The following is a 57531-nucleotide window of genomic DNA, read 5'->3' as shown; positions in this document are numbered from 1 at the left end:
AAGGTGCGGGGCGCGCATGCGGGCGGGCACGTTCATCATGGCGCTGTCCAGCGAGACCGTGCCCAGCCACGGCCAGGCGCCTTCGCGCAGGGCCTGCGGGGCGCGGGCATTGAGCAGGGCCACCAGGTGGGCCCCGGCCGAGTGCCCCATGAGGATGAAGCGGCTCGGGTCTCCCCCCCAGGTGCCCGCGCGCTGCTGCGCGGCCATGAGGGCAGCCTGCACATCGCGCTCCTGCACGGCCACGGGGGCGTCGGGCAGCATGCGGTAATTGATGGAGATGAGGATGAAGCCCTTGGGCACCCAGCGGTTCACCTTCTCCTGAACCACGCGGCCCATGGCCTTGTCGCCATGCCGCCAGCCGCCGCCGTGCACCATGAAGATGACCGGCGCGCGCACCGCGCTGGCTACCAGGCTGTTGGTGCCTGTGGTGGGGCTGGTGGGTACATACACATCCATGCGCTGCGCCGGGTCGGCGCCGTAGGGCACATCGGCGATGCGCTGTACGCCGGCGGCCAGGACGGCCGGTGCGGCGGCGGCCTGCTTTTGTGCGATGAGGGCACGCAGGCGGCCACCGTTGTGCGCGGTGGTCTGGGCCTGCACGCTGGCGGTGGCCAGCGTGAGCGCGGCGAGCGTGGTCAAGGTGAGGGTGCGGCGCAGGGACATGGCAAGGCTCCTGAGTTCAGAGGGCGGCAATCGATGGCTGGGTCCAGACGGTGTTAAGGCCGCGTCGGACAAGCCATGGCTGTGCCGCTCGCGTCGTAGCAGGTGGCGCTGCGGCTCAAGCCGCTGTCCTTGCTGTAGCTGCTTTGTGTCTGCACGCTGTTGCCGGTGGCCGCACTGGTGGCGGTGGTGCTGCGGGCCTGCTCCACGCTGCCGTCGGCATTCCGGCTCGCCCCGCCGCTGCTGTGCAGGCTGCCCTGGGCATTCTGGGCGGACACCGTGCCGCTGTGGCTGGCGCTGCCGTCAACACTGCGGGTGGTGCTGCCCTGGCGTGCGGCCACCCCGCCCTGCGCGCCCACGGCGGCGCCGCGGCGGGTGACGCTGCCGTTGCCCTGCCCATCGGTGGTGGCGGTGCGGCCGCGCAGCATCGCGCCGTTCGGGCCGCTGCGGGCCACGCCGGTGTGGGTGGTGGTACTGCCATCGGCGTTGTGTTCCACGCTCCGGCGGGTGCGGGCCTGCGCTTCGGTGGGGGCGGCCAGCGCCAGCACGGCGCTCAGCCCCAGGGTGGCGAGGGCGGGTAACACGAGCACACCCGCTGCCAGCGCGGGGCGGTGCAGCAGGTCGTTGTCAGCGGGGTGGGGCAGCAAAGGCATGGTGGTCAACTCCTTGGGGTTTGCCTTGGGGTGTGGCATGGCTGTACTGTGGGTCCCGGGTGTGAGCCATTGATGGCAGAAATCCGCCGATGTATGACAAACCATGACAAACGACGGCGACTCCGTCATGCCTTGTCATGGCTGGGGGTGCATGGCCCGCCGTACCGTCCAAGTAGCGCCTACCATTGCCACCACGCCGCCTTCACTTGCCACGTTGCTCCCTGCCCATGACCGACCCCCTGGCCAAAATCCTGGTCGCCGATGACGAGCCCGATCTGCGTGCCCTGCTGCAGCGCTACCTCAGCGACCAGGGCTACACCGTGCGCACGGTCGATGGCGCGGGCCCGCTGGATGTGCTGCTGCAGCGCGAGCGCTTTGATGTGCTGGTGCTCGACGTGATGATGCCGGGCGAGGACGGCCTGGCCATCTGCCGCCGCCTGCGTGCGCAGGGCGAGACCATTCCCATCCTCATGCTCACCGCACGCGGCGACCCGGTGGACCGCATCATCGGCCTGGAGATGGGCGCCGACGACTACCTGCCCAAGCCCTTCAACCCGCGCGAGCTGCTGGCCCGCATCCAGGCCATGGTGCGGCGCCAGCGTGTGCTGGGCGCCCACACCGGGCCGCGCCAGGCGGGTGGGCGCATTGTGTTTGGCGCGTTCACGCTGTGGCTGGACGAGCGCCGGCTGGAGCGCAACGACGGGAACGACGGCCACGGTGCGCAGGACGTGCCCCTGACCACCGGCGAATTCGCGCTGCTGCAGGCGCTGGCCCAGCAGCCACACCGACCGCTCGGGCGCGACCGGCTTATCGCGCTGGCCTATGGGCCCGACCACACCGCCACCGACCGCAGCATCGACGTGCAGGTGATGCGCCTGCGCAAGCTCATCGAGGCCGACCCGGCCCAGCCGCGCTACATCCGCACCGTGTGGGGCGTGGGCTATGTGTTCGTGCCCGATGGCACTGCGCCGGGCGGGGGGCGCCAGCCATGATGGTCTTCGCAACCAGCCGCCGCTGGGGGCTCTGGCCGCGCAGCCTGCTGGGGCGCAACCTGCTGCTGATGGCCGTGCTCATCGTGCTGGGGCAGCTGGTGGCGGCGGTGCTGGTGCGGCAGATGATCTTCAAGCCCCGCGTGGCGCAGGTGGCCGATGGCGTGGCGCGCAACGTGACTGCGCTGCGGGCCGGGCTGCAGGCGCTGCCCCCGGCGCAGCGCGTGGCGTTTGTGGAGGCGTTCAACCGGCAGGCCGCGCAGGCCACACCGCCCGCTCTGCCAGAAAGCGCAGCGCGGCGCGGTCTGCTGTCGCCCTTGGAGCGGCAGTTTGTGCAGGCGGTGTCGCGCCGCCTGGGGGCGGGCGATGCTGAAACACAACCCCCGCAACCTGTGTGGCGCCGCGACAGCACCGGGGTGCTGGCCTTGCGCATGGTGCACGAGGGCACTGACTACTGGCTCAACCTCCCCAGCGTGTTCCCCACCCGTGAGTTCACCGGCGCCTGGCTGGCCGCCACGCTGGCCAGCATGCTGCTGGCGCTGCTGGGCGCGTGGTGGCTGCAGCGCCACATCAACCGCCCGCTGGTGCAGGTGGTGGGCGCGGCGCAGCAACTGGCGCAAGGCCAGTCGCCCGCAACCCTGCCGGATGATGGGCCCGAAGAAATCGCCACCGTGGCGCGCAGCTTCAACCAGATGGCACAGAGCCTGGCCGCCGCCGACCACGAGCGCGCCCTGATGCTGGCCGGTGTGTCGCACGACCTGCGCACGCCGCTGACCAAGCTGCGCCTTGGGGTGGAGATTGCGGGTCCGCAGGTCGATGCGCCGCTGGCGGCCAGCATGGCGCGCAGCATCGACGAGATGGATGGCATCGTGGGCCAGTTCCTGCAGTTCGCACGCAGCGGTGAGGCCGAGGCGCCCACCACCGCATCGCTCAACGACCTGGCCCAGGCCGCGGCCGAGGCGCAGGCCGACCATGGCCGCGCGCTGGTGCTGGAACTGGGGGCCCTGCCCGACGTGCCCGTGCGCCCCCAGGCCCTGCGCCGCGCGCTGGACAACCTGGTGGAAAACGCCTGGCGCCACGGTGCGCCGCCGGTGGTGCTGCGCACGGGGGCAGACGCCACCCAGGTATGGCTGGAGGTGCAGGACCAGGGCCCCGGCATCACCGCTGAAGAGATCGACCGCATGCGCCAGCCTTTTGCACGTGGCGGCGGCACGGCGCGTGCGGGCGCACCGGGGGCCGGGCTCGGTCTGGCGATTGCCGAGCGCGTGGCGCGCGCCCAGGGGGGGGCGCTGGAGTTGCACAGCGCCCCCGGCCAGGGGCTGCGCGCGCGGCTGGTGCTACTGCAGACGGGGCCGGGTGGTGAGCCTGCGACGGCGTGAACGGATGCGCAACGGAGGCGCGAGCGGGCTGCCCGGTCCATCCGCCGCTCCGCGCAGCGCCGCGGAGCCACGGGGCGCGCAGAGTTTGAATAGAAATGGCCGCTAGCGCTTGATGGGTAAGCGCCAATAGCTATTGAATTCGTAGCGAATTTGTGGGACGTGGTGCCCTGTGCTGGCCCTGGCCTTCGTCCCCCAGACGGAACACCGACACCACATGCACCAGGTCTTCGGCCTGGTTCTGCAGGCTGCTGGCGGCGGCGGCCATTTCCTCGACCAGGGCGGCGTTTTGCTGCGTGACCTGGTCCATCTGCGTCACGGCCTCGCCCACCTGGGCCACACCCAGCGATTGTTCGTGGCTGGCCGCGCTGATCTCGCCCACGATGTCGGTCACGCGGCGGATGGACGCCACCACCTCGGTCATGGTGCTACCCGCGCGGTCCACCAGGGCCGTGCCTTGTTCCACGCGCTCCACGCTGGCGCTGATGAGGGCCTTGATCTCGCGCGCGGCCTCCGCACTGCGCCCGGCCAGGCTGCGCACTTCGCTGGCCACCACCGCAAAGCCCCGGCCCTGCTCGCCCGCGCGGGCCGCCTCCACAGCAGCGTTGAGCGCGAGGATATTGGTCTGGAAGGCGATGGAGTCGATCACGCCGATGATGTCCGAGATCTTCTGCGACGCGGCGTTGATGCCCTGCATGGTGTTGACCACCTGGGCCACGACCTCGCCGCCCTGGGTGGCCACGGTGCTCGCGCTCGCGGCCAGCTGGCTGGCCTGCTGGGCGCTGTCAGCGTTCTGGCGCACGGTGGCGTTGAGCTGCTCCATCGAGGCGGCGGTTTCTTCGAGCGCACTGGCCTGGCTTTCGGTGCGGGCCGAGAGGTCGGTATTGCCCTGGGCAATCTGCACGCTGGCCGTGGCCACGTTTTCAGAACCGTTGCGCACCTGGCGCACCACCTGCGTGAGCTGGCTGCGCATCTGCTGCAGCGCTTGCAGCAGCTGGCCGACTTCGTTGGTGCCGTGGGCCAGCGGGGCGCCGCTCAGGTCACCTTGCGCCACGGCGCGTGACAGCGCCACGGCCTGCGACAGCGGCACCGTCATCGAGCGCACAAACACCAGTGCCATGCCGCTGGTGGCCGAGAGCGTGACGACCAGCGCCAGAGCCACCCACAGCAGCCCCCGTTGCAGGTCAGACACCCGAGCCTGCAGCGCCTGGTCCAGGCTGGCCATGGACAGGTTGTTGAGCGCGTTCAGCGCTTCGATGGTGCGGGTGAAGGCGTCGAAATAGTCCTTGGAAGGCAGCTGGAGTTCGCTGGCGTTGATCACGTCGCGTTCGGCCATCTGCAGCGATTGCTGGATCTGGCCCTGCATGGCCTGCGCGCTGCTGCCCAGGGCGCGTTGGAGATCGGGGTTGCCTTGCAGGGCGCGGTCCAGTCCCCGGAAGGTGTCGGCCTGCAGCTCGGCCACACGCTGCTGCAGCACCAGCAACTGGCCCTTGCCCTGGGGCGTCAGCTCGCGTTTGCCCAGGGCGCTGGCGCCTTGCGCGCGCAGCATGCCCAGCTTTTCGCCCAGCATGGGCGCCTGCACCAGCGAGGCCTGGATCAGCGCGTGCGTGTCGGCGTCGGGGTCGATCTGCAGGCCATAGGCATGCAGCAAGGATTCGTTGAGCTGCAGCAGCGACGCGATGAGCTGCGTGTGCTGCGCCGTGCTCTGGGCCTGCTCGATGCTGCGTGCGGCCACGGCCTGCTCCAGCGTGCGCCAGGTCTGCTGGGCCTGGGTCCAGGCGGCCATCTGGGCGGCGGGCACCTTGGCGGCCGCAAAGCGGGTGGTGGCATCGTCCAGCGCTGCATTGACGGCATCGCGCGCAGCGGGGCGGCGTGCCGCCAGGGTTTCGTCGCCGCCCAGCATGCCCACCGACAGGCCCCGGTGCACCTGCATCTGCTGCACGAGGCGGGTGAGTGCCTGCGCAGGGACCATGCCCTGCGCCTCGTGGCGCGCATGGCCAATGGCGTGCAGCGCATCGCGCACCGTCAGGTAGGTGGGCAGCGCACTCATCATGAGCCCGAGTGTCCCCAGGATGAGGAATTTTTCGAGCAGGTTCAAGCGGTGAAGAAGGGACATGGCAGTAGGCGCACGGTGGGTGTGTGCGCAAAAGGGTAGACCTCAGGGGGCGGGGTGTCGGCACCCGCCGACTGGGATGCGGCCCTCCATCAGGCCGCGCGGGATGTAACGCAATGTAGGGGGCTGTTTTGAGTAGGGTTTTGACTCAGGTCAATTTTCGCCGACCTGCGGGGCGTCTTTGGAGGCATGCAGGCGGGGCGGCGGCAGAGGGCGCGCTGGAGAATAATGGCTCCAACATCCGCCCCTTGGAGCACCTGGCATGCAATCGATCACCCTGCGTTTCCTGGCGTCTCAAAGCACCCTGCCCCAGGCAGGCCGTGTGCCCGGTGGCACGGTGCTGCGCTGGGTGGACGAGGCCGGCTTTGCCTGCGCCAGCGCCTGGGCCAAGGGGCCGTGCATCACCGAGTTTGTGGGCGGCGCGCATTTTGTGCACCCCATTCGCCCAGGGGATCTGGTGGAGGTGCATGCGCGCCTGGCGTCCACCACCGACACCGCCATGCACCTGGCCGTGGAGGTGCGCAGCGGTGGCATCCATGGCGAGCCGCTGCAAGAGGTGCTGCACTGCGTAGCAGTCTACACAGCCGTGGATGCCGACGAGCAGCCCCGTGCCATCGACAAATGGAGCCCCGAAACCCCCGGCGACATGGCCCTGGCCCAGCGGGTGAAGGCGCACATCGACGCTGCGCGGGCTGCGCAGTGACGGCGCCTGTATCCGGCCCTCCAGGCCCGGTAGGTGGCCCGCTGCGTGCGCGCGACCTGCTGGCCGCCCTGGTGGTGGTGGTCCTGTGGGGCGTCAACTTCGTTGCGATGAAATGGGGGCTGCGCAGCTTCAGCCCCTTCCAGCTGGGCGCCGCGCGCTACCTGTGTGCCGCCTTGCCGCTGGTGCTGCTGGTGCGCCCGCCGCGCATGCACTGGCGCTGGGTGCTGTTGTTTGGGCTGTTCCAGGGCGTGGGGCAGTTCGGTTTTCTGTTTGTAGGGCTCAAGGTGGGCATGACGGCCGGGCTGGCCAGTGTGCTGCTGCAGACGCAGGTGTTCTTCACCGCGCTGTTCGGCTTTGCACTGCTGCGCGAGCGGCCGGGGTTGCCCTTGCGGTGGGGCATGGTGCTGGCCGCGCTGGGGCTGGTGTGTTTTGCGATGAACTACGTGGGCCCAGGCTCTGGCGTGGGTGTAGCGGCGGCCACCACGCTGGCCGGTTTGCTGCTGACGCTGTGCGGCGCTGCCATGTGGGCCTCGTCCAACATCGTGGCGCGCCTGGCGCAGCAGCAAAGCCCGGGGTTTGATCCGCTGGCGTTTGTGATCTGGAGCAGCCTGGTGCCGGTGCTGCCTTTTGTGGCGCTGTCTGCCGTGTTCGACCCTGACGCTGCACGCTGGCTGCAGTGGCAAACGCTGGCGGACGTGCCCTTGCTGTCGTGGGCGGCTGTGGCCTACCTGGGCTGGGCGGCCACCATTGTTGGCTATGCGCTGTGGACCAACCTGCTGCAGCGCTACCCTGCCAACCGCGTGGCCCCTTTCAGCCTGGCGGTGCCGGTGGTGGGACTCACCGCAGGCTGGCTGCTGCTGGACGAGGGCGTGGCGCCCTGGCAGTGGGCGGGGATTGTGCTGGTGGTGGCAGCTCTGGCCTGTGTGGTGTTGGGGCCAAAAATACAAGCAAGAATGGCCTCTAACGCTTGATGGATAAGCGCTAACAGCTATTAAATTTATAGTATTTGAAGGGGAGGAGGCGGAGGCTCCTGCCACCCACCGCCTCTGCAGTGCGCCTGTTGCGCCGCTACTGAGCTGTTGCTAAGCGCTTACAGCGCCCTGCGCCGCGCGAACCGCACCACCGTCACGCCAGCCCTCGCCTGGCGCACCGACGGCATCACCAGCACGCAGTTGTCGTACGGCGTGGTCACCGGCACACCGTCGTTGTCGCCGATCACGGTGCCAGCCTTTTCAAACAGCTCCAGCCCCGTGTAGGGCGCAACAAAGCGGAAGGCGCTGCTGGTGGCCACCACGGGGCCGGTCACCTCCAGCGCCCATTGGCGGGGCGCATCGGGCAGGCGCCAGCCGGGCAGTTGCTGCGCCAGGGCGTCGGCGCTCAGGGCGCCGGACTGTTCGATGAAGCGCACGCACTGGTCCTGTGCCACGGCGCGGCTGGCCGGGTCGCCATGGAAGCCACATTCAATGAGCAGCGAACGGGTGCTGTTGCCGTGATCGTCTTCCAGCGCGCCAAACCGGCCGTAGTCGCGCATGCGCACGCCGTCCTTGTGGCCCGCATCCACCACGATGTGCTCGGGCGAGCGCATGGCGCGCGCCAGTTCCAGGTTGCGCGGCTGGATGCCGGTGAGCAGCAGTGGGGCCGAGGGCTCGTGCATCGAGTGGATGTCGAGCAGCCAGTCGGCCTGCGCCACAAACGGGCGCAGCGCGGCGGCGCGGCGGCGCTCGTTGGTGTCGGCTGCGTCGATGCGCTCGTCCAGCCACTGGCGGTTGAGGTCTTCGTCGGTGAAGCGCGAGGCGTCGTGGTTGCTCGCGTCAAACCGGTCGAACGCATCGAGGTTGCAGAACGCCAGCGTGAGCGTGCCCTGCTGCGGCCGCACGCCCGCTTCGAGCAGGCCCTTCAAGGCCCAGGCGCCGCACAGCTCGTTGCCATGCACCAGCGCGCTGACCATCACGTGGCGGCCGGGCTCGCCCGAGTCGAAATGCCAGACGCCTTCGGTGCCGGTGTTGCCAACGCGCCAGGCGGTGATGTCGGGCGCGGGCAGCTCGAAGGCCAGCGGTGGAACGGCCGTGTTTTGGGGGGCGGTGCTGCTGCTCATTCTTCGATCTTGGCGAATTCCACAATCTTCTTGTACTTGGCGACTTCGGCCGCCAGGAACTGGTCGATGTTGACCGTGGTCGCAGCCACGGTGGAGCCGCTGGCTTCCATCTTCTTCTTGAAATCGGGCGACTGCAGGGTGTCGTTCAGCGCCTTCTTCACCTTGTCGAACACCGGCTTGGGCAGGTTGGCCGGGCCCATCAGCGCAAACCACACGCCAATGTCCACGTTCTTGTACTGCGGGGTTTCGGCCAGGGCCGGGATGTCCGGTGTGGCGGCGGAGCGTTTGGCTTCGGTGGTGCCCAGGGCGATCACCTTTCCGCTCTTGATGTGTGGCAGGCCGCTCGAGAGCACGAACACGCCATATTCCAGGTTGTTGCCCATGAGGTCGTTGGTGAGCGGCGCGACGCCCCGGTAAGGGATGTGCGTCATGAAGAGCTTGCCCTGCTCCTTGACCATCTCGCCCGCCAGGTGCAGCGAAGTGCCCACGCCCGAACTGCCGTAGCTGAACTTGCCCGGGTTCTTGGACACCTTCTGCGTGAACTCGGCCAGGTTCTTCACGCCCGCGCCGGTGGATGCCACCAGCACCAGCGGCTGCGAGGCGATGAGGCCGATGGCGGTGAAGTCCTTCACGTCGTACTTCACCTTCTTGGTCACCAGCTTGTTGATGGCAATCTCATTGCTGGCGCCCACCAGAAAGGTGTAGCCGTCGGGTGTGCTGCTCGCCACCTTCTGTGCACCAATCGCGCCGCCCGCGCCACCAATGTTTTCAATCACCACCGGTACGCCCAGCTTGGCACTCAGCTCCAGGGCCACGTTGCGGCCGGTCAGGTCGGTGCTGCCGCCGGGTGGGTAGCCCACCACAATGGTGATGGGTTTGGAGGGATACACATCCTGTGCGAACGCTGGGGCCGCCAGGAGGGCCATGCCACACAGCAAGGCGGTGCGGCGCAGGGAGGGAGTGTTTTGCATGCGGGGCTCCAGTGAAGTTCTTGTGGGTGGAGCCATTGTGAAAAGGCGGGCAGCCGCCTGTGGTGCTGAAATGGCACCAAGGTGTGCCAAATGGGTTCTGCCCCCTCGGGCAAACCCTGGGGTGGTCAACGCTGCGCCAGGGCTTTCCAGAGCGCTTCGGCCACGGGGCCGAGTCGGCGTTTGGGTCGGTACAGGCGCACGTCGAAACGCACTTCCATGCGCGCATCGCCCGCAGGCGCAAGTCGTTTGGCCTGGCAATCGGCGTGCACCATGGACCAGGGCAGCCACGCCACGCCCAGGCCTTTTTGTACGTATTCGTAGTGCGCGTCGGCCGAGTCGCACTCCACCACCCGCTGCAGCCGGGGCGCATGCGGGTTCTGGGACAGATGGTCTTCCACCAGCCGCCCCAGCGCGAGCTGGGGGGCATAGGCCAGGTAGGGCACGGGCAGGTGGTCCTGCCCGAAGCGGTGCAGCGCCTGCCCTTGTGCCGTCGCCCGCGAAATGGGCACCAGCCGGTCGGACGCCACCGTGACATGCATGAACTGGCGCGCATCCAGCCGTATCGCCAGCGCCGGGTGGTGGTACACGAGCGAGAAGTCGGCTTCACCCCTTTCCAGCAGCGCCACGGTGTCTGCCAGAGCGCGGGTGCGTATGCACAGCTCGGCGTTTTGCAAAATGGGCTGCAGCCGCACCAGCCAGTCGGCCACCACCGTGCGTGCCAGGGTGCGGCCGGTGGCGAGCGTCACGGTGCGGGCCTGCCGCCCGGCCAGGCTCTGCAGCTCCTCGTGCGACTGCGCCAGGCTGCGCGCCATGTGGCCCGCAGTTTCCAGAAAGCTCTGCCCGGCAGGCGTCAGGGTGACGGGGCCGCCACCGCGCTCCACCAGCGGCGTACCCGCCCAGGCCTCCAGCGCGCGGATACGGCGGCCAAAGGCGGGGTGCGTGACATGCCGCAGCTCGGCTGCACGCGTGTAGCTGCGCTCCTGCGCCAGCACGATGAAGTCTTCGAGCCACTTGAGCTGCATGGGTGTGATCCGGGTGCAGCTGCGGCGCGAAGGTTGTAGGAGCTGAAAGTGGGGTGTCAGCGCGCGCGGGCTGCTTCGAGCACCGCGCGGGTGCGCTGGGCCTCGGTGCGCGCCGCCGCTGCAAAGTCGTCGCCCTTGGATGCGTACAGGATGGACCGCGACGAGTTCACGATGATCGGCCCGCCATCGCGCAGCCCGGCGCGCACGGTGGCAGCGGCGTCGCCACCCTGGGCGCCCACGCCAGGGATCAGCAGCGGCAGTGTGGGCGCAATGGCACGCACGCGCTCGATCTCCTGTGGGTAGGTGGCACCCACCACCAAGCCCAGCTGGCCGTTCTTGTTCCAGGGGCCTTGCGCCAGCCGTGCCACATGCTCATACATGAGCGGCTGGCCTTCGACGCTGGCCAGGCGCTGGGTCTGCAGGTCGTCGCCGCCCGGGTTGGAGGTGCGGCACAGCAAAAAGGCGCCCTTGCCGTGGTAGGCCAGGTAGGGCTCGATGGAGTCGAAGCCCATGAAGGGCGACAGCGTTACCGCATCGGCACCGTAGCGCTCGAAGGCCTCCTTGGCGTACTGCTCGGCCGTGGAGCCAATGTCGCCGCGCTTGGCATCCAGGATCACCGGCACATGCGGCGCGTTGGCGCGCATGTGCTGCATCAGGCGTTCGAGCTGGTCTTCGGCGCTGTGGGCGGCAAAGTAGGCGATCTGTGGCTTGAAGGCACACACCAGATCGGCCGTGGCGTCCACGATGGCGGCGCAGAAGTCATAGATCTTGTGCGCATCGCCCTGCATTCCCGCAGGAAACCGCGTGGGCTCCGGGTCCAGGCCCACGCACAGCAGGGAGTTGTTTTGCGCCGTGGCGTCGCGCAGCATGTCGGTGAAGGTCATGGGGCGTGATTTTAGGTGGGGTGACAAGCACCGCCGCACGGTTTTCTGCCCACCGCTGCGGCGCAGAGGACTCCGGGGTGTGGTCACGAGCCCGCAGTGGGCAACAAAAAAGGCCGTCGAAACGGCCTTTTTTGGGGTGGTTCGGGAGTCCCCGTACGCAGCGGGAGCACCCCTACCGAATTCGCATGCCCTCAGCGCGGTACCGCCAGCAGGCGCTGTACATCGCGGTCGTTGGGCAGTGCGTAGTCGTGGCCGCGGATGATGCGGCTGTCTTCCGTGCGCACGAGCTTGAGGCTCACGTAGGTGAAATTGGCAGCGGCCGAGTAGGTACCCACCAGCACCAGCGAGGCATTGTGGCTGCGGGCGATATCCTTGATTTCGCGGGACAGCAGCAACTCGCCAGCACCTTCGCGCACGAACACGTCGCCGCGCAGCTTGATTTCCTTCACGTTGAAACCGCTGGCCGCCATGTGCGAGGCGTATTGCTCGGACAGCGTGCGGCCCAGAGGGGCTGAGCGGCTAAGGTCGTTCACGTTGACCACGGTGGCCACCAGGACGGGGCCGCTGCCTGCAGCGCTCAGGTCGAAACCGGCGGTCAGCTTGGCCACAGCATCGCGGCTGCTGGTCAGGAACTGGTTGTTGGCGGCTTCCTGGTAGGTCGGATCGGTGCGCGTGGGCGCGCCATTGTTGGCACAGCCGGCCAGCAAAGCTGCTGCGGCCAGCGCGGTCAGAAGTGCTGCGGTTTTCATTGCGAAACTACCTTCATATTGACGTTCTTGTAGTACGACGGACGCATGAACAGCGGCGTGTCCGCGTTCTCGAGGTAGTACACATCGGTCTTGCGGGCCACATACTGGCCACCGCGTGTGACCGTGGTGGTCAGGATCAGCTCGGTGTTGGTGGGGCCGCCCGAGTTGATGCTGGCACCGTAGTCAGCCAGCGACGTGGCACCCAGTGCGGCCAGCAGTTGAAGATCCAGGTGCTCGTGACGCAGGCCGTAGGCTGCCATCAGGCCCGCAGCGATCATCGTGAACTGGCCAGGAATGAAGTGGGGGCGGGGGCTGTTGTGACGAACCACCTGCGTGTTGTACGTCACGTTGAGTGCCTGGCCAGGATCCTGCAAAACAGGCGCACCGCTTTGCACGAGCTTGGTGATCAGGAAATCACGGAATGCCAGATCGAATGCGCTCGGGTTGGGGGGCAGTGCGACATGCAATTGCGTGCCAGGGGCCATGCCGGTCTTGTCGAGCGTGCTGAGGGTTTGCGCCACCACGTCGTTCGAGACCAGTTCCCAGTGGCCCGCCGAGCGGACCTTGGGTTGTACCGTCAGCTCAAAGTTCTCCGCCAGGGGAATGGGCGAACGATAAGCACATCCCGCCAAAGTAGCCACAGCGCCGGCCAATACCGCCAAGCTGACTGCCTTTGAAAATTTCATGATTCCCTCCTACGGACTTTGAGAGGCGGGGACATGAACAGATACATCCCACGCGATTGAAAAATAATTCTGGGCGCGATACTCAACAAAAACAAGAAAAAATTGAGGTAACTGCGCCCAGACACACGCAATTCGTTGTTTTTGGTCACAGATTGGCGTGCTTGCTTACGCGCGGCTGCATTTGCTTGTACCGGCGCGTGTAACAAATTTCAAACGATGGTAACGAAGCGTTTTTCAAGGATTTCGAACGCGGGCAGCGTCTTGCCTTCCAGCACTTCCAGAAAGGCGCCGCCGCCGGTGGAGATATAACCCACCTGTTTTTCGATGCCGTATTTGGCGATGGCCGCCAGGGTGTCGCCACCGCCAGCAATGCTGAACGCGGGGGATTCGGCGATGGCCTTGGCAATCTCGCGGGTGCCGTTTTCAAAGGCCGCGAATTCAAACACGCCCACCGGGCCGTTCCAGACGATGGTGCCTGCGGACTTGAGCTGGGTGGCCAGGCGGGCGGCGGTTTCGGGGCCGATGTCCAGGATCAGATCGTCCTCGGCCACGTCCTTGGCTGCCTTGACGGTCGCTGGGGCATCGGCGGCAAAGGCCTTGGCGGTGACCACATCGGTGGGGATCGGCACTTCGGCGCCGCGCGCTTTCATGGCGGCGATCACGGCGCGCGCTTCGTCCAGCAGGTCGGGTTCGGCCAGGCTTTTGCCGATGGGCAGGCCCGCAGCCAGCATGAAGGTGTTGGCAATGCCGCCGCCCACGATGAGCTGGTCCACCTTGTCGGCCAGGCTCTTCAAGATGGTGAGCTTGGTCGAGACCTTGGAGCCCGCCACGATGGCAGCCAGCGGGCGCTGGGGATGGGCAAGTGCCTTGGTCAGGGCGTCGATCTCGGCCGACAGCAGCGGGCCGGCGCAGGCAATCGGGGCAAATTGAGCGATGCCGTAGGTCGTGCCTTCGGCGCGGTGGGCGGTGCCAAAGGCGTCGTTCACGAAGATGTCGCACAGCGCAGCCATCTTGCGGGCCAGGTCTTCCTTGTTCTTTTTCTCGCCCACGTTCAGGCGGCAGTTTTCCAGCAGCACGACCTGGCCAGGGACAACGGTGACGCCGTCCACCCAGTTCGAGACCAGCGGAACATCGCGGCCCAGCAGCTCGGCCAGGCGTGCGGCCACGGGGGCCAGCGAGTCCTCGGGCTTGAACTCACCCTCGGTCGGCCGGCCCAGGTGGCTGGTCACCATGACGGCCGCTCCGGCGTCCAGCGCCATGCGGATGCAGGGGATCGATGCGCGGATGCGGGTGTCTTCGGTGATGCGGCCAGCATCGTCCTGGGGAACGTTCAGGTCGGCACGGATGAAAACGCGCTGGCCTTGGGCCTTGCCTTGGGCGCACAGATCGGAAAAGCGGAGGATGTTCATGGCGGGAGGGGTGGATTGAATCGGGCTCTTGAGGGCTGCCATTTTAGTGAGCGAAGCCCATGCGGCTCCCGTGCCCGTGCCAGTGCACCCGTGGAACTGGCTCTGCCAGGCCACTGGCGTCGTCCCCCTGGGGGCTGAGGGGCAGCGGCTCCAAGCCTGCCTGCGCAGGCTTGGACTGCACCGAAGAGCCACCGCCTCTGGCGGCGGCACTGACGCACACGGCTCAGGGGGTGCTTCTCTACCAATTCCAGCCGATGTGCAGCGGCAGGTACACCACCATGCCCACCACGATGGTGCCCAGGATGCCGCGCCGCCAGAAGTAGTAGGCAGTGGCACACAGGACGGCAGGGATGCGCGCGTCCATGAACGTGCCGATGAGTTCGCCCTGGGTCATCAGGATCTCGGGCGCGATCACGGCGGTGAGGGCGGCCAGCGGTGCGTACTTGAGCCCGCGCTTGAGCCAGTCGGGCAGGGGCAGCTCGCGCTCGGGGATCATGAAGAACGACCGCGACACCACGGTGATCACGGCCAGGCCGAAGATGGCGATGGCGGGTTCGATCCAGGACCAGTCGTTCATCATGGATGGCGCTCCTCGCGCAGTGGCACCACATCGCCCGCCTCGACCTGCTCGCGTTCTTCAGGGGGCAGCACGCTGTCGGCGGGCAACAGGACCAGTTCGGGCTTGTGGCGGCGACGGTCCACTGCTTCCATCAAGAGGCCCGCAGCCACCGCTGCCGCAATGGCCACCAGGATGTTGAGCTTGAGCGGCAGTGCAAACGCGGCAATCGCAGCCGTGGCGGCGACACCGGTGGCCAGCCAGGTGGCCCGGTCGAACAGCAGCGACAGCAGCACACCCAGCAGCGCCAGCACGCCCGCAAATCCCAGGCCCCAGGACAGCGGCACGGCATTGGCCAGCAGGATGCCGGCGATGGACGGCACCTGCCAGGCCAGCCAGTTGGTGCTGGCAGCACCCCAGAAATACGGCACCTGCTCGGGTTGGGGGCGCGGCTCCGGAAAGCGCTTCATGAAGGCCACGTAGATCACATCGCCGCTGAAATAGCCCACCGCCAGGCGCTGGCGCAGCGGCAGGTGCGCGAAGTAGCTGCGCCACATGCTGCTGAAGATCACAAAACGCAGGTTCACACAGCTCGCCGTGAGCCAGACCACCCACAGCGGCGCGCCCACCGCCATCAAAGGGATGACCGCTAGCTGCGCGCTACCGGCATACACCACCAGCGACATGAAGATGGCCATCCCAACGGGCAGCCCGCTCTTGACCATGACCACTCCGGTGACCAGGCCCCAGGCCCCGATGCCCACGGCCGTGCCCGCCATGTCGACGGCGGCCACGCGAAAGGAGGGGTGGCGCAGTGTGTTGCCGATGGCGGCCCGGCGGCTCATGCCGGTGTCGCGGCGGTAGTGGGTGCAGCGCCCAGCACCATGCCGGGCTGCAGGTCAAAGCCCCGCAAGAAATCGGCCGCTGCGAGCCGCTTGCCCCCCGCCCGCTGCAAGGTGGTCAGGCGCAGCGTGCCTTCGCCGCAGGCGACCGTCACTCCGTCGCCATTTACGGACAAAATTTGGCCCTGGCGCTTATCCGTATTCGATTTATTGCTATCAATTTCATAACTCCACACTTTGATCGTTTCCCCGGCGCATTCGGTGCTGGCTCCGGGGAACGGGTCAAACGCCCGAATACGCTGGCCGATCACCGTGGCGGGCAGCGACCAGTCGATGGTGCTCTCGGCCTTCTCGATCTTGTGGGCGTAGGTGATGCCCTCGGCGGGCTGGGGCACAGCCTTCAGCCCTCCACAGGCGGCCAGTTCCAGAGCCTCCACGATCATGCGGCCCCCGAGCGCGGCCAGCCGGTCGTGCAGGGTGGCGGTGGTGTCTGTGGGCGCAATGGCCAGCCGCTCCATCAGCAGCATGTCGCCGGTGTCCAGGCCGGCATCCATCTGCATGATGGTGACGCCGGTTTCGGCATCCCCGGCCTCGATGGCGCGATGGATGGGCGCGGCGCCCCGCCAGCGAGGCAGCAGGCTGGCGTGGATGTTCAGGCAGCCTTGGGCCGGGAGGTCCAGCACCCACTGCGGCAGGATGAGTCCATAGGCGGCCACCACCATCACATCGGCCTGCGCAGCCACCAGCGCATCGCGTGCGGCGGCTGCATCGTCGGGGTATTTGCCGTCAAGGCGCAGGCTGCGGGGCTGCGCCACCGGGATGCCGTGTTCCAGCGCGCATTGCTTGACGGGGGAGGCCTGCAGCTTCATGCCGCGCCCGGCGTGGCGGTCGGGCTGGGTTAGGACCAGGGGCACCGTGAACCCTGCGGCCAGCAGCCGCTCCAGCGCCACGCGGGCAAATTCGGGCGTGCCTGCAAAAATGACTCTCATGGGAAACCGTTGTCAGGAGGTAAGTACGCACTCAGTCGCGCGTGTTGTCAAAATGGGGAAGCTCGTCCGTGAACATCACCAGCCGAACCACGCCCTGGCGGTCCAGGTGGACGTGGGCAAGGCGCGGGTCGGAGTTCTGGCGGAAGCGGTAGGTCCAGATGTCGCCCTCGAACCGTGCCACACGCTCCACGCGCAAAGGCGGGCCAAAGGTGCGCTGCACATCGGCGGTGGTCCATACGCCCACGGGAAGGTTCTCAAAGCGTGCCTGCGTCAGCACCTGCTCGTTGCGCACCAGCCTGCCGCTGGCGTCGAAATCCAGGTTGTAGGCCGCAAACCCTGCGGGCAGTTCGGAGTACAGGAGCCGCTCGCCGGCCGGAAGCGCAAACACCGCCGTAGGTGGCCCCAGACGGGCAACCACCTCTGCGCGCAGCGCGCCGGTTTTTTCGCGGGCTGGCAGCGCACAGCCCGAAATTTGCACCGCCAGCACAAGAAGCGCCAGGCGCGCCAGCACTCCGCCACCCCTGCGGGTGCAGAGCGCCGGACCGGTCACTCGCGCGCCCCCCGCTGCTGCTTGACCATCTTGGTCTTGATGCGGTTGCGCTTGAGTGGGGAGAGGTATTCCACAAACACCTTGCCCATGAGATGGTCCATCTCGTGCTGGATGCACACCGCCAGAAGGCCATCGGCCTCAATGACGCGGGACTGGCCCTGGGCGTCCAGTGCCCGCACATGCACGGCATCGAAGCGTTCAACGCCGTCGTAGATGCCGGGCACCGAGAGGCAACCTTCTTCGTTGAGGTGCTTTTCGGCACTGGTCCAGACCAATTCAGGGTTGATGAGCACCAGCGGCTGGTTGCGTTCCTCAGAAACGTCGATGACCACCAGGCGCTCGTGCACGTCCACCTGGGTGGCGGCCAGGCCAATGCCATGGGCGTCGTACATGGTGGCCAGCATGTCGGAGACCAGCGTCCGGATGCGGTCGTCCACCGCCGCAATGGGGCGTGCAACCTTGTGAAGCCGGGGGTCCGGGTAACAGAGAATGGGAAGGATTGCCATGAAAGCTGCCAAGAGATGTCGCTATTTTCGCCACTTTTAAGGCCTGCTGCAGCGCCGCCAGCCAATAATCGTTGCCGAATCAAGGGCTTGAGCAGAGAATCTAAGAAGCTTTGTAACGTATTTGCCCGGCTGCGCGGTTGCTCCGTGCGTCGAGGTGCCAGCGAGGGGGCGTTTCCCAATGCATGAGAAAAGGAACAACATGACAGCATTCACCAGCGTGCGGCGGACCGCCCTGGGCGCGCTCACCATCATCGCTGGCGCTTTGCTGGTCGCACCGGCTCAGGCCCAGACCCCTCCCATCTCCAGCGGTCAGCGCGCCACGGCACAGCAAGTGTCGGAGCGTGGCATCCCCTTGTCCGAGCTGGCGCCCAACGCCCCGGACACCTACACGGTGCAGCGCGGCGACACGTTGTGGGGTATTTCGGGTCTGTACCTCAAGCGGCCCTGGCGCTGGCCCGAACTGTGGGGCATGAACCTCAAGGCCATTGCAAACCCGCACCTGATTTATCCGGGCCAGACGCTTTACCTGGACAAGGATGGCAGCTACGCCCGCCTGCGGACGACACCCCCTGGCGTGTCGGATTCAGAGCCTCAGACGGTGCGCGTGTCGCCCCGCACCCGCAGCGACAGTCTGGCCAGCACGGCGCTCCCCACTCTCAAGTCTCACCTGATTGAGCCCTTCCTCGTGGAGCCTCTGGTGGTGGATGCCGACGTGTTGCAACGGGCTCCCCGCATTGTGGCCACCACCGAAGATCGCGTGCTCATGGCCAGCGGCGACCGCGCCTATGTGCGCGGCGATGCATCCGCCCCCGTCCGTGCAGAACCTGGCGAGCCCCGCTTTTTCCGTGTTTTCCGCGATGCCGTGGCCATGAAGGATCCGGTGACGGGTGAAATCTTGGGGTACGAAGCGCAGTACCTGGGCAAGGCCGAGCTGGTGCGTGGCGAGTCTTTTGAAGAGATTCCCAACGGCAAGGGCGGCTATGTCTCTGAATATGTGCCTGCCACTGTGGATCTGTCCGGCACCAAGGAAGAGATACGCGCAGGGGACCGCATCCTGCCAGCGCCTGCCCGGGTCTTCACCAGCTACACCCCACGAGCGCCCCACATCGATGTGGACGCGCGCATCGTCTCCATCTACGGCAGCTTCTCGGCAGCCTATGCCGCCCAGAACCAGGTGGTTGCGATCAACATGGGTTCGCAAGACGGCATTGAGCCAGGTCATGTCCTGTCGCTGCTGACCCAGGGCGACCGCATCAAGGATGTGACTGGCGAGGGGAAGACCATGATCAAGCTACCCAGCGAGAGCAACGGGACGGCCATGGTGTTCCGAACCTTCGACCGCGTCTCGTACGCGCTGCTGCTGGAAATCCGCAGCGGCGTGCGCGTGGGCGACCGCCTGATCAATCCTCAGGAATAACGGCGGACTGGCTGAAGCCGCGCGGCTGCCTGTTGGTGGCGCGGCGGCGGGGCTGGCGTCGCCGTGGTTCTTCTATCAACTGCCTCCATGGACCGCGACGAGCTGGGCGCTTGGTTGCGCCTCACGCTTTCCCAGGGCGTGGGCAATGGCGCCGCGCGGCGCCTGCTGGCCCGTTTTGGGCTGCCGCAGGACATCTTCCGCCAACCCGAATCTGCCTTGCAGCACTGTGTGACCTTGGCCCAGGCCAAGGCGCTGTGTACCGTACCCAGCGGATGGGAGGCGTTGCTGGAGACCACCTGGCATTGGCTGGAGGGAGCAGACCCACAAGGACCTGCCCGTGCGGTGATCACATTGGGGGATGCCCGGTATCCCCAGTCGCTGTTGGACACCGAAGATCCCCCGCTGCTCATGTACCTGATGGGGGCGGCCCGGCTGGTGGCGCAAAACCCGTTCCCGACCGGCCGGTGCCTGGCCGTGGTCGGAAGCCGCAACCCCACGGCACAGGGCGCGGACAACGCGCGGCTTTTTTCGCGCGCACTGCGGGGGGCGGGCTTCACCATCGTCTCGGGGCTCGCGCTGGGTGTGGATGCGGCAGCCCATGAAGGTGCGCTGGATGTGTCTTCCGACCCCTTTGCGGAGGCAACACCCGCCACCATTGCGGTCGTGGGCACCGGGTTGGATCGCGTCTACCCCCGCAAGAACCTTGACCTGGCCCACCGCATCGCAGCCCACGGGGTGTTGGTCAGCGAATACCCCCTGGGCACGCCACCGCTGGCCGCCAATTTCCCCAAGCGCAACCGTATCATCTCCGGCCTCTCTCAAGGCTCTCTCGTGGTCGAGGCGGCGTTGGCGTCTGGTTCGCTGATCACCGCCCGAATGGCGGCGGAACAGGGCCGCGAGGTTTTTGCCATCCCCGGCTCCATTCACGCACCGCAATCGCGGGGTTGCCATGCGCTCATACGCCAGGGCGCCAAGCTGGTGGAGTCCGCGCAGGATGTACTGGAAGAACTGCGCATGCCCCCTGCGGCAGGCAAGCAGAGCGCCTCTTCTGGCGCTGCCGTGCTTGACGAAGAAGGCAGCAGGGATATCGACACTCGCCAGACTGAAAGCCCCCTGTTGCAGGCGCTGGGTTTTGACCCCATGGGGGTGGATGCCCTGGTGGCCCGCACGGGCATGGATGCGGCGTCGCTGCAGGTGGAATTGCTGGAGCTGGAGTTGGATGGCCAGGTGGCGCGTCTGCCCGGCGGCCTGTACCAGCGGCTGGGCAGCGCCTGACGCTGGCGGTGACCTCTCGTTGCCCGGTGGCACAGGCATCGTCTTGATGCCCCTGAAACCGCGTCAGTCCAGCAGCCGCTCGGGGTTTGCGTCCAGCTTGGCCAGTGCATCGCGCGTGGCGCGCAAGGTCAGGCCTTCTTCGTCCTGGGCTACGAGCAAGCCCGCTTGCAAGTACGCAGCCAGCCTGCGCAGCTGAATCAGGTAACTGCTGCCATCCACGGCTGCGAACAGGTGCAGCTGCTTGCGCTGGCTTTGCCACGCGTACTGCACCTGGGCCGATGCGCCGTTGTGGTCCAGTGTGTACCAGGTGCCAGGCTGCAGTTCCTGGGCCCAGGCCACCATGGCGTCTTCCACCGGGGCGCCGTTGTCGGCGACCACGTGAATGGACGAAGCGTCGATACCCAGCATCATTTCGATGTTGTCGGCATTGAGCGGCATGTCGCCCAGCGTGGCGTCGCTAATAAAGTCCTCCAGATTGGCCAGGCGCTTGGCCATGGCGTCAATGTGGGCCTGCGGGATGGAGGCCGTCTTGGACAGGAAGGCATCGGCCAGGGTGTCGGTGAGGATCTTGATCTGGGCGTCCTGCGGCGCGCCGTTCACGCCCATGAGGGCCAGCCCCTGGCGCAGTCGCTGCAGCAGGCCAGGAAGATTCTGGATGACCTGCGCGCGGTCGCTGCGGTTGGGCTTGGCACTGGCGGCCCAGACGAGGTCGGCGGCTGTGCGCTTGAGCGAGATGGTGTCTGCGTGCTGGGGGCCGTCGCGCACGGCCGAGAGGGCCAGGACTTCGGCCCAGGTCTTGAACAGAAACTCGCGGATCTCGTCGCGCACCGGCATGTCGCGCAGCATGGTACGCAGCTCGATGGTGTACTGGATCGCCAGCGTCTCCCTTTGCTCCACCTGTTGAGCCACCGTCACCAGGCGCGAGGTAGCCTGCTTTTCGGTGAGGAACTTGGACAGGAATTTCTCGAACTCGTCGTAGACCAGTTGGAACACCCGGCGGCCGGTTTCAGGGTACTGCTCAATCACCTGTACCACGCGGCGGATTTCCGCCTCCAGTGCGCTGCCATTGATGCTGGTCGCATCAAAGCCCATTACGCAGGCGCCCATACGGTCGATCAGCTGGCGCGCTGGGTGGTTGAGGTTGCTGAAAAACTCTGGCTCGGCCAGTGCCACGCGCAGCACAGGCACCTGAAGTCGCGCAAACCACACGCGCACGGCTGGCGGGATGCGGTCCTCGGCCAGGATGCTCTGGAACATCAGGGCCACCACTTCGATGATGGCTTTTTCACCGGCCGTCGAGGCCTTTTTCTTGAGTTCGGTCGAGCGTTCGCGCACGGCACCTGCCAACTGGACCACGGCCGCAGGGCTGTAGTCTTCCATCAGGGTGGCGACACCGCTGTAGTACGTATCGGCGTGCACACGGTGGGCGGTCAGTGCATGGGCCAGCGCCGCAGACGCTGGTGGGGCATTGACCATGTCGAAGCCGGTGGCGGGCTGTGTGAGCAGCCTGCGCAGTTGCCCCATCACACCGTGGGCGCGCTGGCGGGCGCGTGCCAGCGGAGTCATGCCGGTGGCAAACGCAGTGGGCATTCCGTGCTGCGGGTAGCCCGGTGGGGGCATGCGGGACGGATGCTGGGGCATAGGCCGACCGCCTTGGGGGGGCACCATGCCCCCGCGCGCTGCCGCCATGGCATCCCGGGTCTGGGCCAGGGCCTGGGAGGCCAGGCCTCCGGCCCCGGAGTCATTGCTCCCACCGCTGCCGGTGATCGCCCCCCCTGCCGTGCGCCGCACGCGGGACTTCAGGTCCGCCTGTGGCGTCACACCCTGTTCCACATAGAACACGTTGACGGCCTGGTACTGTTTCTGGAGCAGGTTGGCCAACTCCCGCTGCAGCGGATCCACCACGGTCTGCAGGTCGGTGCGGGGCAGTCCGGCCTCCACCCACTGCTCGACCAGCAGCAGGCACACGGCTTCCGGACGGAGGATGTCGCTGCTGTCGAGTTCCTGGCCTTCCAGCGACTGGGTGCGCTGCCGCAGTGTGTCGAACTGCTGGCTCACCTGTTCGCTGACCGTCAGGGCCATGCGCGAAGCCAGGATCTTGTTTTCCACCACGTCGTCACTCAACAGTTCGAACTGGGGGTTTGCGCCATTGGCTGCCAGGGCACCCCGGGTGGTGCTGCTGTGGGGGGCCAACGCATCGCGCCAAGCCTTGCCGGCGCGATCTGTCCAGGCTGCGTGGTGCTGTTGGTACCGCATCCAGGCATCGCGGTGCGACTGCATTTCGCGCGCCGTGCCCGTCTGGGTCATCAGCGTTGTCAGGAGGTCCAGGACCGTCTTGTCCAGGTCCGGGAGCCCTGCACAGATGCCCTCTACGAACCGCTGGCGCGCCTGGCGGGCCAGGCGGCGCTGCGGAACGGAAGAGGGCGTGGGCTGCATGGGCAGATATTAGCGGGTCAGACGGTGGCTCCGGCATGGGGATCATTCGGATCCCCATCTTTTCTGACGGGCTTGACAAGGTCCTCGCGTTTTACGCCGAGCCACATGGCGATGGCGGCTGCCACGAACACGGACGAGTAGATGCCGAACAGGATGCCGATCGTCAGCGCCAGCGCAAAGTAGTGCAGGCTGGGGCCGCCAAAGAAGAACATCGACAGCACCATGGCCTCGGTCGATGCGTGGGTGATGATGGTGCGGCTCATCGTGCTCGTGATGGCGTGGTCGATCACCTCGTGCGTGCTCATCTTGCGGTACTTGCGGAAGGCCTCGCGGATCCGGTCGAAGATCACCACCGACTCGTTGACCGAGTATCCCAGCACGGCCAGCACAGCAGCCAGCACCGACAGAGAGAACTCCCACTGAAAGAACGCGAAGAAGCCCAGGATGATCACCACGTCATGCAGGTTGGCAATGATGGCGGCGACCCCGAACTTCCACTCGAAGCGGAAGGCCAGGTAGATCACGATGCCCACGACCACCATGGCCAGCGCCATAAGGCCGCCGTGCACCAGTTCCTCACCCACCTGCGGGCCGACGAACTCGGTGCGGCGCAGCGTGACCTCGGGGTCAGCGGCCTTGAGCGCGCCCAGCACCTGCTCGCTTTGCTGCGCGGATGTGACGCCCTTTTGCACGGGCAGCCGGATCATCACGTCGCGGGCGGTGCCGAAGTTTTGCACCTGCACGTCCGGATAGCCCAGGCCGGAAACCGTCTCGCGGACCTTGGCCAGTTCGGCGGGCTGGCTGTAGGCCACTTCCATGACCGTACCGCCGGTGAACTCCACCGACAGGTGCAGGCCGCGGGTCAGCAGGAAGAACACTGCGAGGGCAAAGGTGATGAAGGAGATCGCGTTGAAGATCAACGCGTGCTTCATGAAGGGGATATCTTTTTTGATGCGGAAGAATTCCATGGCCGTTGTCCTTTAGTTCGTCTTGGCCACGGCGGTGTCGGCATCTGGCTTCCAGACCGTACCGATCGACACGCTCTTGAGCTTCTTCTGGCGGCCGTACCACAGGTTCACCAGGCCCCGCGAGAAGAACACGGCCGAGAACATGCTGGTCAGGATGCCGATGCAATGCACCACGGCAAACCCGCGCACCGGGCCGGAGCCAAAGGCCAGCAGGGCCAGGCCTGCAATCAGGGTCGTCACGTTGGAGTCGAGAATCGTCGCCCAGGCACGCTCGTAGCCCGTATGGATGGCCGCCTGTGGCGAGACACCCGAGCGCAGCTCCTCGCGGATGCGTTCATTGATCAGCACGTTCGAGTCAATGGCCACCCCAATCGCGAGGGCCATAGCGGCAATGCCCGGCAATGTGAGTGTGGCTTGCAGCATCGACAGAACCGCCACCAGCAGCAGCACGTTCACGCCCAGCGCAATGCTGGAGAACACGCCAAACAGCATGTAGTAGGCGCACATGAAGATGGCAATCGCGATCAGACCCCAGACCACGCTGTTGATGCCGCGCTCGATGTTGTCGGCGCCCAGGCTGGGGCCGATGGTGAATTCTTCGATGATTTCCATGGGCGCCGCCAGCGAACCGGCGCGCAGCAGCAGCGCGGTGTCGTTGGCTTCGGCCGTGGTCATGCGGCCCGAAATCTGCACGCGCCCGCCGCCGATCTCGGTGCGGATCACCGGCGCGGTCACCACTTCGCCCTTACCCTTTTCAAACAGCACGATGGCCATGCGCTTGCCTACGTTCTCGCGCGTGATGTCCTTGAAGATGCGTGCACCCTTGGCGTCCAGCGTGAGGTTCACAGTGGGTTCCTGCGTCTGGCCGTCAAAGCCCGGCTGGGCATCGGTCAGGTTCTCGCCGGTCAAGATCACCTGCTTCTTGACGATGACCGGCTGGCCGCTGCGTTCCAGATAGCGTTCCGAGCCGAACGGCACGGGGCCACGGCCAGTCTCGGCGGCGCGGGCTTCGGTGCCCTCGTCCACCAGGCGAACTTCCAGCGTGGCGGTGCGGCCCAGGATGTCCTTGGCCTTGGCCGTGTCCTGCACACCGGGCAGCTGCACCACGATGCGGTCCAGGCCCTGCTGCTGGATCACGGGTTCGGCCACGCCCAGTTCGTTGATCCGGTTGTGCAGCGTGACCATGTTCTGCTTGAGCGCCTGCTCCTGCACCTTGCGCGTGGCTTCGGGCTTGATGGCAACGCGCAGCTTGAACTCAGTGCCCTCGGGCGTGCTGGCGACCTGGAGGTCGGGGAACTGGTCCGCAATCAGGTTGCGGGCTGCAGTCATCGTGGCTTCGTCGCGCACCTTGATGTCGATGTTCTGCCCTTCGCGGCTGATGCCACCGTGGCGAATGCTCTTATCGCGCAGTGCGGTGCGGATGTCGCCTGCGTACGACTCGGCTTTTTTGGTCAAGGCCGCCTGCATGTCCACCTGCAGCATGAAGTGCACGCCGCCGCGCAGGTCCAGGCCCAGGTACATGGGGTTGGCGTGCAGAGATTTGAGCCAGACGGGTGAGCGGGACACCAGGTTCAGCGCCACGATGAACGAGGGATCGCTGGCGTCGGGCACCAGGGCCTTCTGGATCGCGTCCTTGGCCTTGAGCTGCGTGTCGGGCGCATCGAAACGCGCGCGCACCGAGTTGCCTTCCAGTTCCACGAAGTCTGGCGTGACGCCAGCCGCCTTGAGCGCCTCTTCCACCCGCTGCTGCACGGCGGTATCCACCTTGACGGTGGCTTTGGCCGACGAAACCTGCACGGCAGGTGCCTCGCCGAAGAAATTGGGCAGGGTGTACAACACCCCCACCAGCAGCACGATCACCAGGATCGCGTACTTCCAGACCGGATAACGGTTCATGATCGCGCTCTTATCTCAGTATTTCAGGCGCTGTGTGCGCCGATCCCCTCATGCCAGCGGACACCGTGGAACTGGCGTTGCCAGGCCACGGGCGTCGTCCCCCTTCCCGCGCGCAGCGCGAGAGAAGGGGGAAGCGGCGCAGCCGCTCAGGGGGTTGATCCTCACTTCACCGAACCCTTGGGAAGCACCTGAACCACGGCGCTGCGCTGCAGCTGCACTTCCACGCCGCTGGCGATCTCGATGTGCAGGAAACCTTCGGACAGGCGCGTCACCTTGCCAACGATGCCGCCAGCGGTGGCCACTTCATCGCCCTTGGCAATGGCTTCGATCATGGCGCGGTGTTCCTTCTGGCGCTTCATCTGGGGGCGGATCATGACGAAGTACAGCACCACAAACATCAGTACCAGGGGCAGCATGCCCGTGAGCGTGGACATCATGTCGCCGCCGCCAGCGGCTGCTGCGGGTGCGGTTTGGGCAAAAGCGGAAGAAATAAACACGGACTGGACTCCACAACGGATGTTCAAAATTCACACAACCCGCCAGAGGCAAGCGCCATAGCGCCTGTCAGGGCAGAACAGGGCATTGTATGCGGCGCCTCGCCTGTGTCCCCAGGAGGAAGACCCAAGGCGGCAGCGGGTGTTTGCCGCGCCAGGCGGCGCAAGGGATGGGTTGACAGTTATTTGGGTAAAAATGGCTGCTAGCGCTTGATGGTCATGCATTTATAGCTCATCAATTAATAGCAAAAAGCCCGCGCCAGGCGCGGGCTCTCCGCCCCAAACGGCCGCTGCGGGCCGTGGGTCAGGCCGCCTGGCGCCGGGGCTCGGTCACCTTGCCGCTGCGCCACTGGGCCATCAGGCCGTCCCATTTGGGGCGTGCCGCTTTCAGGTGGCGCTCCTTCACGTGGCCATAGCCCCGGATCTCTTCGGGGATGCGGGCGATCTCCACGGCCAGGGCCAGGTTGTCCGCATTCAGCGTGGCCAGCAGTTCGTCGATGCAGGCGCGGTATTCCACGATCAGCGCACGCTCCATGCGGCGCTCCTCGGTCTTGCCGAACACGTCCAGCGCCGTGCCGCGCAGGCCCTTCATCTTGGCCAGCAGGCCAAAAGCGCTGCGCATCCAGGGGCCGAAGGGCTGCTTGACGAGTTCGCCCTTGTCGTTCTTCCTGGCCGTCATGGGTGGTGCCAGGTGGTGCACCAGCTTGTAGTCGCCTTCGAACATATTCGCGATCTTGTCCGTGAAGGCCTTGTCGGTGTGCAGGCGCGCCACTTCGTACTCGTCCTTGTACGCCATGAGCTTGAACAGGTAGCGGGCCACGGCTTCGCTCAGGCGGGTGCCGACGTCCAGCCGCGATTCGGTCGCCTTCACCTTCTCGACAAACGCGTGGTACTCGGCCGCGTAGGCCGCGTTCTGGTAGCCAGTGAGGAATTCGACACGTTTGGCGATCATCTCGGTCAGCGAGGGCTTCTTCACAAACTGGATCACCTGCGCCGCCTGGAACAGCGCCTGCACCGACGCCAGATCGTGCGCGCAGCGGCGGCCCCATTCGAACGCGGCCTTGTTGTTGTCCACCTGCACGCCGTTGAGTTCCATGGCGCGCATCAGCGATGCCAGCGTGAGCGGCACGCGGCCCTTTTGCCAGGCGTAGCCCAGCATCAGCGGGTTGGTGTAGATGCTGTCGCCCAGCAGCTGCGTGGCCACCTGCTCGGCGTCAAAGCTGCCCACACCGCCTGCGCCGACCGCTGCGGCAATCGCGCTGTCGCAATTGGCGCCGGGGAACTGCCAGTCCGGGTTGGTCACAAAAGCCGCCGTGGGCGTGCTGTGGGTGTTCAGCGCCACAAAGGTACGGCCGGGCTGCATCACTGCCAGCGTGTACTTGTGGGCCGCCACGATGGAATCGCAGCCAATCACCAGGTCCGCCTTGGCCGTATCGACCTTGGTGGTGTAGATGGCTTCGGGGCGGTTGGCGATCTGGATGTGACTCCAGGTGGCGCCGCCCTTTTGCGCTAGGCCGCCAGCGTCCTGCGTGATGACGCCCTTGCCATCCAGGTGCGCCGCCATGCCCAATAGCGAGCCGATGGTGATCACGCCCGTGCCGCCCACGCCGCCGACCACGATGCCCCAAGCGGCCTCGGCCACCGGCAGCACCGGCTCAGGAATGGACGGCAGCGCCGACAAGTCGCCCTTCTTCTCCTTCTTGGGCTTCTTGAGCTTGCCGCCTTCCACCGTGACGAAGCTCGGGCAGAAGCCGTTCACGCACGAGTAGTCCTTGTTGCAGGTGCTCTGGTTGATGCGGCGCTTGCGGCCAAATTCCGTCTCCACCGGCTCCACCGACAAGCAGTTGGACTTCGTCGAACAGTCGCCGCAGCCCTCGCACACCAGCTCGTTGATGACCACGGTCTTGTCGGGCGTGGCCAGGGTGCCGCGCTTGCGGCGGCGGCGCTTTTCGGTGGCGCAGGTCTGGTCATAGATGATGACCGTGCAGCCCTTGATCTCGCGGAACTGGCGCTGCAGCGTGTCGAGCTCGTCGCGGTGGTGCACCGTCACGCCCTCGGCCAGCGGTACGCCGTCGTACTTCTGCGGCTCGTCGGTCACGATGATGAGCTTGACCACGCCTTCGGACTTGAGGCTGTTCATGATCTGCAGCACCGAGTGGCCTTCAGGCCGCTCGCCCACCTGCTGGCCGCCGGTCATGGCCACGGCGTCGTTGTAGAGCACCTTGTAAGTGATGCTGGTGCCCGCCGCGATCGACTGGCGGATGGCCAGCAGCCCGCTGTGGAAGTAGGTGCCGTCGCCCAGGTTGGCGAACACATGCTGGTCGGTGGTGAACGGCGCCTGGCCCACCCAGGTTACGCCCTCGCCACCCATCTGCGTGAAGGTGCTGGTGTTGCGGTCCGGCATCCAGTTGGCCATGTAGTGGCAGCCAATGCCGGCCACGGCGCGCGAGCCCTCGGGCACGCGGGTGCTGGTGTTGTGCGGGCAGCCGCTGCAGAACCATGGGGCGCGTTCGCCCGTGTCCACCTTCAGCTCCGTCATCGCGCGTTCGCTGGCCTCGATGACGGCAATGCGCGAATCCATGCGCGCGATGATGTCGCTCGACACGCCCAGCTTCTTCAGGCGCTTGGCAATCGCCTTGGCGATGATGGCGGGGGTCAGGTCGGCCTTGGCACGCAGCAGCCAGTTCTGGCTGGGGTTGGGCATGCTCCATTCGCCGCCCGTCGCATCGCCTTCGGGCTCGTCGAACTTGCCCAGCACATTGGGGCGTACGTCGGCGCGCCAGTTGTACAGCTCTTCTTTCAGCTGGTATTCGATGACCTGGCGTTTTTCTTCCACCACCAGGATCTCTTGCAGGCCTTGTGCAAAGTCGCGCGTGATGGTGGCTTCGAGCGGCCACACCACGTTGACCTTGTGCACGCGGATGCCCAGCTGGCGGCAGGTGTCGTCATCGAGGCCCAGATCCACCAGCGCCTGGCGGGTGTCGTTGTAGGCCTTGCCGCTGGCGATGATGCCGAAGCGGTCGTTCTTGCCTTCGATGACGTTGTAGTTGAGCTTGTTGGCGCGGATGTACGCCAGGGCCGCGTACCACTTGTAATCCATCAGGCGCGCTTCCTGCTCCAGCGGCGCGTCGGGCCAGCGGATGTGCAGGCCGCCGGGCGGCATCACGAAGTCCTCGGGCATCACGATCTTCACGCGGTCCGGGTCGATGTTGATGCTGCTGGAGGACTCCACCACCTCCTGGATGGTCTTCATGCCCGACCACACGCCCGAGAAGCGGCTCATGGCAAAGGCGTGCAGGCCCATGTCCAGGATCTCTTGCACGCTGCTCGGGAAAAACACCGGCGTGCCGCAGGCCTTGAAGATGTGGTCGCTCTGGTGCGCGGCCGTGCTGCTCTTGCTGATGTGGTCGTCGCCCGCAATCGCGATAACGCCGCCATGCTTGGCGGTGCCGGCCATGTTGGCATGCTTGAACACGTCCGAGCAGCGGTCCACGCCCGGGCCCTTGCCGTACCAGATGCCGAAGACGCCGTCGAACTTCTTGCTCTGCGGGTACAGGTCCAGCTGCTGCGTGCCCCACACGGCCGTGGCGCCCAGTTCTTCGTTCACACCGGGCTGGAAGACGATGTTGTTGGCCGCCAGGTGCTTCTTGGCCGCCCACAGCGCCTGGTCATACGTGCCCAACGGTGAGCCCCGGTAGCCGCTGATGAAACCGGCGGTGTTCAGCCCGGCCACCGCATCGCGCTGGCGCTGCAGCATGGGTAGGCGCACCAGGGCCTGCACCCCGCTCATGAAGGCCCGGCCGTGGTCCAGGGAATACTTGTCGTCAAGCGTGACGGTTTCCAGCGCCTTGCGGACGGATTCTGGGAGTGGGGCATTCATGGCTATGTCTCCAATGGCTTTTTTGTGGGGTCCGCGCCTTGTGGGCCGGTGGGGGGCAGAGTCCATCCGCCCGTTTAGGGCCGCGACTCCAGTGTGGAGAGAAGTGTATGTCTGCGCCGCTGATATGTCTTTGCGTTCTGTGCCGTGTTTAGGCTATTCTGAGAAAGGATCTTTCTCATTGCTGCCATTTTGTGAACACTCTCGACAAATTCGATATCGCCATCCTCAACGAACTGCAGGCTGACGCCCGCCTGACGAACGCCGAGCTGGCCCAGCGCGTGGGCCTGTCGGCCGCGCCCTGCTGGCGCCGCGTGCGGGCGCTGGAAGAGCAAGGCTTCATCAAGGGCTACCGCGCCGAGATCGACCGGCACAAGATCGGCCTGGGGGTGCTGGCCTTTGTGCGGCTCGATGCCGACCGCAGCACGGGCAACCTCACGCGCAAGATGGAAGAGGCCATCCGCCAGATCCCCGAGGTCGTGTCGTGTCACTACATCAGCGGCACCGGCACCTTCGAGCTGCAGGTGGTGGCGCGCGACCTGGACAGCTTTTCGCAGTTTGCGCGCGATGTGCTGCTGAACTTGCCTAATGTGAAAGACATGCACACCAGCTTCTCGCTGGGCGAGGTGAAGGCCAGCGGGGCGCTGCCGCTCACGCACCTGGCGCGGGTCAAAGGGTGATTGCTATTAAATCAATAGCTGGTAGCGCTTGATGGACGCGCGGAAAGGCCTGTTTTGGCTTCAAATCCGTGCAGTGCAAGCCCTCGCCCCAGGGCGAGGGGCTCGATGTGGCCGGGCGCCCTGCAAGGTAACAAGGCGTTAGGGAATGGTTCCTGCGCAGGGTGTGCTGTATAAGCCTGCGGAACCACAGCGGGGCTGCCAAGCTGCCGCGCGCACCCTCTCCGCCACGCGCCTGCAAGGCCCTGCACCTCGTGTCCCTGACCGGGGTGTTGGTTCGCAAGGTGGCTGCGCGAGCGGTTGCCGGTGGGTCTACCAATACAACGGCTTCTTTCGCGCACAGCCCCAGGGCCCTGCCGACCGGAGCCCAAAAAAGAGGGCGAGGGCGGCATGATCATCTGGGGCATTTTCTGGGGCGCGGTGCTGGGCTCGTGGTTCGGCGGCTACGGCGACTTCGGGCCATTTGTGGGCGGCATTCTGGGCTTTTTCGCCGGGCTGTCGCTGCGCTGGGCGATCCGCTCGGCCATCCGCACCGAGCTGCAGGCGCACGCCACCAAGGCCACCGCCCAGCCCACGCGGGCACCGCAGGCGGCTGCGGTTGCCGAAGACCGGTCTGAGGCGGCGGCGCCCGTGCCGCAAGGGCCCGTGCCACACGCACCCCCTCCACCACCCACCCCCAGCGACGATCCTCGGGATGCGGACGACGTTTTTTGGGCCGGCGAACTCACGCCCCAAGGCCTGCCGCGTATCCCTTCGTCGGCCCCGGTGGTCGCCCGCGCGGACGCGCCCGCCGAGCCCCGCAAGACAACAACCCAGCCCGCCCCACCCAACCCCGTCGAGCTGGCCGCGCTCGCGGCCAAGAACTGGCTCCTGGGCGGCAACACCATCGTGCGTGTGGGCCTGGTGATCCTGTTCATCGGCCTGTCCTTCCTTGCGCGCTACGCGGCGTCGGCCGGGCTGCTGCCGGTCGAGTTCCGCCTGGCGGCGGTTGCAGCGGTGGGCATTGCGCTGCTGGGGGTGGGTTTCCGCAAGCGCACCGACAAACCCGGCTTTGCGCTGGCCCTGCAGGGCGGCGGCGTGGCGGTGATGTACCTCACCGTGTTTGCCGCCTTCCGGCTCTATGGGCTGCTGCCGCCGCTCTGGGCCTTCGGGCTGATGATCGCGGTCTGCGCCGCCAGTTGTGCGCTGGCGCTACTGCAGGATTCGCGGGCGCTCGCGGTGGCGGCGTTCGCCGGGGGCTTTGCGGCACCCATCCTGCTGTCCACCGGCCAGGGCAGCCACGTGGGCCTGTTCAGCTACTACACGTTGCTCAATCTGGCCATTCTTTTCATCGCCCACAAGCGCTCCTGGCGCGTGCTCAACGTGGTGGGTTTTGTCGCCACCTTTGGCGTGGCCACGGCCTGGGGGGCGCTCAAATATGTACCCGATCACTACGCCAGCACGCAGCCCTTCCTCGCTGGCTTTGTGCTGATCTACTTGTTCACAGCCATCCTCTATGCGCGCAACACGCCCACGAAATTGGGCAAGACGGTGGACAGCATGCTGGTCTTCGGCACGCCGCTGGTGGGCTTTGGGCTGCAGGCCGGGCTGGTGCAGCCGTTTGAGCTGGGCGCGGCCTTCTCGGCACTGGCCTTTGCAGCGGTCTACCTGCTGACCGCGACCGTGCTGGTGCGCCGCGCGCAAGCCAGTTGGCGCCTGCTCACCGAATGTTTCATCGCCATCGGCGTGGGCTTTGCCACGCTGGCTGTGCCGCTGGCGCTGGATGCGCAGTGGACCTCGGCGGTGTGGGCGCTCGAAGGCGTGGGCGCCTTCTGGGTCGGCATGCGCCAGGCCCGCTGGATGCCGCGTGCCTTTGGCCTGGTGCTGCAGGTCGTGGCCATGCTGGCGTTCATGGGCGGCGTGGACGGTGGTGGCCTGCAGGTCTCGCCCCTGCCGCTGGCCAACCCGGCCTTCCTGGGTGCGATGCTGATTGCGCTGCCTGCGCTGCTGCTGGCCTGGTGGCTGCGCCAGCCGCTGCCCCACAGCGGTTCGGCCTGGGCCCAGGGCTATGCCAGGGTGGAGGTGCTGCTGCCCAACCCGGCCTACCTCTACGGCTTTGTCTTCTGGTGCCTGGCCTGGTGGCTGGAGATCATGCGCAGCGTGCCCGCCACCGAGGCGAATCAGTGGCCCGTCCCGGTGTTCTCGGACCGCGTTGCCGAACTGCTGGGCATGTTGGCCGTGGTGCTGAGCGCCGCGCTGTCGATGGTGCTTGGCCTGCGCACGCGCTGGGCCGTGGCCACCTGGCCTGCGCGCGCCACCATCGGCGTGCTGGCGCTGGGGTTCGTGGCGCAGGTGGTGGACGGCCACCGCGTGCTGAACACGCCCGCCTGGGCCGTGTGGCCCATCGTGCTGGCGCTGCATGGGTGGATGCTGCGGCAGACCGATCGCTGGCAGGCGGCGGACGCTGAGGGCCCGTCCGCCCAAAGCGCGCCGCGCTTCGGCTGGTTCCACGCCGCCACCGCCTGGCTGGTGACCTTGCTGCTGGCCGACTGCCTCTGGTCCGGCATCGGCAAGGCCGAGCTGTGGCGTACCTCGTGGGCCGGTGTGGTCCTGCTGGTCAGCGCGATTGCGGTGCTGATGCTGCTCGCGCTCTGGGCGGGCCGTGGCAACCAGCCTGCGGCACGCGCGGCGCTGCCCTGGCCGCTGAACCCCCATGCCGAGGCTTACTACTGGTTGGCGGCCCTGCCCCTTGCGGTGCTGGTGTTCGGGGGCGCGCTGCTGGCGGCCGTGCATTCGTCCGGACACACGGCGCCGCTGCCCTATATCCCGCTGCTCAACCCCACCGACCTGACCCTGGCGCTTGCGCTGGGCGGCCTGGTGTTCTGGCGGCGGGTGCTGCTCGCAGCGCTGCCGCCCCCGGCCCGCTCGGGCGGGGTCACCGGGCGCCATGCACTGGTGGCCTTGGCGCTGCTCGCGTTCATCGTGATCAACACCGTGTGGCTGCGCGTGGCCCACCACTTCTTTGGCGTGCGCTGGGATGCGTCGGCGCTGTTCAACAGCTTCGTGGTGCAGACGGGCTACGCCATCCTGTGGACGCTGCTGGCGCTCAGCCTGATGGTGCTGGCACACAGCCGCGTGCAGCGGCCGCTGTGGCTGGTGGGCGCGGGCCTGCTGGGCGTGGTGGTGGTCAAGCTGCTGCTGATCGATCTGTCCAACGCGGGGGGGGCCGAGCGCATCATTGCCTTCATCGCCGTGGGTGTGCTGATGCTGGTGGTGGGCTACTTTGCGCCTTTACCTCCGAAGTCGCCACCCAAGTCGCCACCCAAGGCGGACGCCCCTGCGGAGCCTGCCGCGCCACCGCTGGCGCCATCGCAACCAGAAACACTGCCATGAAGAAGCCTGTCGCCCTGAACCTGCCCCTGGTGCTGGCCGCCGCCGCCCTGTCCCTGTGCACCGGCGTGGCCCAGGCGGCGGCCGATGCCAACAGCCCTGCGGCCTACGCCATCCGCGTTCCTGTCACGCTCGCGGCCGATGCGCCGCTGCAGCGCGTGATGCTGCCCGCCGAGGTGCTGGTGCGCCTGCAAAGCCCGGGCTATGCCGATGTGCGCCTCTTCAACGGCGCGGGCCAGCCCGTGCCGATTGCCCTGGCCGGTGTGGCGGCGGCCAGCGCGCCCGAGGAATTGGTGACCTTGCCCGCGTATCCCATCCTGGGCGCCGCCAGCACGGGCACGGCCGGGCTGGAGGGGCTGTCGCTGCGCATCGAGGAGCGACAGGGCCAGCGTGTGGTGCAGATCGACACCGCCGCCACGGCAGGCACCACCCCGCAAGCCGTGCGCGGCGCGCTGCTCGACGCGCGCAATGTGCAGCTGCCCGTGGCCCGCATGGCTCTGGACGTGGATCTGCCTGCGGGCCAACCCGTGACGTTCCGGGTGCAGACCAGCAAGGACCTCAAACATTGGCAGCCACTGGCCGAGACCGTGCTCTACCGTGCCGACGCGGCAGCGGCGCCCACGGCACCAGGCCGCCTGGGCAACGAGCAGATCGACCTGCAGCGCGCCGGCCTGAAGGGCCACTACCTGCGCGTGACCTGGGGCGACGCCGCCGTGACCCTGCGCGGCGCCACGCTGGCCACCTCGCGCAGCACGGGCCCGCGCGAGCGCGTCAGCGCCAGCATGGCCACGCCCGCCCTGGCCAACCCGCGCGAGCTGGTGTTTGCGCTGCCGTTTGCCACACCGGTCGCCGCGCTCGCCATCACGCCGCCCGGCAGCAATGTGCTGATTCCCGTGCGCGTGCTGGGCCGCAACCACCGCGAGCAGCCTTGGTCGCCATTGGCCAGTGCCGTGGTCTACAAGATGGCAACCGGCGGCAAGGAACAGGCCAGCGGGCCCGTGGAGCTGGGCGGTGCCTCGGTGCGCGAGATCAAGATCGAAGCCGACCCCAAGACCCCCGGTTTTGCTGCCGCGCCCGCTTTGGCGCTGCAGTTCGAGCCCGCGCAGCTGGTGTTCCTGGCCAGCGGGCAGGGGCCCTTCACGCTGGCGGCGGGGCTGTCCGGGGCCACGGCGGCGGCCAGCGCCTTCCTGCCCCTGGCCAGCCTGGTGCCGGGCTACCAGCCCGCGCAAGAGAACCAGCTGCCCGTGGCGCTGGCCGATGTGGCCCGTGCCGATATCACCGGCGGCCAGCCCGCAGACGGCGCGCAGGTGCCCGCTGCGGCGGCCAGCGGCGGCATCTCCACGCGCAGCGCCGTGTTGTGGGGCGTGCTGCTGGCGGGCGTGGCGGCACTTGGGCTCATGGCCTGGCTGTTGCTGCGGCAAACCAAACAGGCGGGCCACCAGGCCCCGGCTGCGCCGACTGATGCGGCGTGACGAGGCGGGAGAAGGCGCGATGTTTGGCGCAGGCCCGCAGTGGGCTATTTGGCGCTGAGCCACCACAGCCGCGCCAACCGTCGCACAATGCGCAGACATGCCGCCATTGCCGTCCCACGAAAGCACGCGCAGCGTTGCGCCCCCGCCCTCCTCTGATGCCCCGGACCTGAGCCCGGGCGCCCCGCCGCAGAGCGATGCGGCTGCAGACCGTGCCGCGCGTGCGGATCTGGCGCATGGCACCGAAGAGTCCGTCGCTGCCCAATTGGGGGACAGCGCGGCGCTGAACCAGGCGGCCTCGCTCTCACCGTTTGCGCCGTTGTCGGTGCCCGTGTTCCGCATGCTCTGGCTCACCTGGGTGGCGGCCAACACCTGCATGTGGATGAACGACGTGGCGGCCGCCTGGCTCATGACCACGCTCACCACCTCGCCCGTGCTGGTGGCGCTGGTGCAGACCGCTTCCACGCTGCCCGTGTTCCTGCTGGGCCTGCCCAGCGGCGCGCTGGCCGACATCCTGGACCGGCGCCGCTACTTCATCGCCACGCAGTTCTGGGTGGCGGCCGTGGCGCTGGTGCTGTGCGTGTTCGTCATGGCCGGCGGCATGACGGCGCCGCTGCTGCTGGCGCTCACCTTTGCCAATGGCATCGGCCTGGCCATGCGCTGGCCGGTGTTCGCGGCCATCGTGCCCGAGCTGGTCAGCCGCTCGCAGCTGCCTGCGGCGCTGGCGCTCAACGGCGTGGCCATGAACGCCTCGCGCATCATCGGCCCGCTGCTGGCGGGCGCCATCATCGCCAGCGCGGGCAGCGCCTGGGTGTTTGTGCTCAACGCCGTGCTGTCCATCGTCTCGGGCCTGGTCATCATGCGCTGGAAGCGGGTGCACACGCCCAGCCCGCTGGGGCGCGAAAAGCTGACCAGCGCCATGCGTGTGGGCCTGCAGTTTGTGCGCCAGTCGCCGCGCATGCGCGCCGTGTTGTGGCGCATCTCCGTCTTCTTTTTGCACGCCACCGCGCTGCTGGCCTTGCTGCCGTTGCTGGCCAAGGGGCTCGAAGGCGGCGGCGCGGGCACCTTCACGCTGCTGCTGGCCAGCATGGGCGCGGGCGCCATCACGGCGGCCATGTTCTTGCCGCGCCTGCGCCAGGCCATGGCGCGCGATGTGCTGGTGATACGCGGCACGGCGCTGCAGGCCGCTGCCACGGGCGTGATGGCCGTGGCACCCAATGTGTACGTGGCCGTGCCCGCGATGTTCGTGGCGGGCATGGCGTGGATCACCACGGCCAACTCGCTGTCGGTGTCGGCCCAGCTCGCGCTGCCCAACTGGGTGCGCGCGCGCGGCATGTCCATCTACCAGATGGCCATCATGGGCTCCACCGCGCTGGGTGCCGCCGTGTGGGGCCAGGTGGCCACGGTCACCGATGTGCATGTGAGCCTGGGCATCGCCGCCGCCACCGGCGTGGTGGCCATGCTGCTGGTGCAGCGCCTGGTGGCCGACCGCAGCATGGAGGAAGACCTGAGCCCCTCGCGCGCCTTCAAGGCCCCGGTGGCCGACACACCGCCCGGATCGGGGCACCTGGTGGTCACCATCGAATACTTCATCGACCCCGCGCGCGCCGCCGAATTCCGCGCCGTGATGCAGGAAAGCCGCCGCAGCCGTCTACGCCAGGGCGCCCTGGGCTGGCAGCTGCTGCACGACATCAGCCAGCCCGCGCGCTATGTGGAGCGCATCGAGGACGAGTCGTGGACCGAGCATCTGCGCCGCTTTGACCGCGTGACGGCCTCGGACGTGGCGCTGCGGGACCGCAAGCTGGCGTTTCATGTGGGCGATGCGCCGCCCCGGGTGACGCGCTGGGCGGTGGAGCAATGAGGGGCCTCCCCGGGTAGCTATAAATCACCCGCGCATGCCGCTGGTGCAGACAATGCGGTAGCCCGAAAAAAAGGGAACACACGATGGTGTTCCCTTTCAATAGGAGCGTGCAACGCCCCGAAGCCAATGAGCGGCTGTTGGATCAGTCGGGCGAACCGGCCCAGATATCGGAACGCAAGCCCGCATCTGCACCCACGGCAGCAGACTTCGCGCTCGTCGCCTTTGCCGTGACGTCGGTCACGGAGACGGAGACCGGGCGCAGCGCGTCGCCGCCGGAAACTTCACGCGAAGTCACACAAAACCAATCGCCTGGCATCGCCAAGATCACTGTGCCAGCATCACTTTCGCGCCCTGGATTGCGGCCCAGCCATCCTGCAGTATTTATCCGGACGGGTTTACCGCTAGCGTCGATAGATGTGGAATTCCAGTCGTCGTTGCTCCCGGTGGAGTTGTCGCTGAATCGGATCACCAGCGTGGGGTTGGAGTCGACAGCCTTGCCTTCTGCCAGGACGACGAACACTTTGCTGCCGTCCGGCAACGTCTTCCCACCTACGCCCACAATCGTGCACGCTGCTGTCGGCGTGTTCTGCGATTGCACTGCGTTCGTGCTGATATTGAGCAGTTCAGCATGCGCACCAGCAGCCATCACCAAACCCAAGCTCATCCCCAAAACGCTCTTCAAAATACCGTGTCGCATGCTGCGATCCTCTCATTGTTAATAACAAACACGATCTGTGCTGGGGCACAGACCTCCTCCCTGTCTTCGGCGCTGGAACAGAACAACTGCCATCGCCATGACGCCACCATGGCACCGCAATGAAGCCCATGCCGACGCAGGCCTGGCAGGTTCGGCGCCCCTGCACTCCGCTGTCAAAAGCGGCGGCTTTGTGCCATCCGTGCGCTTCGCGCGGTTCTTGGCTGGCTGAAGGGTTACGGCGGCGATAGGCCCTTGGTCGACCCAGAGAGCCACTACCTGCCGAAGACGAGCGCAGATTCTCAAGGGCCAATCTGGTATTGCTGCCGTTGACTTTGTAGTCATCTGTAAATGCAATTGGCCCGCAGGGATGGCCATTCAGATGTGGTTTTGCAACGTTCGCGCGCGGGGCGATGTGGGTGGCGACGTCGCTTCGCTCCACTACTGCCTCTTACAACGCGTCACAAAAACCTGATCGTGGTACAGCCTGTGTGCGCCCTTGCTTTGGCGGTCTTCCCACCGTGGCGTATAGCGATTGCTGTTGGGGAAAGGTCTTCGGATAAAGGGTCAGATGTCACATGCCAGCGTGGCCACGCCATCCACAACTGCACCGTCCCGGGAATTTCTAGAAAAACGCAGTGCGATTCGACATTCCCGGCCTCATCGCCATGCGCTGAAAGCGGGGGCACCCCTGAGCCCCCGTGAACGCGCATTGCAGCATGCATGAATCACAATATGCGGCATCGCCCCGATGCCAAGGGTAGCGCCCCCTATCGAACACATGCTCACCATGTCCGCATCCGACGAAGATTTCATGCGCCTCGCCCTGGCAGAGGGGCGCAAGGCGCTGCCCGCGTGTCTACCCAATCCGCCTGTAGGCTGTGTGTTCGTGAGGGACGGTGCAGTGATTGCGAGCGGGTTTACCCAGCCACCCGGGCAGCACCACGCCGAGGCCATGGCACTGTCCCAGGTGCCTGGCAATCTGGCCAGCGTGACAGCCTATGTCACGCTGGAGCCGTGTTCGTTTCACGGCCGTACTCCTTCTTGCGCCAAGGCGCTGGTGTCTCGGGGTGTCAAGCGTGTCGTTGTGGCCATGCAGGACCCCGACACGCGCAATGCTGGCGCAGGAATTAAAATTCTGAAGGCGGCTGGTGTGGATGTGTCCATTGGGATTCTGGAGCACAGCGCGATGTCCGACATGGGGGCGTACCTTGCTGAGGGTGCGAACACCGCAGCCCGTGGAGACTTCGCATGAATCGCCTCATACGTTCCTTGTGCCTTTGCCTCGCCCTCGCAGCCCCATGGGCCCGTGCCGCTGTTGCCGACCCTTCCCTGCTCGGCTGCTGGCGCGCCGCCAAAATCGTGCTGACCACCCCCGATGGCGAAAAGGCCGAAGACACTTCCGGCCGCTGCACCCTGCAGTTCAAGGAAGATCAGTTCGAATCGACCTGCAAGACCGCCAGCGGGACGGCCACTACCACGTACCGTTACCAGGTTGTCCGCCCCCAGGTGTATGCGGCCACCATGGCGGGCAGCACTTTCAGGACGGAGATGGTGGGCTCGACGCGCGAGTACGAGTACCACATCACGGGCGATCAACTGCGCACTGTGACCGTGCCCCCAGCCATGGCGTTCGCGGCGGCGGCTGCGGCCCAGCGGGTGGAAACCGAAGCGGCAAGGGCGCCGTGCCCGTGAACCCGGCTGCCAACCACTGGGCGTAGGTTCGCAGAGGGGTTGAGAGTTTGCTATTAATATAATAGCTATCGGCGCTTGCTGAATAAGCGCTGGCGGCCAAAATCATCCAACAATCATCGGGGCCACAACGCCCACAGACGCAGGTTCTGCTTCAGGCGCCCGGCGATGTCGCCCGCTTCCGCGCCCCAGCCAGTGAAGAAGTCTGCACGCACCGCCCCCAGGATGGCGCTGCCCGTGTCCTGCGCCAGCACCATGCGATTGAGCTGTACCTGCGGGCCGCTGGAGGCCAGCCAGACGGGTGTGCCGTAAGGGATGCTCTGGCGGTCCACGGCGATGGAGCGGCCGGGGGTGAGCGGTACACCCTGGGCGCCGCGCGGGCCGAAGCCTGCGTCCAGCGGGTTCAGAGGCTCCTCGCGAAAGAACACGTAGCGCGGGTTGGTCCACATCAGTTCGTTGGTGCGCTGGGGGTTGGCGGCCAGCCAGGCGCGGATGCCGGGCCAGGTAGCGTCGCGGGTGTAGCCCTGGTCCAGCAGCCAGCGGCCGATGCTTTGGTAGGGCTGGTCGTTGGTGCCCGCGTAAGCCACGCGCACCAGCGACACCGTGCCGTCTGCCTCGGCGATGCGCAGGCGGCCCGAGCCCTGGATGTGCAGCACCATCGATTCCACCGGGTCGCGCAGCCAGGCGATGGCGCGGCCCGCGAGTGCGGCCTGGGCTTCGGGCAGGGTCTCGATTTGCTGGCGTGTGTACCAGGGCTTGCGCGCGCCAAAACCGGCGGGCAGGCGGTAGACGGGCACGGTGAAGCCGTTGCCGGGCTGGCGCGCGGCGTCCATCATGGGTTCGTAATAGGCGGTGAGCAGGCCCTCGGCATTGCCGTCGGTGGCCTCAACGCGGTAGGGCTGCAGGCGGGCGACGAGCCAGGCGCGTTGCTCGTCGGCGGTGGCAATGCTGAGCTGGCGCACTTCGCTGCACAGCGCGGTGAAGGGGGGCTGGGGGCGTTCGCAGCTCTTGATCCAGGCGTTCCAGGCCTCGTGCAACGCATCGTCGGCAAAGCCCGGCAGCTCGGCCCAGCGCACGGGAATCCAGCGGCTTTTGGGCTGTGACATCGGTGGCGGCAGCGGGCCGGTGTCGCCGGGCAGCACCACGGTGCTGGGCGGTGGTGGCGCGGGGATGGCCCCGGGGCGGGAGGGGCTTGGGGCAGGGGGCGTGGAGCAGGCGGCCAGCGTTCCTACAATCAGCGCCGTCAAAGCAACGCGCAGGAGTGTCAATTTCATGGGGCTGATTTTGCTTGAAGCGCTGCTGGCGCTGGTGTTGCTGGTGGCCATCGTCTGGTGGACGATGTTCTCGGGCCGCAAGGGTGGCGAGCTGCAGCCGCCGCCGCAGGAGCCTTTGCCTCCACCGCCAGCGGCATCCCCCGAGGCTGCTCCCCCATCACCTCCGGCGCAATGACCTTGCCCGCGTGCGGGCAGCGGGCCCAGGCGGCTTCGTCCTACAGCCAGGGTGCCGCTGTGCCGATGGTGCCCCGGCCCGGCTGCAGCCACGATGGCGATGAGCTGGGCGCACCCCATGCCTAGGCCCACCACAGGCCATGCGGCACGCGATCGGAAGTCCCGAAGCGTCCAGCTCCGTTGAATCTTTCAAGGAGCACCACCATGCGCAAACACATTCTTCTCGGCGCCACCGCCGTCATCGTTCTGGCCACTGGCTGTGCCAGCATGGACGACACCCAGCGCCGTACCGCCACCGGGGCCGGCGTGGGCGCGCTGGCAGGCGCCGTCATCGGTTCGGCCACCGGCGGCAGCGCTGGCACCGGGGCAGTGGTAGGTGCCGGTGTGGGGGCCCTGGGCACCTACATCTGGTCGCAGAACATGGAGCGCCAGAAGCGCGAGATGGAGCAGGCCACGCGAGGCACCGGCATCGGCGTGACGCAGACAGCCGACAACCAGCTCATGCTCAACATCCCCAGCGACATTTCGTTTGCCGTGGGCCGTTCGGACATCCAGCCCAATTTCGCGCCCGTGCTTGACCAGTTCGCTGCCGGGCTGCGCAACAACCCCAACACCGATGTCCGCATCGTCGGCCACACCGACAACACCGGCAGCGACGCCATCAACAACCCGCTCTCGATGGACCGCGCTGCCAGCACGCGCAGCTATCTCACGGGGCGGGGCGTGGATGGGCGCCGCATCGCCATCGATGGAATGGGGGAGCGGTATCCCATCGCCACGAACGAGTCGGCCGACGGCCGGGCGCGCAATCGGCGCGTGGAGATCTTTGTGGGCGAGCGCCCACGCGGGTAGGCAACCACGCCCGAGAGGGCGTGGGGTGGGCGCGCAGAGCCCTACTTCTCTGTGCGCAGCAGGTTGGCCAGCTCCACGGCCGACTTGACCTGCATCTTGTCGAACACGCGTGAGCGGTGCACCTCCACCGTGCGCACGCTGATATCGAGCTGGTCAGCAATCAGCTTGTTGGGCAGGCCCGCCACCACGAGGTCCATCACATCGCGCTCGCGGTCCGTCAGATCGCGCAGGCGCACCTGCAGGTCGCTGCGCTCACGCAGTTGCGCCAGGCGCTCGGCCGATTTGGCCAGCGCCTGCTCAACACGGTCTACCAGCGCGTTGTCGGAAAACGGCTTTTCGCAGAAATCAAACGCGCCCCGCTTGACGGTGTCCACGGCAGTGGGCACGTCCGCGTGGCCGGTCAGGAAGATCACCGGCATGGTGGCCAGGTCACCGCGCACCGCCAGCAGGTCGAACAGCGCCAGGCCGCTCATGCCGGGCATGCGCACGTCCAGCAGCAGGCAGCAGGGCTGGCGCTGCGCGGGCCGGCTTGAGAGCATGGCGTCAAAGGCCTCGGCGCTCTCAAAGGACTCGCTGAATAGCCTGCGCGAACGCAACAGCCACGCCAGCGCTTCGCGCACGCTGGCGTCGTCGTCCACGATGTACACGGTGGCGTTGGTGGTGGGCTCCATGGTTTAACTCGGTTAACTAGTGCATTGTCGGTTACGCGCAGTCGCGGCAACTGGCGCGGCCTGGGCGGGGGCCGCCGCGCAAGGGCCGCCCCGCCGCGCTGGTGGCGACCCCCTTCCCGCGCGCAGCGCGAGAGAAGGGGGAAGTGACGCAGTCGCTCAGGGGGTTGCCGCTGGCAACGTGAAGGTAAACACCGTACCACGCGGTTCATGGGGCGCAAATCCGAGAAAACCGCCATGCTGCTCGATCACCGTGCGGCACATGCTCAGCCCCAGACCCATGCCCTCGGGGCGGGTGGTGAAAAACGGGGTGAAAAGCCTTTCGGCTACGTCCGGGGGAATGCCCGATCCCAGGTCGGTCACCGCAAACTCGATCCAGCCGCTGTGCTGGTTCGACGCCGCACGCCGCACCCGAATGTCCAGAATGCGCGTGGGTAGGGCGGGGTCGTCCATGGCCTGCATGGCATTGCGCGCCAGGTTGAGCAGCACCTGCTCGACCATGGTGCGGTCGCACAACACGGGGGGCAGGTGGGGCTCCAGTGAGGTGTTCACGCGCACCCCCAGCTTGCGTGCCTGCAGGCTCACCAGCGGCAGGATGGCATCGAGCAACTGCTGCGCGTACACCGCTTCGCGCGCCTGGTCGCGGCGGCGCACAAAGTCGTGGACGCTCTTGATCACTTTGCCTGCGCGTTCGGCTTGCCGCGCAATATGTTGCATGGCCATGCGCACATCCTGCAGCTGCTCGGCATGGGCAGCGGCGCCTGCGCCCTGCTCTGCCGGTGTGGGCGCCTCCAGCAGGTTGATGGAGCCGGTGGCATAGCTGGAAATGGCGGCCAGGGGCTGATTGAGTTCGTGGCTCAGCAGCGAGGCCATTTCGCCGACGGTGGCCAAGCGGGCGGTGGCCTGCAGCCGCTCTTGTGACGCCCGCGACAGCTCTTCCACCCGCCGCTGCTCGCTGATGTCGAGGAACGCGCTCATCCAGCCCGTGTGCAGGCCCTGGGCGTTGATGAGCGGGGCCTCGATGATCAGCACAGGGAAGCGGGTGCCGTCCTTGCGCATGAATTCGGACTCGAAACCCTCGCGCGGCGGCATGGTGCCCGCAAAGCGGATGGCCTGGCGCTGGCGATACTCCTCCACCCGCTCGGGGGGCCAGTAGGGCGCGGTCACGCTTTGGCCCAGCAGCTCCGGCGCGCTGAACCCCACCATGGCGCAGAAGGCCGGGTTGACATAGGTGATGCGGCCTTCCAGATCGCGGGCGCGCAGGCCTGTGACCAGCGAGTCCTCCATGGCCTTGCGAAACGCCAGCGCGTCGGCCAGGTCGCGCTCGGCACGCAGGCGCCTGCGGTTGTCGCGCACCAGCACCACCATCACGGTGACCAGCGCAATCGACATGGCGGTGACCAGCGCGGTCAGCACGTTGGGGAACAGGCTGGGCGCGCTGTGCCAGGTGTCCATGCGCAGCACCAGGGTGCTGCCGGGCAGATCCAGCAGGTGCGTGGCCGTGAACATGCGCGAGCCGCGGCGCGCGGCGCCCAGCACGGCCAGCCGGGTGCCGTCGGCCTCGGTGAACGAGGCCTCCTGGCTACGCGTGAGGTTGTGCGCCACCAGGTTGATCAGCACGTCCTGCAGCGAATACGTGACCACCAGGAAACCCGTGCTGCGCCCGCCCGAGGTGAGCGGCAGGCACAGCTCCATCATCTCCGAGCCCAGCCCGTCGCCGTGGGGCTGAAAGTAGCTGCTTGAATAGGCTGGGCTGCTCAGGCGGCGTGCGTTGGCACAGGCAATGGCGGCGTCGGACTGGTTACCCTCACGCAGCCGGGCGTCCCAGGCCACGGGGCGGTAGGGCGACTGGGCATGGGTGCGTACCCGCAGGTCGGCATCGCGCCACTCGATGCGCACCAGCTCCCGCCGGTTGCGCAGCAGCTCGGCTGCATCGACCTCCCAGGCCAGCTGGCCCGGGTCGCCCGCGTGCAGGGCCTGCAGGCTTTGCAGGTTGCGCGTAAGCGCCACGCGGATGTCGGACACCGCGTCGGCCGTGTCACGCTCCAGGCGCGACTGCACCTGACTGGCCTCGTAGCGCCCCGCAAGCCACACCATGGTGGCGAGCATGGAGATCACCAGGGCTACCAGCAGGGTCCACAGCGACCAGCGCCGCCATGCGCCGCGCCAGCGTCTGAAGAGTGTGCGCTGCTGCGGGATCTTCACAGGACGCGGTGCGACAAGGCGGGCAACTGCAGGCGAATGTCGCGCAGGCGCTGCGGGTCCACCACACCCGACACCACGCCCGCCAGTTGGTCCTGCTGGGCGAGCACGGTGCCCCAGGGGTCCACCAGCATGCTGCGGCCCCAGGTGTGCCGCCCGTTTTCGTGCACACCGCCCTGTGCGGGCGCCAGCACATACGCCAGGTTTTCCACGGCGCGGGCGCGCAGCAACAGCTCCCAGTGCGCCTGGCCGGTGGTGTGGGTGAAAGCGCTGGGCACGAGCAGCAGGTCTGCACCCGCGCTGGCGTGGGCGCGGTACAGCTCGGGAAAGCGCAGGTCGTAGCACACCGAGAGGCCCACGCGCCAGCAGTGGCCGTCGCGCGATGGCAGCTCGAACTGCACGGGGGTGTTGCCCGCTTCGATGACCCGGCCTTCGTGGAACTGCTCGCGCCCGTTGTCAAAGTAGAAAAGGTGAATCTTGTCGTAGCGTGCCACGCAGTCGCCAGCGGGGTTGAACACCAGGGTGGTGTTGCGCACGCGGTCGGGTGTGGTGGCCACCAGCGGCAAGGTGCCCCCCACAATCCACATCTGCAGCTCGCGTGCCGCGCTGGCCAGAAAGTCCTGAATGCGGCCCTCGCCCGGTGCTTCGCGCAGGGCGAGCTTGTCGGTGTCCTTGTGGCCCATCACGCAGAAGTATTCGGGCAGCACGGCCAGCTCGGCACCTGCGCTGGCGGCCTGCTCCAGCAGGGCGCGTGCAGCGCGCAGATTGTCGTCGAGCCGGGTGCAGGACACCATCTGGATCGCAGCAACTTTCATCATGACGGTTCTCCGGTGCGGGGTGCGCTGGGGCGTGTGGGCGTGCCGGTTGCAGGGCCTGCCTCGCGGTTGCGGCGGGCCACGCGCACCACGCGGGGGTCCGTCCAGGTGCCATCGATGCGGAACTCCTGCGTGGCCGCCTCGATCAGCGGGCCGCGCAGAAATACCTGGGCCAGGAAGCTGCCCAGCCCAATGACCGGGTTGATGGCTGTGGCCACCAGGGACGCGGTCATGGCGTTGATCTCGGGCACCACCACCACGCGCAGGTCCTGGGTTTCCTGGTCGATGTTGGCGCTGCCCTCCATCAGCACGGCGGCGTTGACGCCCTTCATCTGCAGATTGTTCGTGGTGGCCACGCCCTGCTCGATGCGCACATCGCCCCGGACAAAGTCGAACGCAAAACCCTCGCTGAACACATCGCGGAAGTCGAGCGTCAGGCGGCGTGGCAGCGATTGCAGGCTCAGCACGCCCAGCAGCTTGGCCAGGCCCGGGTCGGCCTTGAGGAACTGGCCGGACTCCACGTTCAGGTTGATCTGCCCGGTCATGCTGCGGTAGTCAGGGCTGAACGGCGCGCCGATCCAGGCCACCTGCCCTTCCATGCGGCCCTTGCCACGCCGGACCACATTGGCCATGCCCATGCGGCCCAGCAGGTCGCCCGAGTCGCGGATGTCCAGCTTGAAGTTGAGCACCGTGCGCCGCTCCGGTGTGCGGGGCCCCACCCCTGCGGTGTTCAGCACCGCCCAGTTGCCGTTGGCTGTGAAGTTCGCCTCGGGCGCGAGGATATTGAATTTGGAGAGGCGCCATTCGCGCTGCGTGCCATCTCCGCCCCGGTTCTGCGCTTCTATTTCCACACGCCCGAGGCGTTTGCCACGTAGTTCAAAGTCATCCACCACGATGTCCAGCGCGGGCAGGGCGCCGGGCTGCTCGTCCAGCAGGGCCTCGACCTGGGTGACGTCGCTCTGGGGCATGTTCACGCGCGAGAGCCGCGCAAACAGGCGCCCGTTAGGGTGTTCGGCGCCGCCTGGCTGGCGGTATTCCAGATAGCCGTTGAGTTCCGTGGCGTCGAGGTTGGCACGCCAGGTGGTGCCGTCCCGCAGCGCGCCGGCCACGATGTTGTGCAGGGTGCGACCCTGCAACGTGAGTTCGCGGGCGCGCAAGGCCAGTGTGGTGGGCAGGTAGTCCTGCGCCGTGCTGGGCGTTCCCGTTGAGCCTGGCGATCCGGGTGCGGTCGCGGGGCGTGCAGCGGGTTCGCTGCCGGTTGCCTGGGTCAGCACGTCTTCCCAGGCATCCACATCGAGCTTGCCCTGGCTGATGTTGGCCGCCACACCCTGCGCGGGCACCGGGGCGGATTCCCCGCCCGACAGGCCGATGCCGATGGCACCGCGCAGCACCCGGGCCTGGGGCCCGCCCAGATCCCGAATGTAAGTGGCCGAGCCCAGTGTGCCCAGGTCCAGCGTGATCTGATCGCGCAAAGGCGGGGCTTCGGTGCCATTTCCAGCCTGGGTAAGGCCCACCAGCGATTCGCGGGCCACCTGGGTTTCAAACCGCAGTGGCAGGCTGCTTTCGGCCGTCTTGCCCAGCGGGGCGGGCAGCGCCAGTGCCAGCCCCTGCAGGCTGGTGGTGACCTGCACCTCCGGCACGCCACGGCGAAACGCGAGCGCCATGGAATACGCGGTGCCGCCCGTGGCGCGGCGCGCCAGCTGCGAGAGCATGCCCAGTTGTGATGCCTGCTGCAGCCCTTCGGCCGTGGCGGTGCCCTGTGCGCGAAGCTGCACGGCCGATTCGGTAGCCGGGGCATTGGAGGGCAGAGCGCGCATGCCGCCCTCCAGCCGCACAGGCCCTCCCAGTGCCTGGGCCTGCACGGTATTGAGCGAAAAACCGCCTTCGGTGAACTGCACCACGCCCCGCACCCGGCTCAGCGTCGGGGTGTCGGGGGTAATGCGCAGTTCGTTGCCCGCCAGCGTGACGCTGCCCTGGACCTTGGATTTTTCGATGTCGCTGATCGGCAAGGTCAGGCGCAACTTGAAATCTGCGTTGCCGGTGCCGCTGGCCTGCTCCAGTGCATTGCCGGTCATCCGGCCCAAAGGCGACGTGTTCATGAGCGTGAGCAGCTCGGTCAGCGGCCCCCGGGCATCGGCACTGACACCCACCACGGTATGGGAGAGGTCTGGAATCTTGGCATCCACCTTCGACAGGCGCAGGCCCGGGCGTCCCGCAAAACTGCCACTGGCGCCGCGCACCTGCATGGAGGAGCGTTCAAAGATCAGCTCCCCCGCGAGCTCCGTCAATGCAGGCCACGGCAACGTATTGGCCGGTTGCAGCTGCGTGGGGACGTAGGCGTAGGTGACATCCTTCACGCGGGCTGCGATGCGAAATTCGCCTTGTTTGGGGTCGTCGAAAGGCAGGTGGTGCAGATCCCCCTTGACGCGGAACTGCACGTTGCTCGCGCTGCCCGCCACCACGGCGTCGCGCACATAGTGGCGCGACTCCTGGGGGATGGACAGCGGCAGGTAGCGGTGCACACGGGTCCCGTCCGCCCGGTTCAGTGTGCCTGTGAGGTCCAGCACCCCCGGAAAGCGAGAGCGGTGTGCCACCTTGCCCGCATCGCTGGTATGCCAGGTGGCCCGGGCCTCGCCCTGGGCGTCGGCATTGGCAAACTGCACGTCGGTGGCCTGCACGGCGATGCGGTCGCCATCGAGTTGCCAGCGCACATCGGCGCTGAGCCGGTCCAGCGGCAGCACTGGGTCTTCGAACACGCCGGGCAGCACCAGCGCGCCGGAGGCAATGGTCAGCGCTGCCTTGCCGCCCGCCTGGGTCATGTCGATGTCCACCGTGGCACCCCGCAGGCCCAGTTGGGTGGAAGCGCTGGCGGGAGTGTCGCCTGCCAGCGCCAATCCGCGAATGCGCCCGCGTACCTGATACTGCTGCAGGTTTTCGAGAGGGCCTTTCCAGGTGGCCTGGATCTCGTCCACGAGCCCGTGGGGTGAATAGGTGCGCACGGCCTCATGTGCCGTGGCGCCCAGGGGCAGGCGGCTGGCGACCTGCGCCAGGGCAGCCAGGTCCAGGCGGTCGGCGCGGAACTCGCCTTGCGCGGGTGCCTTGCCGGCCGCCGCCGTGTGCACAAGCCTGACGTTGCCTCCGGGCCAGGTGAGACCATCGTCCGTCTTGAATTGCAGCGCCTGGGTCGAGAATTCGAACCCCCCGTTCAGTCGGCGCCCACCCAGCCGCCCCTGAATGGACGGCAGCACCAGCGCCTGCAAGCCTGCACCCAGTGTGGCATTGACATCGGCCAGCGCCAGGTCGGCTGTGCCGCCCACAATCTGCCCGCGCTGCACATCGGCCCAGGCTCGCAGCGCGCCCCGGCCCTGTGCGATATCCACGCCCACATCGGCATGGTGGCGCAGCCGCGAGACGTCCACCCGGGAAAAGTCGGCGAAGACCTGCCCATTCCAGTGTTTCCAGTTGCCGTCGCGCGCGCGCAGCAAGGGGGCGCGGAACAGCCCCGTCACCGTGAAGCGGTCTCCCCAGGCTTCGGGCGGCGTGGCATCCAGCCGCATGTGATGGTGCCAGTTGCCGTTGCGCAAGAGCAGGTCCACCTTCTCCAGCGCAAGCTCCGGGGCGCCGCGCTGCTCATCCGTCCAGCGCACCGTGCCACCCCGGATGAACACCTCGCCCTGTGAAAACAGCCAGTCGGCGGCGGCGTTGTCCTCGCCCTGCTGCTGGGAGAAATCCAGACCCGCCACCTGGATGCGACCGTCTGCAGTGCGGCGCACATCCAGCTCGGGCTCTTCGATGTACAGCTGCTCGAACCCGCCCTTGAGCAGGGAGCGCGGCGACAGCGCCACCACCACCCGTGGAAGGCGCAGGGCAGAGCGGCCGGCAGCGTCCAGCAGGGTGACATCCGAGAGTTCAATGGAAGGGATCAGGCCTTCGGTGTGCGCCGCGATGGCACCGATCTGGACAGGAACCCCCAGCGCCCGTGCGGCATGCGCCTCCAGCTGTGGGCGGAAATCACCGATTCGCGGCACAATCCAGCCATGAAGGGCCCCCCACGCGATGGTCAGCAGCAGCCAGAAGGCCAGCAGCAAGCCCAGCGACCACCGCGCGAGACCTGCCACAATTTTCAGCAGGCGGGTGGGGTGCGTGGTGGGATCGATCATGGTGGGATTGAATGTGGCAGGAATTATGACCCGCAGGCTTAGCGCGGGTTCACTACAAACCAGTGTTCTTATGTACGCAGCGTTGCGCTGCGGCTGCCATGTCGATCCCGTATCCTGAATCCCCCTGCAATCCCTCCGCGACCTTTGTTCACGGGGCCGCGCACTCGCGTTTCTATCAGCGCCTGCATCGCCGCTACGAGGCTGACCTGCTGCTCCTGCCGCCCGGTGTTCCCCGGTGGCCCAGCATGGAGCAGGCCTACGACGCGCTGCGCGCACGCGGTTGTGACACGGGCACCGCGCTCCGGGTGCTGCGCCAGCTGGTCATGGAGCGGCTGATCCAGATGGACTGCGAGGCGCAGGCTCCGCTGGCGGACATTACCAGCGCGGTCACTGAGCTGGCCGAGCTGGCGCTGGACAGGGCCTGCCAACACGCCCGCCAGGAGCTGGACGAGCGCCACGGCGCGCCGCGCGGGCCGGACGGCCAGCCCGTGCAGCTGTGGATCATCGGCATGGGCAAGCTCGGTGCCCGCGAACTGAACGTCTCCAGCGACATCGACCTGATCTACGTGTACGAGCACGATGGCGAAACGGCGGGCACGGCTGATGGCCGGGGGCGCATCTCGAACCACGAATACTTTGCACGTGCGGTCAAGGCCATCTACAGCCTGGTGGGCGACACCACCGAACACGGATTTGTGTTCCGCGTGGACCTGGCGCTGCGCCCCAATGGCAACTCTGGTCCGCCTTCGGTCTCGTTGTCGGCGCTGGAGGAATACCTGCAGCTGCATGGGCGCGAGTGGGAGCGTTTTGCCTGGCTCAAGAGCCGGGTGGTGGCACCGCGTGATTGCATTGCCAGCCCTGAGGTTCAGGCGCTGCGCGGTGTGGTGCTGCCCTTTGTGTTCCGCCGCTACCTGGACTACAGCGTGTTCGATGCGCTGAGGGTGCTGCACCGCCAGATCCGGGACCATGCCGCCAAGCGCAGCGCGGGCCACCCGGAGCGCGCCAACGACGTCAAGCTCTCGCGCGGCGGCATTCGTGAGATCGAGTTCACGGTCCAGCTGCTGCAGGTGGTGCGGGGCGGCCAGTTCCCCGAGTTGCGCCGCCGCCCCACGCTTGATGCGCTCACCCGCCTGTCCCAGGCGGGTCTGATGCCGCAGGAAACGGCCGATGCCCTCGCGCGGGCCTACGTCTTCTTGCGCCGTGTGGAGCACCGCATCCAGTACCTGGATGACCAGCAGACCCATGTGCTGCCCACGCGCGATGACGATCTGGCGTGGATCGCGCACACCCTGGGGTATCCCGATTGCTGCGCCTTCCTGCACGAGCTGGACGCACACCGTGAACTGGTGGCCCAGGAATTCGACACCCTGTTGGGCGGGGCGGGCAAGAAGCAGTGCAACGGCGGAGGCTGTGGCGGCCCCCGCGCTGCGGCAGCAGCCCCCCCCGAATTCGACACGCTGCTGGAGCAGTTGCCGCCCGGATTTCGCGAGCGCGTTGCCGAATGGCGCAACCACCCGCGCGTGGCGGGGCTGCGCGACGAAGCCCGTGCCCGCCTGTTCCGGCTGGTGCAGCGCACCGCACAGTGGCTCAAGGAAGGCCGCGTCACCGAGGAGGCCGCCCTGCGCCTTGCCAACTGGCTGGAGCCGCTGCTGCGCCGCGAGAGCTATCTGGCGCTGCTGCTGGAGCGCCCCTCTGTGCACGAGCAATTGCTGCACTTGCTGGGCGCGGCCAAGTGGCCCGCCCGCTACCTGCTGCAGCACCCCGGTGTCATCGATGAACTGGTGGGGGATTCGCTGCTCGCCGAACGTTTTGTGGTGGCCGACTTCGAGCGCGAACTGGCCGTGCGGCTCGCGTCGCTGCAGTCCACGGGCGAGGACGATGACGAAACCTTGCTCAACCTGCTGCGCCGTGCCCAGCACGCGGAAACCTTCCGCACCCTCGCGCGCGACGTGGAGCGGCGCATCACCGTCGAGCAGGTGGCGGATGACCTGTCCGCCCTGGCCGACAGCGTGCTGCGCATCACGGCCCAGTGGTGCTGGAGCCGGCTCAAGACGCGCCACCGCGAGAGCCCGCAATTCGCCATCATTGGCTACGGCAAGCTGGGCGGCAAGGAACTAGGCTACGGCAGCGACCTGGACATCGTCTTTGTGTTCGATGACGACGACGAACGCGCCCCCGAGGTCTACGCGGCCTTTGTGCGCAAGCTCATCAACTGGCTCACCGTGAAGACGGGCGAGGGCGATCTGTACGAGATCGACACTGCGTTGCGGCCCAATGGCAGCTCAGGTCTGCTGGTCACGAGCTTCGAGGCCTACGCCAACTACCAGCAGCGCCGGGGCAGCAACACCGCGTGGACCTGGGAGCACCAGGCCATGACACGCGCGCGTTTTGTGATGGGCAGCGAGGCCTTGCAGGCGCGCTTCGATGCCGTGCGGGAGGCCGTTATCACCTCCGAACGCGACCCTGCCGCCCTGCGTGAGGAGATCGTGGCCATGCGCGAGCGTGTGCGCGCAGCGCACCCCACGCGCGACGGGCAGTTTGATGTGAAACACAGTCCGGGTGGCATGGTGGATGCGGAGTTTGCCGTGCAGTACCTGGTGCTCTCGCAGTCTGCAAACCACCCGGAGCTGGTGGGCAATGTGGGCAACATCGCGCTGCTGCAGCGCGCTGAGCAGGTGGGGCTGTTGCCCCCTGGCGTGGGTGTGGCGGCTGCGGATGCGTACCGCGAACTGCGGCGCGTGCAACACGTGGCGCGCCTGGACGAGGCGCCCACCCAGGTTGCCCCCCCCGCACTAAAGGCCGAGCGCGATGCGGTGCTGGCCCTGTGGAGGTCCGTGTTCGGTTGAGTCGCACCAAGGTGTGACGTTTTGTTGCATTTTTGCGGGCTGAATTTTCCGCGTGGCATCGCTAATTCAAACGGTTGTTTGAATTCTGGTGTGTAATCCGGTGCCATGAGTTTTGGCGCCCATTTCATTCCCGCAGCCCAGCGCACCGCCCGCAGCGACGGAGAAGACACGCGCGTGCGCCTGCTGCGCGCCGCGCTGCAGCTGTTTTCCGAGCGGGGCTTTGCGCAAACCTCGGTGCGTGCGATTGCCGAAGCCGCCGGCACCAACGTGGCAGCGATCGCCTACCATTTTGGCGACAAGGCGCGCCTCTACACAGCCACGTTCTACGAGCCCTTCGGCAGCGGCAGCGACCTCATCCCGGTGTTTGCCGACCCTGCGCTGACCTTGCACCAGGCGCTGGCCGCCTACTTCGGTGGCTTTCTGGAGCCGCTCAAGCACGATGACCTTGTGACCCAGTCGCTGCGCTTGCACGTGCGCGAGCTGCTGGACCCCACCCATGTGTGGCCCGAGCTCATCGAGCGCGAGTGCCGGGCACCCCATCTGGCGCTGGTCCAAGTGCTGTGCCGCCACATGGGCGTGGCCGCAGCGGACGACGACATGCACCGCCTCGCCTTCTCGCTGGCCGGGCTGGTCATGCAGATGTGGACCCAGCGCGACCCGCTGCAGGCTATTGCGCCGCAGCTGGCGGGGTCTGGGGCTGTGGACGAATGGGTGGACCGGCTGACCGGTTACGCCCTGAGCATGGTGCAGGGCGAGATCGCCCGGCGGCAGGCCGTACAACAGCCCGCGCGCCGCAGTACTTCACGGAATTCGCACAAGGAATCCAACGCATGACTTTGAGCAAGACCCGATTCTTCTGGGCCACCTGCCTGCCCCTGGCCCTGGGCGCCTGTGCCATCACAGCGCCCCCCGCCCAAGTGCCCACCACTCCGCCTGTGGCGTGGCAGGCGCCCTTGCCGCACCAGGGCTCCCTGGGGGATCTGACCCGATGGTGGACGCAGCTGGGCGACCCGCTGCTTGTGGAGTTGATCGACGCGGCCCAGGCCGTCAGCCCCGGTGTGGCGCAGGCCCAATCCCGCATTGCGCAGGCCCGGGCCACGCAGGTGGCCAGCCGCGCCGCGCTGCTGCCGTCGCTCGATGCGCAGGCCAGCGCCAGCCGGGGTTTCAACGAACAGCTTGCAGGCATCGCGACCACGGCGCAGGCCGGGCTGCAGGCGAGCTGGGAGATTGATCTTTTTGGTGCGAACCGCGCGACCAAGACCGCTGACGATGAGCGGCTGGCGGGCGCACAGGCGCTGTGGCACGAGGCGCGCGTGAGCGTGGCCGCCGAGGTGGCGCAGCAGACGAGCAGCCTGCGCACCTGCCTGGAGCAGCTGCGCGTGGCCGAGCGCGATGCGCAGTCGCGTGGCGAAACCTCGCGCCTGTCAGGTCTTAGCGAACGCGCCGGCTTCACGGCGCCCGCCACGGCTGCCCTGGCCCGTGCCAGTGCCGCCGAAGCGCAGGCGCGTGCATCGCAACAGCGCATGCAGTGCGATGTGGAGGTCAAGACCCTGGTGGCACTGACCGGGTGGGAGGAGCCGGCGCTGCGATCGCGCCTGTCCACGCCTGCCGCCCCAGCCCCCGACACCCTGTTCGCCATCGCCACGCTGCCCGCCCAAGTGCTGGCCCAGCGCCCTGATGTGTACAACGCCGAGCGCGAAGTCGCCGCTGCCAGTGCCGAAGTGGGCAGCGCCCAGGCCCAGCGTTACCCGCGCCTGTCTCTCAGCGGCTCGGTGGGCACGGCGTGGGTGCGCAGCGGTGGCGTGACCACCGACCTGAACACCTGGACCATCGGCCCGCTGGCGCTCAGCGTGCCGCTGTTCGATGGTGGCCGGCGCGGCGCGCAGGTGGACGCGGCGCAGGCGCGCTATGACGAAGCCGCCGCGATCTACCGCGCCAAGGTGCGCCAGGCCGTGAGCGAGGTCGAACAGGCGCTGGTGCGGCTGCAGAGCACGGCCGAGCGCAGCACCAGCGCGCGAACGGCGGCTGCGGGCTATCGCACATCTTTCGATGCCACCGAAGCGCGCTGGCGCGGCGGCCTGGCGAGTCTGGTGGAGCTGGAAGACGCGCGGCGCACGTCCTTGGCGGCCGAGAACGCGCTGATCGCGCTGCAGCATGAACGCCAGGCCGCCTGGGTTGCGCTGTACCGCGCCGCTGGCGGTGGATGGGACGGGCAGACCACCACCACGGCAGCCTCCCCTTCTGCTGCGGCTACCGCCGCACGCTGAATGAAAAACCGGGGGGGGTGGGCTGATCGCTCACCCTTTCTCCTGACACCGACTGGATGAACGGATACACACAATGCAAACGCAAGGTTTCAAGATTTCTCCCACGGCCTTCGCCGTCATCGCTGCCTGCGCACTGGCCACCGGTGGCGCCCTGGTGTTCTCCAGCGCATCGCGCGCCGCCGATGAGCCCAAGGCCAGCCAGCCCCGCCCCGCGCTTACCGTGAGCACGGCCCAACCCCAGCGCACCTCGGTGCCCCTGCGCCTGGCGGCCAACGGCAATGTGGCCGCCTGGCAAGAGGCCAGCATTGGCGCCGAGAGCAACGGTCTGCGCCTGACCGACGTGCGTGTGAATGTGGGCGACGTGGTCAAGGCCGGCCAGGTGCTGGCAACTTTCTCTGCCGAAACCGTACAGGCCGATGTGGCCCAGGTCCGCGCCAGCCTGCTCGAAGCCCAGGCCAATGCGGCCGAAGCCGCTGCCAATGCCGACCGGGCCCGCTCGCTGCAGGCCACGGGCGCCTTAAGCCAGCAGCAGATCCAGCAGTACACCACGGCCGAGAAGACCGCGCAGGCTCGCGTGGAGGCGGCCAAGGCCACGCTGAACGCACAGCAGTTGCGTCTCAAGTACACCCAGGTGGTGGCGCCCGACAGCGGCGTGATCTCGGCCCGCACGGCCACCGTGGGCGCGGTGGTGGGCGCGGGCACCGAGCTGTTCCGCATGGTGCGCAAGGGGCGCCTCGAATGGCGCGCCGAAGTCACGTCCACCGAGCTGCGCCGCATTGCGCCCGGTGCCAAGGTCAGCGTGGCGGCGGCCAGCGGCGCGACGGCGGAGGGTACGGTGCGCATGATTGCGCCGACGGTGGACCCGCAGACGCGTAATGCGCTGGTGTACGTTGATCTACCCCTGAACACAGACTTCCGTGCGGGCATGTTCGCGCGCGGTGAGTTCGCGCTGGGCGCCAGCGATGCACTCACCGTGCCACAAGAGGCGCTGGTGGTGCGCGACGGCTTCTCGTACGTGTTTGTGGTGGGTGCCGAGCAGCGTGTGCAAATGCGCAAGGTGCAGACGGGCCGCCGCGTGGCTGACCGGGTCGAGGTGCTCTCGGGTCTGGACGCGAATGCCTCGGTAGCTGTGCGTGGCGCTGGCTTCCTGAACGACGGTGACCTGGTGCGGGTGGTGAGCACGCCGCCCGCCAGCAGCACCTCGCAAGCTCCGGATTTCAAGCAAAAAATGGCTCTAGCGCTTACCAATAAAGCGCAAACAGCTATCAATTGAGGAGCATTCGACATGAATGTATCCACCTGGTCGATCAAGAACCCCATACCGGCGCTGATGCTGTTTGTGCTGCTGACCTTCGGCGGCCTGCTGTCGTTCAACGCCATGAAGGTACAGAACTTTCCGGACATTGACCTGCCCACGATCTCCGTGACCGTGGCGCTGCCCGGCGCCTCGCCCGCGCAGCTCGAAAACGATGTGGCGCGCAAGATTGAAAACAGCATCGCCACGCTGCAAGACCTGAAGCACATCTACACCAAGGTGCAGGACGGTGGCGCCACCATCACGGCCGAGTTCCGCCTGGAAAAGCCCACGCAGGAAGCGCTGGACGACGTGCGCTCTGCCGTGGCCCGCGTGCGCGGTGACCTGCCTGGCGACGTGCGCGACCCCATCGTGACCAAGATGGACCTGGCCGCGCAGCCGGTGCTGGCGTTCACCATCGCCTCCACCCGTATGGACGACGAGGCGCTGTCCTGGTTTGTGGACGATGCCGTGGCCAAGAAGCTGCTCACGGTGCGGGGTGTGGGCGCGGTCAATCGCGTGGGCGGTGTGCAGCGTGAGGTGCATGTGTTGCTGGACCCGGTCAAGCTGCAGGCGTTGAACGCCACGGCGGCCGATGTCTCGCGCCAGCTGCGGCTGGTGCAGACCGAAAGTGCCGGTGGCCGCACCGACCTGGGCGGCAGCGAACAGCCTGTACGCACCCTGGCCACGGTGCAGTCGGCGCAGGAGCTCGCAGGGCTCACGCTGGCACTGTCAGACGGCCGCCATGTGCGGCTCGATCAGGTGGCCACGGTGACAGACACGATTGCAGAGCCGCGCGCCCTGGCCCTGCTCAACGGCAAGCCCGTGGTGGGCTTCGAGGTTGCGCGCAGCAAGGGCGCGAGCGAGGTGGAAGTCGGCTCTGCGGTGCAGGCGGCCCTCAAGGAAATTCGCGCTCAGCACCCCGATCTGGAGATCACCGAAGCTTTCAACTTTGTGCAGCCTGTGCAGGAGGAGTACGACGGCTCCATGCACCTGCTGTACGAAGGCGCGTTGCTGGCCGTGCTGGTGGTGTGGCTCTTTTTGCGCGACTGGCGCGCCACGTTCGTGTCGGCTGTGGCACTGCCGCTGTCGGTGATCCCG

General features: G+C 67.1%; 47 protein-coding genes (2 of these 47 cut by a window edge). 21 read left to right on the top strand and 26 right to left on the bottom strand.

Annotated elements, in window-relative coordinates; genetic code table 11:
• Both KW832_RS17180 and KW832_RS17175 read right to left on the bottom strand, forming a co-directional pair.
• Positions 1–663: the 5' portion of an alpha/beta hydrolase gene (locus tag KW832_RS17180; RefSeq protein WP_121508149.1), read on the bottom strand. Its footprint begins 309 nt before the window's first position; only the first 663 of its 972 coding nucleotides appear in the window; it begins with the start codon at positions 661–663; its stop codon lies off the left edge, out of view.
• Positions 664–716: 53 nt separating this feature from the next.
• Complete coding sequence (locus tag KW832_RS17175; RefSeq protein WP_218300813.1) at positions 717–1313, bottom strand: hypothetical protein; 597 nt, start codon at positions 1311–1313, stop codon at positions 717–719.
• Between the two features lie 227 nt (positions 1314–1540).
• Here KW832_RS17175 and ompR point away from each other — a divergent pair, with 227 nt between their 5' ends.
• A complete protein-coding gene (gene ompR, locus KW832_RS17170) occupies positions 1541–2305 on the top strand; it encodes a two-component system response regulator OmpR (RefSeq protein WP_218300814.1) in 765 nt (254 codons plus the stop codon).
• On the top strand, positions 2302–3681 hold the full coding sequence (locus tag KW832_RS17165; RefSeq protein ID WP_218300815.1) for an ATP-binding protein: 1380 nt from the start codon (positions 2302–2304) through the stop codon (positions 3679–3681). Before ompR ends, KW832_RS17165 begins: the two co-directional genes overlap by 4 nt.
• 130 nt (positions 3682–3811) lie before the next feature.
• Here KW832_RS17165 and KW832_RS17160 read toward each other — a convergent pair whose 3' ends face one another.
• A complete protein-coding gene (locus tag KW832_RS17160) occupies positions 3812–5794 on the bottom strand; it encodes a methyl-accepting chemotaxis protein (RefSeq protein WP_218300816.1) in 1983 nt (660 codons plus the stop codon).
• 259 nt (positions 5795–6053) lie between these two features.
• On the opposite strand from KW832_RS17160, the gene KW832_RS17155 reads away from it, so the two are divergent.
• A complete protein-coding gene (locus tag KW832_RS17155) occupies positions 6054–6494 on the top strand; it encodes an acyl-CoA thioesterase (protein ID WP_055400328.1) in 441 nt (146 codons plus the stop codon).
• The gene (locus KW832_RS17150; protein WP_370628734.1) at positions 6491–7465 is read left to right on the top strand and encodes an EamA family transporter; all 975 of its coding nucleotides are present in this window, start codon (positions 6491–6493) and stop codon (positions 7463–7465) included. Before KW832_RS17155 ends, KW832_RS17150 begins: the two co-directional genes overlap by 4 nt.
• Positions 7466–7584: 119 nt before the next feature.
• On the opposite strand, the gene KW832_RS17145 is transcribed toward KW832_RS17150, so the two are convergent.
• From KW832_RS17145 to def, 12 genes are all read right to left on the bottom strand, one after another.
• A complete protein-coding gene (locus KW832_RS17145; protein WP_218300817.1) occupies positions 7585–8589 on the bottom strand; it encodes a succinylglutamate desuccinylase/aspartoacylase family protein in 1005 nt (334 codons plus the stop codon).
• The gene (locus KW832_RS17140; protein ID WP_218300818.1) at positions 8586–9560 is read right to left on the bottom strand and encodes a tripartite tricarboxylate transporter substrate binding protein; all 975 of its coding nucleotides are present in this window, start codon (positions 9558–9560) and stop codon (positions 8586–8588) included. The genes KW832_RS17145 and KW832_RS17140 overlap by 4 nt, the downstream gene beginning before the upstream one ends.
• A 125-nt stretch (positions 9561–9685) precedes the next feature.
• A complete protein-coding gene (locus KW832_RS17135) occupies positions 9686–10582 on the bottom strand; it encodes a LysR family transcriptional regulator (protein WP_218300819.1) in 897 nt (298 codons plus the stop codon).
• A gap of 56 nt (positions 10583–10638) precedes the next feature.
• Positions 10639–11466 carry an orotidine-5'-phosphate decarboxylase gene (gene pyrF, locus KW832_RS17130; RefSeq protein ID WP_121508156.1) on the bottom strand — a complete coding sequence of 276 codons (828 nt, stop codon included), beginning with the start codon at positions 11464–11466 and terminating at the stop codon, positions 10639–10641.
• Between the two features lie 191 nt (positions 11467–11657).
• The gene (locus KW832_RS17125) at positions 11658–12215 is read right to left on the bottom strand and encodes a FlgO family outer membrane protein (protein WP_055400340.1); all 558 of its coding nucleotides are present in this window, start codon (positions 12213–12215) and stop codon (positions 11658–11660) included.
• The gene (locus KW832_RS17120) at positions 12212–12901 is read right to left on the bottom strand and encodes a hypothetical protein (RefSeq protein WP_055400342.1); all 690 of its coding nucleotides are present in this window, start codon (positions 12899–12901) and stop codon (positions 12212–12214) included. Before KW832_RS17120 ends, KW832_RS17125 begins: the two co-directional genes overlap by 4 nt.
• 209 nt (positions 12902–13110) lie before the next feature.
• Complete coding sequence (locus KW832_RS17115; RefSeq protein WP_218300820.1) at positions 13111–14310, bottom strand: phosphoglycerate kinase; 1200 nt, start codon at positions 14308–14310, stop codon at positions 13111–13113.
• A 238-nt stretch (positions 14311–14548) separates the two neighbouring features.
• Positions 14549–14887 carry an AzlD domain-containing protein gene (locus KW832_RS17110; RefSeq protein WP_121421627.1) on the bottom strand — a complete coding sequence of 113 codons (339 nt, stop codon included), beginning with the start codon at positions 14885–14887 and terminating at the stop codon, positions 14549–14551.
• Positions 14887–15711, bottom strand: a complete 825-nt coding sequence (locus KW832_RS17105; protein WP_055400344.1) for an AzlC family ABC transporter permease — start codon at positions 15709–15711, stop codon at positions 14887–14889. The genes KW832_RS17110 and KW832_RS17105 overlap by 1 nt, the downstream gene beginning before the upstream one ends.
• Positions 15708–16697, bottom strand: coding sequence for a methionyl-tRNA formyltransferase (gene fmt / locus KW832_RS17100; protein ID WP_218300821.1), 990 nt, complete (start codon positions 16695–16697; stop codon positions 15708–15710). The genes KW832_RS17105 and fmt overlap by 4 nt, the downstream gene beginning before the upstream one ends.
• A 31-nt stretch (positions 16698–16728) precedes the next feature.
• Positions 16729–17208 (bottom strand): hypothetical protein, encoded by a 480-nt coding sequence (locus tag KW832_RS17095; protein WP_218300822.1) that lies wholly within the window; start codon positions 17206–17208, stop codon positions 16729–16731.
• A 35-nt stretch (positions 17209–17243) separates the two neighbouring features.
• Positions 17244–17753 (bottom strand): peptide deformylase, encoded by a 510-nt coding sequence (gene def, locus KW832_RS17090; protein ID WP_121421624.1) that lies wholly within the window; start codon positions 17751–17753, stop codon positions 17244–17246.
• A gap of 199 nt (positions 17754–17952) precedes the next feature.
• On the opposite strand from def, the gene KW832_RS17085 reads away from it, so the two are divergent.
• Together KW832_RS17085 and dprA are read left to right on the top strand one after the other, a co-directional pair.
• On the top strand, positions 17953–19170 hold the full coding sequence (locus KW832_RS17085; protein WP_218300823.1) for a LysM peptidoglycan-binding domain-containing protein: 1218 nt from the start codon (positions 17953–17955) through the stop codon (positions 19168–19170).
• Between the two features lie 87 nt (positions 19171–19257).
• The gene (gene dprA / locus KW832_RS17080; protein ID WP_218300824.1) at positions 19258–20445 is read left to right on the top strand and encodes a DNA-processing protein DprA; all 1188 of its coding nucleotides are present in this window, start codon (positions 19258–19260) and stop codon (positions 20443–20445) included.
• A gap of 63 nt (positions 20446–20508) precedes the next feature.
• Here the strand turns inward: dprA and KW832_RS17075 are convergent, their stop codons facing one another.
• From KW832_RS17075 to KW832_RS17055, 5 genes are all read right to left on the bottom strand, one after another.
• On the bottom strand, positions 20509–22881 hold the full coding sequence (locus KW832_RS17075; RefSeq protein ID WP_218300825.1) for a DUF1631 domain-containing protein: 2373 nt from the start codon (positions 22879–22881) through the stop codon (positions 20509–20511).
• A 17-nt stretch (positions 22882–22898) separates the two neighbouring features.
• Positions 22899–23849, bottom strand: coding sequence for a protein translocase subunit SecF (gene secF / locus KW832_RS17070; protein WP_121421621.1), 951 nt, complete (start codon positions 23847–23849; stop codon positions 22899–22901).
• A gap of 12 nt (positions 23850–23861) precedes the next feature.
• Positions 23862–25745, bottom strand: coding sequence for a protein translocase subunit SecD (gene secD, locus KW832_RS17065; RefSeq protein WP_218300826.1), 1884 nt, complete (start codon positions 25743–25745; stop codon positions 23862–23864).
• A 161-nt stretch (positions 25746–25906) separates the two neighbouring features.
• Positions 25907–26242 carry a preprotein translocase subunit YajC gene (gene yajC, locus KW832_RS17060; protein WP_055400362.1) on the bottom strand — a complete coding sequence of 112 codons (336 nt, stop codon included), beginning with the start codon at positions 26240–26242 and terminating at the stop codon, positions 25907–25909.
• Between the two features lie 301 nt (positions 26243–26543).
• Positions 26544–30119: an indolepyruvate ferredoxin oxidoreductase family protein gene (locus KW832_RS17055; protein ID WP_218300827.1), complete on the bottom strand. Its 3576-nt coding sequence runs from the start codon at positions 30117–30119 to the stop codon at positions 26544–26546.
• Positions 30120–30310: 191 nt separating this feature from the next.
• Between KW832_RS17055 and KW832_RS17050 the strand changes: the two genes are divergently transcribed.
• The 4 genes from KW832_RS17050 (at position 30311) to KW832_RS17035 (ending at position 37492) form a co-directional block, all read left to right on the top strand.
• Positions 30311–30796: an Lrp/AsnC family transcriptional regulator gene (locus KW832_RS17050; RefSeq protein WP_094289647.1), complete on the top strand. Its 486-nt coding sequence runs from the start codon at positions 30311–30313 to the stop codon at positions 30794–30796.
• Between the two features lie 387 nt (positions 30797–31183).
• Positions 31184–34165, top strand: coding sequence for a DUF2339 domain-containing protein (locus tag KW832_RS17045; protein ID WP_218300828.1), 2982 nt, complete (start codon positions 31184–31186; stop codon positions 34163–34165).
• A complete protein-coding gene (locus tag KW832_RS17040) occupies positions 34162–35634 on the top strand; it encodes a DUF3999 domain-containing protein (protein ID WP_218300829.1) in 1473 nt (490 codons plus the stop codon). The genes KW832_RS17045 and KW832_RS17040 overlap by 4 nt, the downstream gene beginning before the upstream one ends.
• A gap of 97 nt (positions 35635–35731) precedes the next feature.
• A complete protein-coding gene (locus KW832_RS17035) occupies positions 35732–37492 on the top strand; it encodes an MFS transporter (protein ID WP_218300830.1) in 1761 nt (586 codons plus the stop codon).
• A gap of 142 nt (positions 37493–37634) precedes the next feature.
• Here KW832_RS17035 and KW832_RS17030 read toward each other — a convergent pair whose 3' ends face one another.
• On the bottom strand, positions 37635–38189 hold the full coding sequence (locus KW832_RS17030) for a hypothetical protein (protein ID WP_218300831.1): 555 nt from the start codon (positions 38187–38189) through the stop codon (positions 37635–37637).
• A 97-nt stretch (positions 38190–38286) separates the two neighbouring features.
• Here KW832_RS17030 and KW832_RS25720 point away from each other — a divergent pair, with 97 nt between their 5' ends.
• The 3 genes from KW832_RS25720 (at position 38287) to KW832_RS17020 (ending at position 39881) form a co-directional block, all read left to right on the top strand.
• Complete coding sequence (locus KW832_RS25720; RefSeq protein ID WP_255424243.1) at positions 38287–38418, top strand: hypothetical protein; 132 nt, start codon at positions 38287–38289, stop codon at positions 38416–38418.
• Positions 38419–38976: 558 nt separating this feature from the next.
• The gene (locus tag KW832_RS17025) at positions 38977–39441 is read left to right on the top strand and encodes a bifunctional diaminohydroxyphosphoribosylaminopyrimidine deaminase/5-amino-6-(5-phosphoribosylamino)uracil reductase RibD (protein ID WP_218300832.1); all 465 of its coding nucleotides are present in this window, start codon (positions 38977–38979) and stop codon (positions 39439–39441) included.
• On the top strand, positions 39438–39881 hold the full coding sequence (locus KW832_RS17020; RefSeq protein ID WP_255577803.1) for a hypothetical protein: 444 nt from the start codon (positions 39438–39440) through the stop codon (positions 39879–39881). The genes KW832_RS17025 and KW832_RS17020 overlap by 4 nt, the downstream gene beginning before the upstream one ends.
• Before the next feature lie 113 nt (positions 39882–39994).
• Here KW832_RS17020 and KW832_RS17015 read toward each other — a convergent pair whose 3' ends face one another.
• The gene (locus tag KW832_RS17015) at positions 39995–41218 is read right to left on the bottom strand and encodes an MltA domain-containing protein (protein WP_218300961.1); all 1224 of its coding nucleotides are present in this window, start codon (positions 41216–41218) and stop codon (positions 39995–39997) included.
• Here KW832_RS17015 and KW832_RS17010 point away from each other — a divergent pair.
• From KW832_RS17010 to KW832_RS17005, 3 genes are all read left to right on the top strand, one after another.
• The gene (locus KW832_RS17010) at positions 41151–41327 is read left to right on the top strand and encodes a hypothetical protein (protein ID WP_218300833.1); all 177 of its coding nucleotides are present in this window, start codon (positions 41151–41153) and stop codon (positions 41325–41327) included. The genes KW832_RS17015 and KW832_RS17010 overlap by 68 nt on opposite strands.
• A complete protein-coding gene (locus tag KW832_RS25715; RefSeq protein WP_255424242.1) occupies positions 41324–41452 on the top strand; it encodes a hypothetical protein in 129 nt (42 codons plus the stop codon). The genes KW832_RS17010 and KW832_RS25715 overlap by 4 nt, the downstream gene beginning before the upstream one ends.
• 78 nt (positions 41453–41530) lie before the next feature.
• On the top strand, positions 41531–42178 hold the full coding sequence (locus tag KW832_RS17005; RefSeq protein WP_055394716.1) for an OmpA family protein: 648 nt from the start codon (positions 41531–41533) through the stop codon (positions 42176–42178).
• A 41-nt stretch (positions 42179–42219) separates the two neighbouring features.
• On the opposite strand, the gene KW832_RS17000 is transcribed toward KW832_RS17005, so the two are convergent.
• From KW832_RS17000 to KW832_RS16985, 4 genes are all read right to left on the bottom strand, one after another.
• On the bottom strand, positions 42220–42849 hold the full coding sequence (locus tag KW832_RS17000; RefSeq protein WP_055394714.1) for a response regulator transcription factor: 630 nt from the start codon (positions 42847–42849) through the stop codon (positions 42220–42222).
• Between the two features lie 156 nt (positions 42850–43005).
• Complete coding sequence (locus tag KW832_RS16995; RefSeq protein WP_370110263.1) at positions 43006–45051, bottom strand: nitrogen regulation protein NR(II); 2046 nt, start codon at positions 45049–45051, stop codon at positions 43006–43008.
• The gene (locus KW832_RS16990) at positions 45048–45863 is read right to left on the bottom strand and encodes a carbon-nitrogen hydrolase family protein (protein WP_218300962.1); all 816 of its coding nucleotides are present in this window, start codon (positions 45861–45863) and stop codon (positions 45048–45050) included. The genes KW832_RS16995 and KW832_RS16990 overlap by 4 nt, the downstream gene beginning before the upstream one ends.
• On the bottom strand, positions 45863–50023 hold the full coding sequence (locus KW832_RS16985) for a YhdP family protein (RefSeq protein WP_218300834.1): 4161 nt from the start codon (positions 50021–50023) through the stop codon (positions 45863–45865). The genes KW832_RS16990 and KW832_RS16985 overlap by 1 nt, the downstream gene beginning before the upstream one ends.
• Positions 50024–50121: 98 nt before the next feature.
• Here KW832_RS16985 and glnE point away from each other — a divergent pair, with 98 nt between their 5' ends.
• From glnE to KW832_RS16960, 5 genes are all read left to right on the top strand, one after another.
• Positions 50122–52869, top strand: a complete 2748-nt coding sequence (glnE, locus tag KW832_RS16980; RefSeq protein ID WP_218300835.1) for a bifunctional [glutamate--ammonia ligase]-adenylyl-L-tyrosine phosphorylase/[glutamate--ammonia-ligase] adenylyltransferase — start codon at positions 50122–50124, stop codon at positions 52867–52869.
• A gap of 105 nt (positions 52870–52974) precedes the next feature.
• A complete protein-coding gene (locus tag KW832_RS16975; RefSeq protein WP_218300836.1) occupies positions 52975–53703 on the top strand; it encodes a TetR/AcrR family transcriptional regulator in 729 nt (242 codons plus the stop codon).
• The gene (locus KW832_RS16970; protein ID WP_218300837.1) at positions 53700–55136 is read left to right on the top strand and encodes an efflux transporter outer membrane subunit; all 1437 of its coding nucleotides are present in this window, start codon (positions 53700–53702) and stop codon (positions 55134–55136) included. The genes KW832_RS16975 and KW832_RS16970 overlap by 4 nt, the downstream gene beginning before the upstream one ends.
• Before the next feature lie 73 nt (positions 55137–55209).
• Positions 55210–56409: an efflux RND transporter periplasmic adaptor subunit gene (locus KW832_RS16965; protein WP_218300838.1), complete on the top strand. Its 1200-nt coding sequence runs from the start codon at positions 55210–55212 to the stop codon at positions 56407–56409.
• A 12-nt stretch (positions 56410–56421) separates the two neighbouring features.
• Positions 56422–57531 carry the beginning of an efflux RND transporter permease subunit gene (locus KW832_RS16960; RefSeq protein WP_218300839.1) on the top strand. Its footprint extends 1998 nt past the window's final position, so 1110 of the gene's 3108 nt are visible here — the first part of the coding sequence; it begins with the start codon at positions 56422–56424; its stop codon lies off the right edge, out of view.

The organism is Acidovorax sp. sif0632 (assembly GCF_019218805.1).
In the GTDB taxonomy this organism is placed as follows: domain Bacteria; phylum Pseudomonadota; class Gammaproteobacteria; order Burkholderiales; family Burkholderiaceae_C; genus Acidovorax; species Acidovorax facilis.
This window is presented reverse-complemented; position numbering and strand designations above follow the sequence as displayed.

Excerpts from the sequence above, each read along its gene's own strand:
- secF (WP_121421621.1), bottom strand. The coding sequence starts at position 23,849 with ATGGAATTCTTCCGCATCAAAAAAGATATCCCCTTCATGAAGCACGCG.
- KW832_RS17140 (WP_218300818.1), bottom strand. The coding sequence starts at position 9,560 with ATGCAAAACACTCCCTCCCTGCGCCGCACCGCCTTGCTGTGTGGCATG.
- KW832_RS17025 (WP_218300832.1), top strand. The coding sequence starts at position 38,977 with ATGTCCGCATCCGACGAAGATTTCATGCGCCTCGCCCTGGCAGAGGGG.
- KW832_RS16990 (WP_218300962.1), bottom strand. The coding sequence starts at position 45,863 with ATGAAAGTTGCTGCGATCCAGATGGTGTCCTGCACCCGGCTCGACGAC.
- KW832_RS17115 (WP_218300820.1), bottom strand. The coding sequence starts at position 14,310 with ATGAACATCCTCCGCTTTTCCGATCTGTGCGCCCAAGGCAAGGCCCAA.
- KW832_RS17155 (WP_055400328.1), top strand. The coding sequence starts at position 6,054 with ATGCAATCGATCACCCTGCGTTTCCTGGCGTCTCAAAGCACCCTGCCC.
- KW832_RS17145 (WP_218300817.1), bottom strand. The coding sequence starts at position 8,589 with ATGAGCAGCAGCACCGCCCCCCAAAACACGGCCGTTCCACCGCTGGCC.
- KW832_RS17085 (WP_218300823.1), top strand. The coding sequence starts at position 17,953 with ATGACAGCATTCACCAGCGTGCGGCGGACCGCCCTGGGCGCGCTCACC.
- KW832_RS17160 (WP_218300816.1), bottom strand. The coding sequence starts at position 5,794 with ATGTCCCTTCTTCACCGCTTGAACCTGCTCGAAAAATTCCTCATCCTG.
- dprA (WP_218300824.1), top strand. The coding sequence starts at position 19,258 with ATGGACCGCGACGAGCTGGGCGCTTGGTTGCGCCTCACGCTTTCCCAG.
- KW832_RS17175 (WP_218300813.1), bottom strand. The coding sequence starts at position 1,313 with ATGCCTTTGCTGCCCCACCCCGCTGACAACGACCTGCTGCACCGCCCC.
- KW832_RS17045 (WP_218300828.1), top strand. The coding sequence starts at position 31,184 with ATGATCATCTGGGGCATTTTCTGGGGCGCGGTGCTGGGCTCGTGGTTC.
- KW832_RS17030 (WP_218300831.1), bottom strand. The coding sequence starts at position 38,189 with ATGCGACACGGTATTTTGAAGAGCGTTTTGGGGATGAGCTTGGGTTTG.
- glnE (WP_218300835.1), top strand. The coding sequence starts at position 50,122 with ATGTCGATCCCGTATCCTGAATCCCCCTGCAATCCCTCCGCGACCTTT.
- KW832_RS16985 (WP_218300834.1), bottom strand. The coding sequence starts at position 50,023 with ATGATCGATCCCACCACGCACCCCACCCGCCTGCTGAAAATTGTGGCA.
- ompR (WP_218300814.1), top strand. The coding sequence starts at position 1,541 with ATGACCGACCCCCTGGCCAAAATCCTGGTCGCCGATGACGAGCCCGAT.
- KW832_RS16965 (WP_218300838.1), top strand. The coding sequence starts at position 55,210 with ATGCAAACGCAAGGTTTCAAGATTTCTCCCACGGCCTTCGCCGTCATC.
- KW832_RS17020 (WP_255577803.1), top strand. The coding sequence starts at position 39,438 with ATGAATCGCCTCATACGTTCCTTGTGCCTTTGCCTCGCCCTCGCAGCC.
- KW832_RS17120 (WP_055400342.1), bottom strand. The coding sequence starts at position 12,901 with ATGAAATTTTCAAAGGCAGTCAGCTTGGCGGTATTGGCCGGCGCTGTG.
- def (WP_121421624.1), bottom strand. The coding sequence starts at position 17,753 with ATGGCAATCCTTCCCATTCTCTGTTACCCGGACCCCCGGCTTCACAAG.
- KW832_RS17000 (WP_055394714.1), bottom strand. The coding sequence starts at position 42,849 with ATGGAGCCCACCACCAACGCCACCGTGTACATCGTGGACGACGACGCC.
- KW832_RS17005 (WP_055394716.1), top strand. The coding sequence starts at position 41,531 with ATGCGCAAACACATTCTTCTCGGCGCCACCGCCGTCATCGTTCTGGCC.
- KW832_RS17105 (WP_055400344.1), bottom strand. The coding sequence starts at position 15,711 with ATGAGCCGCCGGGCCGCCATCGGCAACACACTGCGCCACCCCTCCTTT.
- KW832_RS25715 (WP_255424242.1), top strand. The coding sequence starts at position 41,324 with ATGACCTTGCCCGCGTGCGGGCAGCGGGCCCAGGCGGCTTCGTCCTAC.
- KW832_RS17125 (WP_055400340.1), bottom strand. The coding sequence starts at position 12,215 with ATGAAAACCGCAGCACTTCTGACCGCGCTGGCCGCAGCAGCTTTGCTG.
- KW832_RS16975 (WP_218300836.1), top strand. The coding sequence starts at position 52,975 with ATGAGTTTTGGCGCCCATTTCATTCCCGCAGCCCAGCGCACCGCCCGC.
- secD (WP_218300826.1), bottom strand. The coding sequence starts at position 25,745 with ATGAACCGTTATCCGGTCTGGAAGTACGCGATCCTGGTGATCGTGCTG.
- KW832_RS16970 (WP_218300837.1), top strand. The coding sequence starts at position 53,700 with ATGACTTTGAGCAAGACCCGATTCTTCTGGGCCACCTGCCTGCCCCTG.
- KW832_RS17075 (WP_218300825.1), bottom strand. The coding sequence starts at position 22,881 with ATGCAGCCCACGCCCTCTTCCGTTCCGCAGCGCCGCCTGGCCCGCCAG.
- KW832_RS17110 (WP_121421627.1), bottom strand. The coding sequence starts at position 14,887 with ATGAACGACTGGTCCTGGATCGAACCCGCCATCGCCATCTTCGGCCTG.
- KW832_RS17055 (WP_218300827.1), bottom strand. The coding sequence starts at position 30,119 with ATGAATGCCCCACTCCCAGAATCCGTCCGCAAGGCGCTGGAAACCGTC.
- KW832_RS17135 (WP_218300819.1), bottom strand. The coding sequence starts at position 10,582 with ATGCAGCTCAAGTGGCTCGAAGACTTCATCGTGCTGGCGCAGGAGCGC.
- fmt (WP_218300821.1), bottom strand. The coding sequence starts at position 16,697 with ATGAGAGTCATTTTTGCAGGCACGCCCGAATTTGCCCGCGTGGCGCTG.
- pyrF (WP_121508156.1), bottom strand. The coding sequence starts at position 11,466 with ATGACCTTCACCGACATGCTGCGCGACGCCACGGCGCAAAACAACTCC.
- KW832_RS17035 (WP_218300830.1), top strand. The coding sequence starts at position 35,732 with ATGCCGCCATTGCCGTCCCACGAAAGCACGCGCAGCGTTGCGCCCCCG.
- KW832_RS25720 (WP_255424243.1), top strand. The coding sequence starts at position 38,287 with ATGACGCCACCATGGCACCGCAATGAAGCCCATGCCGACGCAGGCCTG.
- KW832_RS17010 (WP_218300833.1), top strand. The coding sequence starts at position 41,151 with ATGGGGCTGATTTTGCTTGAAGCGCTGCTGGCGCTGGTGTTGCTGGTG.
- KW832_RS17040 (WP_218300829.1), top strand. The coding sequence starts at position 34,162 with ATGAAGAAGCCTGTCGCCCTGAACCTGCCCCTGGTGCTGGCCGCCGCC.
- KW832_RS17165 (WP_218300815.1), top strand. The coding sequence starts at position 2,302 with ATGATGGTCTTCGCAACCAGCCGCCGCTGGGGGCTCTGGCCGCGCAGC.